Source organism: Salipiger bermudensis (genome assembly GCF_020171625.1).
Classification (GTDB): Bacteria; Pseudomonadota; Alphaproteobacteria; order Rhodobacterales; family Rhodobacteraceae; genus Salipiger; species Salipiger bermudensis_B.
The window spans coordinates 167,790-222,759 of the sequence record NZ_JAIUZY010000003.1 but is presented as its reverse complement, the minus strand read 5'-3'; the positions used below and the strand labels follow the sequence as shown (position 1 = coordinate 222,759).

58 protein-coding genes, 2 tRNA genes and 1 riboswitch (2 of these 61 only partly in view) are annotated in these 54,970 nt (G+C 67.7%); of the genes, 37 read left to right on the top strand and 23 right to left on the bottom strand.

Translation table 11 applies throughout. The features are described 5' to 3' along the window. Positions 1–123, bottom strand: the start of a protein-coding gene (locus LCM15_RS04610; protein ID WP_224853547.1) for a DUF2244 domain-containing protein. It extends 375 nt beyond the left edge of the window; the window shows 123 of its 498 coding nt (coding positions 1–123); the start codon lies at positions 121–123; the stop codon falls past the left edge of the window. Positions 124–346: 223 nt separating this feature from the next. Beyond that, the gene (gene ctaD / locus LCM15_RS04605) at positions 347–2,020 is read right to left on the bottom strand and encodes a cytochrome c oxidase subunit I (protein ID WP_224853544.1); all 1,674 of its coding nucleotides are present in this window, start codon (positions 2,018–2,020) and stop codon (positions 347–349) included. A gap of 711 nt (positions 2,021–2,731) precedes the next feature. Here ctaD and LCM15_RS04600 point away from each other — a divergent pair. After that, a complete protein-coding gene (locus tag LCM15_RS04600; RefSeq protein WP_224853543.1) occupies positions 2,732–3,193 on the top strand; it encodes a GNAT family N-acetyltransferase in 462 nt (153 codons plus the stop codon). A gap of 5 nt (positions 3,194–3,198) precedes the next feature. On the opposite strand, the gene lipB is transcribed toward LCM15_RS04600, so the two are convergent. After that, positions 3,199–3,849: a lipoyl(octanoyl) transferase LipB gene (gene lipB / locus LCM15_RS04595; RefSeq protein ID WP_224853541.1), complete on the bottom strand. Its 651-nt coding sequence runs from the start codon at positions 3,847–3,849 to the stop codon at positions 3,199–3,201. A gap of 180 nt (positions 3,850–4,029) precedes the next feature. On the opposite strand from lipB, the gene LCM15_RS04590 reads away from it, so the two are divergent. Further along, a tRNA-Leu gene (locus tag LCM15_RS04590) sits at positions 4,030–4,116 on the top strand. A 393-nt stretch (positions 4,117–4,509) separates the two neighbouring features. Here LCM15_RS04590 and LCM15_RS04585 read toward each other — a convergent pair. After that, a complete protein-coding gene (locus LCM15_RS04585) occupies positions 4,510–6,312 on the bottom strand; it encodes a hypothetical protein (RefSeq protein WP_224853539.1) in 1,803 nt (600 codons plus the stop codon). A 167-nt stretch (positions 6,313–6,479) separates the two neighbouring features. Between LCM15_RS04585 and LCM15_RS04580 the strand changes: the two genes are divergently transcribed. Further along, positions 6,480–6,893 (top strand): GtrA family protein, encoded by a 414-nt coding sequence (locus LCM15_RS04580; protein WP_224853536.1) that lies wholly within the window; start codon positions 6,480–6,482, stop codon positions 6,891–6,893. A gap of 21 nt (positions 6,894–6,914) precedes the next feature. Here the strand turns inward: LCM15_RS04580 and LCM15_RS04575 are convergent, their stop codons facing one another. Together LCM15_RS04575 and LCM15_RS04570 are read right to left on the bottom strand one after the other, a co-directional pair. Beyond that, complete coding sequence (locus LCM15_RS04575) at positions 6,915–7,940, bottom strand: glycosyltransferase family 2 protein (RefSeq protein WP_224853534.1); 1,026 nt, start codon at positions 7,938–7,940, stop codon at positions 6,915–6,917. A 195-nt stretch (positions 7,941–8,135) separates the two neighbouring features. Next, entirely contained in the window at positions 8,136–9,362 is a 1,227-nt protein-coding gene (locus LCM15_RS04570; RefSeq protein WP_224853531.1) for a multidrug effflux MFS transporter, read from the bottom strand. Between the two features lie 176 nt (positions 9,363–9,538). Here LCM15_RS04570 and LCM15_RS04565 point away from each other — a divergent pair, with 176 nt between their 5' ends. The 8 genes from LCM15_RS04565 to LCM15_RS04530 all read left to right on the top strand — a co-directional run bounded on the left by LCM15_RS04565 (position 9,539) and on the right by LCM15_RS04530 (position 16,840). Further along, positions 9,539–11,071 carry an acyl-CoA carboxylase subunit beta gene (locus LCM15_RS04565; protein WP_224853528.1) on the top strand — a complete coding sequence of 511 codons (1,533 nt, stop codon included), beginning with the start codon at positions 9,539–9,541 and terminating at the stop codon, positions 11,069–11,071. Between the two features lie 22 nt (positions 11,072–11,093). Beyond that, a complete protein-coding gene (locus LCM15_RS04560) occupies positions 11,094–11,432 on the top strand; it encodes a hypothetical protein (RefSeq protein WP_224853525.1) in 339 nt (112 codons plus the stop codon). Next, positions 11,429–11,821: a DUF6497 family protein gene (locus tag LCM15_RS04555; protein ID WP_224853522.1), complete on the top strand. Its 393-nt coding sequence runs from the start codon at positions 11,429–11,431 to the stop codon at positions 11,819–11,821. The genes LCM15_RS04560 and LCM15_RS04555 overlap by 4 nt, the downstream gene beginning before the upstream one ends. Before the next feature lie 214 nt (positions 11,822–12,035). Next, positions 12,036–12,173: a hypothetical protein gene (locus LCM15_RS04550; RefSeq protein ID WP_007798398.1), complete on the top strand. Its 138-nt coding sequence runs from the start codon at positions 12,036–12,038 to the stop codon at positions 12,171–12,173. Positions 12,174–12,746: 573 nt separating this feature from the next. Next, positions 12,747–13,109, top strand: coding sequence for a hypothetical protein (locus LCM15_RS04545; protein WP_224853519.1), 363 nt, complete (start codon positions 12,747–12,749; stop codon positions 13,107–13,109). A 355-nt stretch (positions 13,110–13,464) separates the two neighbouring features. Then, positions 13,465–13,674: a complement resistance protein TraT gene (locus tag LCM15_RS04540; protein ID WP_224853517.1), complete on the top strand. Its 210-nt coding sequence runs from the start codon at positions 13,465–13,467 to the stop codon at positions 13,672–13,674. Between the two features lie 138 nt (positions 13,675–13,812). Beyond that, a complete protein-coding gene (locus LCM15_RS04535) occupies positions 13,813–15,813 on the top strand; it encodes an acetyl/propionyl/methylcrotonyl-CoA carboxylase subunit alpha (RefSeq protein WP_224853515.1) in 2,001 nt (666 codons plus the stop codon). Between the two features lie 7 nt (positions 15,814–15,820). Continuing rightward, complete coding sequence (locus LCM15_RS04530; RefSeq protein ID WP_224853512.1) at positions 15,821–16,840, top strand: hypothetical protein; 1,020 nt, start codon at positions 15,821–15,823, stop codon at positions 16,838–16,840. Positions 16,841–16,850: 10 nt separating this feature from the next. Here LCM15_RS04530 and LCM15_RS04525 read toward each other — a convergent pair whose 3' ends face one another. Both LCM15_RS04525 and LCM15_RS04520 read right to left on the bottom strand, forming a co-directional pair. Next, complete coding sequence (locus LCM15_RS04525; protein ID WP_224853511.1) at positions 16,851–16,994, bottom strand: hypothetical protein; 144 nt, start codon at positions 16,992–16,994, stop codon at positions 16,851–16,853. Positions 16,995–17,005: 11 nt separating this feature from the next. Then, entirely contained in the window at positions 17,006–17,458 is a 453-nt protein-coding gene (locus tag LCM15_RS04520; protein WP_224853508.1) for a DUF4174 domain-containing protein, read from the bottom strand. A gap of 403 nt (positions 17,459–17,861) precedes the next feature. Here LCM15_RS04520 and scpA point away from each other — a divergent pair, with 403 nt between their 5' ends. From scpA to LCM15_RS04495, 5 genes are all read left to right on the top strand, one after another. After that, on the top strand, positions 17,862–19,991 hold the full coding sequence (scpA, locus tag LCM15_RS04515; RefSeq protein WP_224853506.1) for a methylmalonyl-CoA mutase: 2,130 nt from the start codon (positions 17,862–17,864) through the stop codon (positions 19,989–19,991). A gap of 322 nt (positions 19,992–20,313) precedes the next feature. Next, positions 20,314–20,934 (top strand): VOC family protein, encoded by a 621-nt coding sequence (locus LCM15_RS04510; protein WP_224853503.1) that lies wholly within the window; start codon positions 20,314–20,316, stop codon positions 20,932–20,934. Continuing rightward, positions 20,931–21,410, top strand: a complete 480-nt coding sequence (locus LCM15_RS04505; protein WP_224853501.1) for a GNAT family N-acetyltransferase — start codon at positions 20,931–20,933, stop codon at positions 21,408–21,410. Before LCM15_RS04510 ends, LCM15_RS04505 begins: the two co-directional genes overlap by 4 nt. Positions 21,411–21,451: 41 nt before the next feature. Continuing rightward, on the top strand, positions 21,452–22,135 hold the full coding sequence (locus LCM15_RS04500) for a molecular chaperone DjiA (RefSeq protein WP_224853497.1): 684 nt from the start codon (positions 21,452–21,454) through the stop codon (positions 22,133–22,135). A gap of 5 nt (positions 22,136–22,140) precedes the next feature. Beyond that, on the top strand, positions 22,141–23,142 hold the full coding sequence (locus LCM15_RS04495; protein ID WP_224853494.1) for an endonuclease/exonuclease/phosphatase family protein: 1,002 nt from the start codon (positions 22,141–22,143) through the stop codon (positions 23,140–23,142). Positions 23,143–23,147: 5 nt separating this feature from the next. Here the strand turns inward: LCM15_RS04495 and hisA are convergent, their stop codons facing one another. After that, positions 23,148–23,870 (bottom strand): 1-(5-phosphoribosyl)-5-[(5-phosphoribosylamino)methylideneamino]imidazole-4-carboxamide isomerase, encoded by a 723-nt coding sequence (gene hisA, locus LCM15_RS04490; protein ID WP_224853491.1) that lies wholly within the window; start codon positions 23,868–23,870, stop codon positions 23,148–23,150. A gap of 133 nt (positions 23,871–24,003) precedes the next feature. Here hisA and LCM15_RS04485 point away from each other — a divergent pair, with 133 nt between their 5' ends. Then, on the top strand, positions 24,004–24,390 hold the full coding sequence (locus tag LCM15_RS04485; RefSeq protein WP_224853488.1) for a DUF2147 domain-containing protein: 387 nt from the start codon (positions 24,004–24,006) through the stop codon (positions 24,388–24,390). A 236-nt stretch (positions 24,391–24,626) separates the two neighbouring features. Here the strand turns inward: LCM15_RS04485 and hisH are convergent, their stop codons facing one another. The 4 genes from hisH to LCM15_RS04465 all read right to left on the bottom strand — a co-directional run bounded on the left by hisH (position 24,627) and on the right by LCM15_RS04465 (position 28,068). Continuing rightward, complete coding sequence (hisH, locus tag LCM15_RS04480) at positions 24,627–25,262, bottom strand: imidazole glycerol phosphate synthase subunit HisH (RefSeq protein ID WP_224853485.1); 636 nt, start codon at positions 25,260–25,262, stop codon at positions 24,627–24,629. A 31-nt stretch (positions 25,263–25,293) separates the two neighbouring features. Next, positions 25,294–26,085 (bottom strand): enoyl-ACP reductase, encoded by a 792-nt coding sequence (locus LCM15_RS04475; protein WP_224853482.1) that lies wholly within the window; start codon positions 26,083–26,085, stop codon positions 25,294–25,296. Between the two features lie 30 nt (positions 26,086–26,115). Then, entirely contained in the window at positions 26,116–27,345 is a 1,230-nt protein-coding gene (gene fabB / locus LCM15_RS04470) for a beta-ketoacyl-ACP synthase I (protein WP_224853480.1), read from the bottom strand. A gap of 93 nt (positions 27,346–27,438) precedes the next feature. Next, positions 27,439–28,068, bottom strand: a complete 630-nt coding sequence (locus tag LCM15_RS04465; RefSeq protein ID WP_224853477.1) for a hypothetical protein — start codon at positions 28,066–28,068, stop codon at positions 27,439–27,441. A gap of 107 nt (positions 28,069–28,175) precedes the next feature. On the opposite strand from LCM15_RS04465, the gene LCM15_RS04460 reads away from it, so the two are divergent. Next, a complete protein-coding gene (locus LCM15_RS04460) occupies positions 28,176–28,409 on the top strand; it encodes a hypothetical protein (RefSeq protein ID WP_224853475.1) in 234 nt (77 codons plus the stop codon). 34 nt (positions 28,410–28,443) lie between these two features. Here LCM15_RS04460 and fabA read toward each other — a convergent pair whose 3' ends face one another. Beyond that, positions 28,444–28,953 carry a bifunctional 3-hydroxydecanoyl-ACP dehydratase/trans-2-decenoyl-ACP isomerase gene (fabA, locus tag LCM15_RS04455; protein WP_007792321.1) on the bottom strand — a complete coding sequence of 170 codons (510 nt, stop codon included), beginning with the start codon at positions 28,951–28,953 and terminating at the stop codon, positions 28,444–28,446. A 178-nt stretch (positions 28,954–29,131) separates the two neighbouring features. Between fabA and irrA the strand changes: the two genes are divergently transcribed. Next, positions 29,132–29,551: an iron response transcriptional regulator IrrA gene (gene irrA / locus LCM15_RS04450; protein WP_224853473.1), complete on the top strand. Its 420-nt coding sequence runs from the start codon at positions 29,132–29,134 to the stop codon at positions 29,549–29,551. Positions 29,552–29,684: 133 nt separating this feature from the next. After that, positions 29,685–30,371: an FAD-binding oxidoreductase gene (locus LCM15_RS04445; protein WP_224853471.1), complete on the top strand. Its 687-nt coding sequence runs from the start codon at positions 29,685–29,687 to the stop codon at positions 30,369–30,371. Between the two features lie 142 nt (positions 30,372–30,513). Here LCM15_RS04445 and LCM15_RS04440 read toward each other — a convergent pair whose 3' ends face one another. Then, complete coding sequence (locus tag LCM15_RS04440; protein ID WP_224853469.1) at positions 30,514–31,383, bottom strand: hypothetical protein; 870 nt, start codon at positions 31,381–31,383, stop codon at positions 30,514–30,516. A gap of 327 nt (positions 31,384–31,710) precedes the next feature. On the opposite strand from LCM15_RS04440, the gene miaB reads away from it, so the two are divergent. From miaB to LCM15_RS04360, 16 genes are all read left to right on the top strand, one after another. After that, positions 31,711–33,018 carry a tRNA (N6-isopentenyl adenosine(37)-C2)-methylthiotransferase MiaB gene (gene miaB / locus LCM15_RS04435; protein ID WP_224853467.1) on the top strand — a complete coding sequence of 436 codons (1,308 nt, stop codon included), beginning with the start codon at positions 31,711–31,713 and terminating at the stop codon, positions 33,016–33,018. 234 nt (positions 33,019–33,252) lie between these two features. Beyond that, entirely contained in the window at positions 33,253–33,870 is a 618-nt protein-coding gene (locus tag LCM15_RS04430) for an OmpA family protein (RefSeq protein ID WP_224853464.1), read from the top strand. Between the two features lie 10 nt (positions 33,871–33,880). Next, the gene (locus LCM15_RS04425; protein WP_224853461.1) at positions 33,881–34,186 is read left to right on the top strand and encodes a hypothetical protein; all 306 of its coding nucleotides are present in this window, start codon (positions 33,881–33,883) and stop codon (positions 34,184–34,186) included. A 151-nt stretch (positions 34,187–34,337) separates the two neighbouring features. Beyond that, positions 34,338–35,318 (top strand): PhoH family protein, encoded by a 981-nt coding sequence (locus LCM15_RS04420; RefSeq protein WP_224853458.1) that lies wholly within the window; start codon positions 34,338–34,340, stop codon positions 35,316–35,318. Positions 35,319–35,477: 159 nt separating this feature from the next. Beyond that, complete coding sequence (ybeY, locus tag LCM15_RS04415) at positions 35,478–35,960, top strand: rRNA maturation RNase YbeY (RefSeq protein ID WP_224853455.1); 483 nt, start codon at positions 35,478–35,480, stop codon at positions 35,958–35,960. 36 nt (positions 35,961–35,996) lie between these two features. Beyond that, a complete protein-coding gene (locus LCM15_RS04410) occupies positions 35,997–36,968 on the top strand; it encodes a hemolysin family protein (RefSeq protein ID WP_224853441.1) in 972 nt (323 codons plus the stop codon). Next, on the top strand, positions 36,961–38,511 hold the full coding sequence (gene lnt, locus LCM15_RS04405) for an apolipoprotein N-acyltransferase (protein ID WP_412103274.1): 1,551 nt from the start codon (positions 36,961–36,963) through the stop codon (positions 38,509–38,511). The genes LCM15_RS04410 and lnt overlap by 8 nt, the downstream gene beginning before the upstream one ends. A 14-nt stretch (positions 38,512–38,525) precedes the next feature. After that, a riboswitch (SAM-SAH riboswitch) is annotated at positions 38,526–38,574 on the top strand. Positions 38,575–38,577: 3 nt separating this feature from the next. After that, positions 38,578–39,756: a methionine adenosyltransferase gene (metK, locus tag LCM15_RS04400; RefSeq protein WP_224853438.1), complete on the top strand. Its 1,179-nt coding sequence runs from the start codon at positions 38,578–38,580 to the stop codon at positions 39,754–39,756. Between the two features lie 383 nt (positions 39,757–40,139). Beyond that, on the top strand, positions 40,140–40,853 hold the full coding sequence (gene trmB / locus LCM15_RS04395; RefSeq protein WP_224853435.1) for a tRNA (guanine(46)-N(7))-methyltransferase TrmB: 714 nt from the start codon (positions 40,140–40,142) through the stop codon (positions 40,851–40,853). 137 nt (positions 40,854–40,990) lie between these two features. Further along, the gene (gene aroA, locus LCM15_RS04390) at positions 40,991–42,334 is read left to right on the top strand and encodes a 3-phosphoshikimate 1-carboxyvinyltransferase (protein WP_224853431.1); all 1,344 of its coding nucleotides are present in this window, start codon (positions 40,991–40,993) and stop codon (positions 42,332–42,334) included. 172 nt (positions 42,335–42,506) lie between these two features. After that, the gene (cmk, locus tag LCM15_RS04385) at positions 42,507–43,130 is read left to right on the top strand and encodes a (d)CMP kinase (protein ID WP_224853428.1); all 624 of its coding nucleotides are present in this window, start codon (positions 42,507–42,509) and stop codon (positions 43,128–43,130) included. Next, positions 43,127–44,119 carry an aldo/keto reductase gene (locus LCM15_RS04380; protein WP_224853425.1) on the top strand — a complete coding sequence of 331 codons (993 nt, stop codon included), beginning with the start codon at positions 43,127–43,129 and terminating at the stop codon, positions 44,117–44,119. The genes cmk and LCM15_RS04380 overlap by 4 nt, the downstream gene beginning before the upstream one ends. 226 nt (positions 44,120–44,345) lie before the next feature. Continuing rightward, positions 44,346–46,106: a 30S ribosomal protein S1 gene (rpsA, locus tag LCM15_RS04375; RefSeq protein ID WP_224853423.1), complete on the top strand. Its 1,761-nt coding sequence runs from the start codon at positions 44,346–44,348 to the stop codon at positions 46,104–46,106. A gap of 474 nt (positions 46,107–46,580) precedes the next feature. Continuing rightward, a complete protein-coding gene (gene ihfB / locus LCM15_RS04370) occupies positions 46,581–46,862 on the top strand; it encodes an integration host factor subunit beta (protein ID WP_224853421.1) in 282 nt (93 codons plus the stop codon). A gap of 9 nt (positions 46,863–46,871) precedes the next feature. Further along, on the top strand, positions 46,872–47,222 hold the full coding sequence (locus LCM15_RS04365) for a LapA family protein (RefSeq protein WP_224853419.1): 351 nt from the start codon (positions 46,872–46,874) through the stop codon (positions 47,220–47,222). 155 nt (positions 47,223–47,377) lie between these two features. Continuing rightward, the gene (locus LCM15_RS04360; RefSeq protein ID WP_224853417.1) at positions 47,378–48,049 is read left to right on the top strand and encodes a phosphoribosylanthranilate isomerase; all 672 of its coding nucleotides are present in this window, start codon (positions 47,378–47,380) and stop codon (positions 48,047–48,049) included. Positions 48,050–48,610: 561 nt separating this feature from the next. Here LCM15_RS04360 and ykgO read toward each other — a convergent pair. Continuing rightward, complete coding sequence (ykgO, locus tag LCM15_RS04355) at positions 48,611–48,736, bottom strand: type B 50S ribosomal protein L36 (protein ID WP_007792261.1); 126 nt, start codon at positions 48,734–48,736, stop codon at positions 48,611–48,613. A gap of 91 nt (positions 48,737–48,827) precedes the next feature. Then, positions 48,828–48,902, bottom strand: a tRNA-Val gene (locus LCM15_RS04350). A 206-nt stretch (positions 48,903–49,108) separates the two neighbouring features. Between LCM15_RS04350 and LCM15_RS04345 the strand changes: the two genes are divergently transcribed. Further along, entirely contained in the window at positions 49,109–49,975 is an 867-nt protein-coding gene (locus LCM15_RS04345) for an N-formylglutamate amidohydrolase (RefSeq protein ID WP_224853415.1), read from the top strand. A gap of 28 nt (positions 49,976–50,003) precedes the next feature. On the opposite strand, the gene lpxK is transcribed toward LCM15_RS04345, so the two are convergent. The 6 genes from lpxK to LCM15_RS04315 all read right to left on the bottom strand — a co-directional run. Then, the gene (gene lpxK / locus LCM15_RS04340; protein WP_224853413.1) at positions 50,004–50,993 is read right to left on the bottom strand and encodes a tetraacyldisaccharide 4'-kinase; all 990 of its coding nucleotides are present in this window, start codon (positions 50,991–50,993) and stop codon (positions 50,004–50,006) included. After that, positions 50,993–52,237, bottom strand: a complete 1,245-nt coding sequence (locus LCM15_RS04335) for a 3-deoxy-D-manno-octulosonic acid transferase (RefSeq protein ID WP_224853411.1) — start codon at positions 52,235–52,237, stop codon at positions 50,993–50,995. The genes lpxK and LCM15_RS04335 overlap by 1 nt, the downstream gene beginning before the upstream one ends. Positions 52,238–52,242: 5 nt before the next feature. Beyond that, positions 52,243–52,485 carry a DUF4170 domain-containing protein gene (locus LCM15_RS04330; protein ID WP_224853409.1) on the bottom strand — a complete coding sequence of 81 codons (243 nt, stop codon included), beginning with the start codon at positions 52,483–52,485 and terminating at the stop codon, positions 52,243–52,245. A 144-nt stretch (positions 52,486–52,629) separates the two neighbouring features. Further along, positions 52,630–53,412, bottom strand: a complete 783-nt coding sequence (locus tag LCM15_RS04325) for an inositol monophosphatase family protein (protein ID WP_224853407.1) — start codon at positions 53,410–53,412, stop codon at positions 52,630–52,632. Further along, positions 53,399–54,745, bottom strand: a complete 1,347-nt coding sequence (locus tag LCM15_RS04320) for a TldD/PmbA family protein (protein WP_224853405.1) — start codon at positions 54,743–54,745, stop codon at positions 53,399–53,401. Before LCM15_RS04320 ends, LCM15_RS04325 begins: the two co-directional genes overlap by 14 nt. 70 nt (positions 54,746–54,815) lie before the next feature. After that, on the bottom strand, positions 54,816–54,970 hold the final stretch of the coding sequence (locus LCM15_RS04315) for a phosphodiester glycosidase family protein (protein WP_224853404.1). The gene runs 592 nt beyond the window's last position; the window shows 155 of its 747 coding nt (coding positions 593–747); the start codon falls outside the window, past its right edge — the gene reads right to left on this strand; its stop codon occupies positions 54,816–54,818.

Below are 54,970 nucleotides of genomic sequence, written 5' to 3'. Positions count from 1 at the left end.
CGCCAGCAGGAAGAAGCTCAGGATGAAGATCGAGAAACCCTCGGCCGAGAGCGACTGGTGCGGCCAGAGATGCAGCTCTGCCCGGTCGGTCGGTGTCTCGGTCTGTTCCCAGCGATACGGCATGACGGGCGAAATCTAACACCTCCGGCGGGTCGGTCGACAAGAAAGATGTCGCGGAGAGGCAGCTATGGTGGCGTTGCCGATGCCGGTGAGGGCCAAGCCTAGCTTGCCGATGCGTAAGGGGCGCGCCGTCTGGACGTCGCGCGAGGCAGATCAGGAGGCGCGAAAGAAAAAGGCCCCGGAGCGTGCTCCGGGGCCTTTGGTCTCTAAGGGATCAGCGTGGCGCTCAGTGCGCGTGCTGCTTGTCCCAGTCTTCGCGCTTCGGCAGCTGCTCGAAGGTGTGCTCCGGCGGCGGCGAGGGCAGGGTCCACTCGAGCGTGTCCGCGTATTCGTTCCACGGGTTGCGCTCGGTCGCCGGTGCGCCCTTGCGGATCGTGTAGATCACGATGCCGAAGAACAGCAGGAACGAGGCGAAGGAGAGCAGCGCGCCCCAGCTCGACACGAAGTTCCAGGTGGCGAAGGCCTCCGGGTAGTCGATGTAGCGGCGCGGCATCCCCTGGCGGCCCAGAAAGTGCTGCGGGAAGAAGGTCAGGTTCACGCCGATGAAGAACATCCAGAAGTGAAGCTTGCCCAGCGTCTCGTTGTACATCTTGCCGGTCATCTTCGGCAGGTAGAAATAGACCCCCGCGAAGATGGTGAAGGCCGCACCCATCGACATGGTGTAGTGGAAGTGCGCCACGACATAGTAGGTGTCGTGATAGGCGCGGTCCACGCCGGCCTGGCTCAGAACGATGCCGGTCACGCCGCCGATGGTGAACAGGATCAGGAAGCCGAGGGCGAAGAGCATCGGCGTCTTGAACTCGATCGAGCCGCCCCACATCGTCGCGATCCACGAGAAGATCTTAACGCCGGTGGGCACCGCGATCACCATGGTGGCGAGCATGAAGTAGCTCTGCTGACGCAGCGACATGCCGACGGTGTACATGTGGTGCGCCCACACGACGAAGCCGAGCGCGCCGATCGCGATGATTGCCCAGACCATCGGCAGGTAGCCGAAGACCGGCTTGCGCGAGAAGGTGGCGATCACGTGCGACGCGATGCCGAAGCCCGGCAGGATCACGATGTACACTTCCGGGTGGCCGAAGAACCACAGGATGTGCTGGTAGAGGATCGGGTCGCCGCCACCTGCGGGATCGAAGAAGGTGGTGCCGAAGTTGCGGTCGGTCAGCAGCATGGTGATGGCGCCGGCCAGAACCGGCAGGGCCAGCAGGATCAGCCACGCGGTGACAAAGATCGACCACGCGAAGAGCGGCACCTTGAACAGCGTCATGCCCGGGGCACGCATGTTCAGGAAGGTGGTGATGATGTTGATCGCGCCGAGGATCGACGAGGCGCCCGAGACGTGCACCGCGAAGATCGCGAGGTCGGTCGACATGCCTGCCTCGGTGGTCGAGAGCGGCGGGTACAGCACCCAGCCGATGCCCGAGCCGAGCTGGCCGTTGCCGCCGGGCGAGAACACCGAGCAGATCGCAAGCGTGGTGCCCGCGGCGTAGAGCCAGAACGACAGGTTGTTCATCCGCGGGAACGCCATGTCCGGCGCGCCGATCTGCAGCGGCATGAAGTAGTTGCCGAAGCCGCCGAAGAGCGCCGGAATCACCACGAAGAACATCATCAGGATGCCGTGTCCGGTGATCAGCACGTTCCAGAGGTGGCCGTTGGGTGTGCAGTTCTCGGTCGCGGTCGGAATCAGGCGCGCCCCTTCCATGCACATGAATTGAACGCCCGGCTCCATGAGCTCGAGTCGCATGTATACGGTGAAGCTCACCGAAATGAGGCCCACGATCGCCGAGGTGATCAGGTACAGAATCCCGATATCCTTGTGATTCGTAGACATGAACCAGCGGGTGAAGAACCCCCGGTTATCCTCATGTTCGTGGCCGTGAATGGCGGCGTCTGCCATTGTCTGCCTCCTGTTGGTCCGTCCCTGGCGGCTGCTCGAAAACCACAACCCACCTCTCTTTCAAGTGTCTCTTTTAGAATGTCCCTAAGGATGCGGCAATATAGGGGTTTGATCTGGATCAAACTTTATTGTCGCACCTCCCTTGCGAGAGGGCTACGCCCTCCCAATGGGGGCGGCGCGGGCATGCCCGAGCTCTGCCTTTACCTGATCGGCGCTTCTGCGCTCAACCCTCGGCTGTCTCAATCCGCGACTTGACGGAAGGGGACCGGAGGCGTCAGGTTTTCCCTACCTGCAGGCATCTCGATTTGGTGGTAGGGTGAAGACATTAATAACAAGTGACTTTTTTAAAGAGTGGAGACGCCCGCGATGGCTTCTTTCCAGCATTCGGTTTTCGTTTCATTTTGGCGTACATTTTCGCGCTGGATTTCGGCGCCGTTCTGCAGCCGCAGACAGGAGGTCCTCGACCAGCGCGCGACGCTGCGATCGATGTCAGACGACGACCTCCACGAGCATGGGCTGACACATGACGACCTTCGAGACGACATGTTCCGCGTGCCCTGACCGGGCGTCTCCAAAAAATCTCCCCTTGTCCGACCGCTGTCGGGCATCTGCGCGCCTGTCAGTGTCGTCCCCACCCGGACAGCGCGCCTGACCGGAGCGGCGCGCTCCCCTGAGCGTCGCTCCGGTCGATTCCCGGAAGGCCCCCCTTCGATGAACGATTCGCCGCCCGCGCCCGTGATTGCCGTCGCCTCCGAGCTTGCGGAGATCGAGGCAGTCGTTGACGCGGCCTACCGGCCCTACGTGGCGCGGATGGGCCAGACGCCCGGGCCGATGCGTGACGATTACGCCGCCCATGTGGCCGCCGGACGGCTGCGCATCCTGCGCGACGCGCACGGGGTGGCGGGGCTGCTGGTCCTGATCCCCGAAGGCACGCACATGCTGCTCGACAATGTCGCCGTCGCGCCGCGGGCGCAGGGCCGGGGCTATGGCCGCCTGCTGCTTGATTGTGCCGAGGCCGAGGCGCGACAGCAGGGCTTTGCCGCGATTCGCCTCTACACCCATGTGAGCATGGTCGAAAACGTCGCGATCTACACCAAGCGCGGCTATGCCGAGACTCACCGTGCAGAGGAGAACGGACTGCGGCGCATCTACATGGAAAAGCCGCTGCCCTGAGCGGCTCAGTCGCCGAAGACCTCTGTGAAGCTGCGCTTCAGTGCCACGTCGATGTCGGCCATGCAGACCGGCAGGCCGAGATCGACAAGGCTGGTGACGCCGAACTCGGTGATGCCGCAGGGCACGATGCCCTCGAAATGCGACAGATCCGGTTCGACATTGATCGAGATGCCGTGGAAGCTCACCCATTTGCGCAGGCGGATGCCGATGGCGGCGATCTTGTCCTCGGTCATGCGGCCGTCGGGCAGGTGTGGCCGGTCGGGGCGCTCGACCCAGACGCCGACCCGGCCCTCGCGGATGTGGCCGGTGACATTGAACTCGGCCAGCGCCGCGATCACCCAGGCCTCGAGCTGCTGCACGAAGCGGCGGATGTCGCGCCCGCGCCGGTTGAGGTCGAGCATGACGTAGATCACCCGCTGGCCGGGGCCGTGATAGGTGTACTGCCCGCCGCGCTTGCTGTCATAGACCGGGAAGCGGCCGGGCTCGCGCAGATCCTCCGCCCGGGCCGAGGTGCCCGCGGTGTAGAGCGGCGGGTGCTCGAGCAGCCAGATCGCCTCGTCGGCCTCGCCCGCGGCGATGGCGGCGGCGCGCGCCTCCATGAAGGCCACGGCCTCTTCATAGCCGGTCAGGCCATCGGATGTGATCCACTCGGTCATGGCAAATCGGCTAGGCCCAGTCGGGCAGGGCGTCAAGAGCACATGGCCCCGCCTGGAGGGAGACGGGGCGCCGGAATGCCGCTGTTCGCGGGGAAATGAAAAAATCTTCGCGTCGGTGCATTTCCCTCTTTTCATCCCCCGCAGGCTTTTGTAGAGACCCCTTCACCAAGTCAGGACAGTGCGGTCGTGGCGGAATTGGTAGACGCGCAGCGTTGAGGTCGCTGTGGGGTAACTCCCGTGGAAGTTCGAGTCTTCTCGACCGCACCATTCTCTCCGAACATCGGTGAGCGAGCCTTCGGGCGAACCGGACCTCCGGTGTCGACCGGGTCTATACTGCTGGATTTTTCCTCCTGTTTCGATCCGCTGCGTCTCGCTCTTGCGTCGCCTTTATTGGCATCGGCCTGTGTGGACCGTCCGCGCCGCGAACGCTCTGCGAAAACATGCCGCGGCGAGCCGGTGTCTCCAAGTTCTCAATCAACTCAAGCCGTTGCGAGCGTCTCGATTCGACGGTCGTGGTCCGGCTGGCTCTCCGCGCCCTCATCGCAATCGGCAGGGCAGGGGTGATGCGTGAGTCTTGCTCAGGCCGTCCATCCCCGTCCCGTTCGTCGATTCTGAACCGAATGGCAGAGGCATCGCGTCCGCGCGCTGGGACCGGGCGCCTCAGTTGACCCGGTAGATGCGCAGGGCGCTCTCGGGGGCATCGGTCGGGATCTCGGTCAGGAAGCCGGGCACCGCGCCGCTCTCCAGAGCATAGCCAAAGCCGTCGAAGCCCGCCCTGGCGAGGGTGCTCAGCTCGGGGTCTTTCAGGCAGACCAGCATGTAGTCGACACCATATTTCTGGAGCGCGGCGCGTGCGGCCTCGGGGGTTGCGGCGAGCGTGATCTCGAGCTGCGCGCGCATCCCATCTTGATTGCGGTGATAGGGCGCCGAGAGCGTGCGATGTCCGCTGTGCAGCAGCACGCGGGTGCCGAAATTCGACGGCGCTGAAACCACGCCCTCGGGCAACGCGGCGAGCGCGGCCATGGCGCCGGGTGTGAAGCAGGCCAGCGTGTCGCGGTCTGGCGCGGCCGGGGTGGCGTTGCCGGAACGGGCGACATGCTGGGTCAGAGTCTCGGCGCCGTTTGAAAGCTGCACCCAGCTCATCGGAAGGGCGAGCAGGGTGAAGGCCAGTGCCGCGAGGCCCCAGCCGGTGCCGCGCCCGTCGCGCCAGCCGCGGTGCAGGGCCGCGGTCGTGACGCCCATCACCGGGGCGGAGAGCGCGGTGAGCGCGAACACGCCGCGCAGCTGGTAGCTGCCGATGGCGAGGGCGCAGCCGATCAGGATCCCGACCAGCAGCCACGCGCCGCTGCGCCGGCGCCATGCGTAAGAGAGCGCCAGCGCGAGTGTCGCGAGGCCCAGCAGGTAGTAGCCGAAGAGGAACGGCTCGGCGTCCGTGGCGATCAGGTCCGCGAGGCTGCGGGCTTCGCGCACGAACGCCATCCAGCGGGCGTCGAGATAGGGATCGAGCGCGCCGTAGGGCTCCGAGAGGCAGGCGGGCGTGGCGGCCAGCGTCAGGGCACCGACCCCGGCGAACAGGCCGAGCAGCACGCCCGCGCGGGTCCTAAGCGGGCGGTGCGACACGGTTGCCGCGGCCAGCGCCATGGCGCCCACGCCAAGCGCCACCGGCAGTGCGAGGTCGATGGCAAAGGCATCGCAATAGCCGCCCGCATAGGCCGAGGCGGGGGCGAGCGCGGGAAAGAGCAGCGCCAGCCCGCCGACCGCGCCGAGCGCGAAGCGCAGGACCGGGCCGCGCTCGACCGCGCCGTGGGCCAGCCAGAAGCCCGCCATGCCGAAGGTGCAGAGCGCCAGTAGGGGCAGGGTCTCGACCCCGATGGCGAGGCTTGCGGCGAGCGCCAGACCCGCCGCCACCGGCAGCACGCGGCGGTCGCGGCGGTCGATCACGCCCCAGAGCAGCAGCAAAAGCAGCGCGACCTGCGCGTTGTGGTGGTCGATGGCGCCGGGCAGGAAACGGGCGTCGCCCCAGAACATGCCAGCCGCCAGCGCCCCGGACACCGGACCCGCCGCGGCGCCGCCGAGCGCCGTGCCGATCCGTGTCACCAGCGCGACGACGGCGGCCAGCATCAGCAGAGGCCAGACGGTGAGCGCCCGCGCCTCGGCGTGCAGGCGATCGGCGAACAGGTCGAAGAGCAGCACCAGCCCCGCCAGCGGCGCGTCGATCAGGCGCGACCAGTGCATCTCGAACCCGCCTTCGAGGCCGAGCCGGCTCTGGGTCAGGTCGAACCAGCCCTGACCGGCGAGCAGATCGCGGACGCTCACCAGCCGCATCGCCGAGTCGTTGCCGAGCGCAAAAAGCAGCTCGGGCCCGGCAGGGGCGCGGGCCAGCATCATCAGCGCGACATAGGCGAAGGCGATGGCGGGCAGCCATCGCAGGAGCGGGCTGTGTGGCGCGGGATGCTGGGTCATTCTGACGGCTCTGACGATTCTAACTCGTTAACGGCGCGCGGCGCCGGGGGCGGCGTGGCCAAAGCGCGTGGCTGGGTCGCCACAGCGCCCGGCGCGCGCGGCGTGTCGGCCTTGCCCGACGTGGGGGCTGCGGCGCATATCGTGGCATCCGCAACCGCGAGGTGCCCGTGTCCGAGCGCTCCCGACAGACGGCCGCAGGCACGCGGCGGCGCCATCTTGGCGGCTTCGCGCTGGCCGGGCTGGCCGGGTTCTGCGTCGATGCGGGCGTGCTCTCGGCGCTGCTTGCGCTGGGGTGTCCCGCCGGGCTGGCGCGGGTGCCGTCTTTCCTCGCCGCGGTGCTCACGACCTGGGCGATCAACCGGACCCTGACCTTCCGCACCTCGGCGGCGCCCACATTGGCCGAGTTCCTGCACTACGTCCTCGCCATGGGGCTGGGCCTTGCGATCAACTACGCCACCTTCCTGCTGGCGCTGCACCTGAGCGAGACCGCGGCCGCGCAGCCGGTGCTGGCGCTGGTGCCCGCGACCGCCGCCGGGATGGGGGTGAACTTCCTCGGCTCGCGCCGTATCCTGCACCGCTGAGCGCATCCCTCGCGACCGGCCTCAGCCCTGCGGGCCGGGGATCTGCAGATAGGTCATGTAGCGCGCCTCGCGGCGGCCACGCGCCACGGTCTCGAGGATCACCGCGCAGACCAGCGACAGCGCCGCCAGCCCGATGCCCGAGAGCGACACGAAGAGCGAGGGGAAGCGTGCGACCAGTCCGGTCTCGAGGAAGTCGCCGAGGACCGACAGGAACACCGTCGCCGAGGGCAGGAAGAGCAGCGCCGCGATGGCCGAGAAGAACTGCATCGGCTTCTCTTCCTTCACCAGAAGGCCGATCATCTTGAGGATGCGGAAGCCGTCGGACCAGGTCGAGAGCTTGGAGGTCGAGTTCGCGGGGCGGGCATAGTAGGGCGTTTCGATCTCGTCGGCGGGCATCCGCAGTTGCAGCGTGTGCACGGTCAGCTCGGTTTCGATCTCGAAGCCCTGCGACAGGGCGGGGAAGCTCTTGACGAAGCGGCGGCTGAACACGCGGTAGCCCGAAAGCATGTCGTCGAACTGGCGGCTGAACAGGCGTCGCACCAGCCCGGTCAGCAGGCGGTTGCCGAACCTGTGGCCGGCGCGATAGGCGGCGTCGTCGCGGCTGCGCCGGGCGCCATTAACCATGTCGAGCCCGCCCTCGCGGAGCCGCGCGATCATCGCGGGCGCGCTCGGGGCGTCGTAGGTCGCATCGCCATCGGCCATGACGTAGACATCGGCGTCGACGTCGGCGAACATCCGGCGCACGACGTTGCCCTTGCCCTTGCGGGGCTCGTGTCGGACGAGGGCGCCGGCGGCGCGGGCGAGTGCTGCGGTGTCGTCGGTGGAATTGTTGTCGTAAACGTAGATCTCGGCGCGGGGCAGGGCGGCCCGGAAGGCGCGCACGGTCTGTCCGATCGCCGCGGCCTCGTTGTAGCAGGGCAGGATCACCGCCACGCGGGGCTCGGTCATCGCCGGGGCGCGCGCACCGGCCGGACGGTCGAACAGGTCGTCGCCCAACAGGCCGCTGCCCATCAGGTCCGTATCATACGGTGTTGCGTAATCTCTCATCCGGCTGTCCCGCCCCGATCCTCGTTAACCCACACAATCCGCGCTTCTGCCACAGGGGGCGTCGCGGTCTGACAAGGGGGATAGGGGGGCATTCGGGCGCCACTTGGCTCAGATTGTGGCGCTTTCGGCGCAATTTCCCGACCTTGCGACGTGCGTGCCGGGGGAGCGGATCTCGGGCAGGACGCCCTGCGGCGCTCAGAGCGTTCCGAGCCCCGCAAGGCGCCTTTCGCGATGCAGCACCAGCAGGATCGAGATGATCGAGGCCACCGCGGTGAGGAACATCAGCCAAAGCAGCGGCCACGCCCCGGTGCCCGGTTGCAGCAGTCCGCCGGCCAGCGCCGAGAGCGCCGCGCCGCCGCCGATCATGATCGCGCCCGAAAGGCCCGAGGCGGTGCCCGCAAGGTGCGGGCGCACCGACAGCGCGCCGGCGGTGGCGTTGGGGATGGTCATGCCGTTGCCGAGGCCCACGAAGGTCATGAAGCCGAAGAAGGTCCACTCGGACTGGAAGCCCGCCGCGAAGACCAGCAGCGCGGTGCCGAGGCCGGCGGTGTTGAAGATGCAGCCCCAGAAGATCATCCTGTTGATGCCGACCCGCGCCGAGAGCTTGCCCGACAGCCCGTTGCCGGCGAAATAGCCTACCGCCGGTGCTCCGAAGAAGAAACCGAGCGCGGCGGGCGACAGGCTGAACACCTCGGTGCCGACGAACGGTGCGCCGCCGAGATAGGCGAAGAAGGCGCCCGAGGAGAAGGCGCAGGTCAGCGCATAGCCCCAGAAGCGCGGGCTCTGGAACAGCTCGGGATACTCGCGGAACTGCTGGCCCAGCGACAGCCCGCGCGAGACCGAGGTCTCGCCAAGGTCGCGCCAGCTCATCCACAGGATGGCCGCGCCAAGCAGGAACAGCATCCAGAAGGTCGACTGCCAGCCGAAGATCTCGTCGAGCACGCCGCCGATCACCGGTCCGATCATCGGCACCACCGCGACGCCCATGGTCACGTAGCCGATCATCGAGGCGGCCTGATCCTGCGGGACCATGTCACGCACCACGGCGCGGCTCAGGACCATCGCCGTGACCACCACCGCCTGACACATCCTGAACGCGAGGAAGATGGTGATGTTGGGCGCGAAGATACAGCCCAGCGTTGCCAGCAGGAACAGCCCGACGCCCCAGAGGATCACCGGGCGCCGTCCGAACTTGTCCGAAATCGGACCGATCACGATCTGCAGCGCCGCGTTGACCGCGAGGTAGATCGCCACCGAGAGCTGCATGACCCGGTACTTGGTCTCGAAGTGCTCGGTCATCTTGGGCAGCGACGGCAGGAACACGTTCATCGCCAGTGCCGAGAGGCCCGCGAGGAGGATGAGCGTGACGATGTGAGGCGGTGTGGTGCGGTCCAGAAAGCGGACCTTGGGCGCGTTATCCATGCCCGGATGGGTAGGGCTGAAATCGGGGCTTGTCCATTCTGTAAAGATTTCCGGGCGGATGTTTTGCAGTTATTCAATTAGCGGGACAGGAGGTTTCCAGATTTTGCAAATTTGCCGAATTTGACTTGAGCGGACATCGGGCCTCTGTATGGTCTCGGCAAAGGAAAGGGACGGCCATGAAGGACATTCTGCAAGAACTCGAAGAGCGGCGGGCGGGTGCCCGGCTCGGAGGTGGTCAGAAGCGCATCGACGCCCAGCACGCCAAGGGCAAGCTGACCGCGCGCGAGCGCATCGAGCTGCTGCTCGACGAGGGCAGCTTCGAAGAATACGACATGTTCGTTGCCCATCGCTGCACCGATTTCGGCATGGAGAAGAACCGCCCCTACGGCGACGGGGTGATCACCGGCTGGGGCACGATCAACGGCCGCATGGTCTATGTCTTCAGTCAGGACTTCACCGTTCTGGGCGGCTCCGTCTCGGCCACCCACGCGCAGAAGATCTGCAAGATCATGGATATGGCGATGCAGAACGGCGCCCCGGTCATCGGCCTGAACGACTCGGGCGGGGCCCGGATTCAGGAAGGCGTCGACAGCCTTGCCGGCTATGCCGAGATCTTCCAGCGCAACATCGAGGCCTCGGGCGTGATCCCGCAGATCTCGGTCATCATGGGGCCGTGCGCCGGCGGCGCGGTCTACTCGCCCGCAATGACCGACTTCATCTTCATGGTGAAGGACACGTCTTACATGTTCGTCACCGGCCCCGACGTGGTCAAGACCGTGACCAACGAGGTGGTGACCGCCGAGGAGCTTGGTGGCGCCTCGACCCACACCAAGAAAAGCTCGGTCGCCGACGGTGCCTTCGAGAACGATGTGGAGGCTCTCGCCGAGGTGCGCCGCCTCGTCGACTTCCTGCCGCTCAACAACCGCGAGAAGCCGCCGGTGCGGCCGTTTTTCGATGACGTAGCGCGGGTCGAGGACTCGCTCGACACCATCATCCCGGAAAACGCCAACCAGCCCTACGACATGAAGGAGCTGATCCTGAAGGTCGCGGACGAGGGCGATTTCTACGAGATCCAGGAAGAGCACGCCAAGAACATCATCACCGGCTTCATCCGTCTCGAGGGGCGGACCGTGGGCGTGGTGGCGAACCAGCCGATGGTGCTGGCGGGCTGTCTCGACATCGACAGCTCGAAGAAGGCCGCGCGGTTCGTGCGCTTCTGCGACTGCTTCGAGATCCCGATCCTGACCTTCGTCGACGTGCCGGGCTTCCTCCCGGGCACCAGCCAGGAATACGGGGGCGTCATCAAGCACGGCGCCAAGCTGCTCTTTGCCTATGGCGAGGCCACGGTGCCGAAGGTGACGGTCATTACCCGCAAGGCCTATGGTGGCGCCTATGACGTGATGAGCTCCAAGCACCTGCGCGGCGATGTGAACTACGCCTGGCCCACCGCCGAGATCGCGGTGATGGGCGCCAAGGGGGCGACCGAGATCATCCACCGCGCCGACCTTGGCGACCCGGAGAAGATCGCCCAGCACACCGCGGATTACGAGGACCGCTTCGCCAACCCCTTCGTGGCGGCGGAGCGCGGCTTCATCGACGAGGTGATCCAGCCGCGCTCGACCCGTCGCCGGGTCAGCCGCGCCTTCGCCATGCTGCGCAACAAGACGCTCAGCAACCCGTGGAAGAAACACAACAATATCCCGCTCTAAGCCGGCCTTGGGGAGGGACGTCATGGCCCGCAAAGGCTGGCATACGCAGGAATCCGAGGGCGCACTGATCCTCGCACGCCGCTTGCCGGCGCGCTTCGACCTGAGCGTCGAGACGCGGCTGCCGCCGGTGGGCCGCAAGGCCCGGCTGGCGCATCAGGTGCGGCAGGATCTGTGGCGGGCGCTGCGCTCCCTGCGCGGCTTCTCTCCCTGCGTGTCGGTGCGCGAGGTAGACGGCGCGACGGTGCTGCGCGCCGGCGGGCAGCTCGACGCCGCCGCCCCGCGCGCGCTTGCCGAGGCGCGGCTCGCCGCCGTCCTGCACGACGACGACAACCGCCGCCGCTGGCTGAGGTGGTCGCGATGAGCGTCTGGGCCACGGTCCTACTGTTCTCTGCCGCGTCGCTGCCGGCGATGGGGGAGCCTGTCCCCGTGCCCTCCGGCATGGAGGTGACGTTTCACGATGTCGTCCGGGAGGAGCCGGTCGGCACGGGGCCGATCTATCGGTTCCGCTTCGTCGCCCCCGAGATCGGCGGTGACTCGCCGCGCGCCCATTCCGAGGTGTCGGGGGACATGGATCGGCTGTGTCAGGACTACGCGCTGCCGCGACTCTCCGAGGTTGGCCCGCCGCCCTCGCGCGTGTTGATCTCGCTGATGGAGGTTCCCGTCGAATTCGGCGTGGCGAGCCCGGAAATCGCACAATATTTCGAGGCTTACTCCATCGGCGAGGACCGCTGCATCTGGGAGGCTTTCTGATGCTCCCACAATATCTTGCAGAGAGAAGCGTGGTCCCGCTCAACTGTGAGGCTTTCGAGCCACAAAATGATCTATGCGCTCATGATCGATATTGTCCCGCAAAAGTTTGGGCTATGTTGGGGGTTGATTGCACCCAAGCAATCGGAACCTCGGAACGAGGACGGACAGGGCCGAAGGCTCATGTCGGTTCCGTAGAATGTGACAGGAGAATAAGATGTCCAAGAGCATCAAAGTGCTTGCAATGCTTGGTCTGTTTGGTCTCGCCGCGTGCGGCCAGCAGGAAGAAGAGTTCGTTGTCGTCGATCCGGAGCCGATCACGACCGAGCCCGTCTACACCGGCAAGTACAAGTAAGACTGTTGGGCGGGCCTCCCGGCCCGCCCATCCCCAGGCCCTGCGATCTCACGGTCCTGATGACCGAGATCTTGGCCTGTCTTCCCGGGAGTGCCGCTCTTCTAAGCCTCGGGCCGCCGCATCCGCCGCGCCCCTGACGCAAACGGGAAGCCGAGAGTATCACCATATGTCAGAGACGTTGCGGTCGGTGCAGTGGTGCCGGACCCCGCAGGCTGTGCGCAGCCCGCGTCGGGGCCATGCCAGCCGCGTGCTGACACCTGCGATTTCGCAGGGGGAGCGGACGTGCTTGCGCGCCGCCCCGCGATACGGCTCGGAGCCGGCGGTGAGCGCCGCGTGGCTGGCCGCCTGCCGCGATATATGCGCGATCCCGAGCCCGCGTCGACTGGCAGCGCCAGTGACGACAGCGGCCCCCGGACCCAGAACGATAACCAGAAACAGAACCGGAGCGACCTTCGGACCCGCACGCGCACCGGCTGATCCCGGCACGCGCCCTTTCGGCGCCTGTCGGATCGGCGGGCAGGGCGGGATCGTCGGTCAGGCGCTTGCGCGCAGGCTCCGTCTTACGAGGACACCATGCTGAAACACCGCGGCTTTCCAGGCCGTCTTCCCGGTACCGACTACCAGTTCGTCATCCGGCGCGCCAACCCTCGCGGGGTGACCGCGATCATCCGACGCGAACGCTATCGCGACCGCAAATCCGCCGACAAGCGCGCCGATCTGGCCTTCATGGCCTCGCTCTGGAAGCATTTCGGAACCGAGCCGTTCGAGCGCGGCAATCTCGATGCCGGGCGGATCAGCTGGCTCTTCGGGCGCGAAGTGCTGCCCTATGACGACCCGTTCGATCCCGAGAGCTACGAGGCGTTGCTGGTCATCGACGAGCAGGCCGCCCGCGCCTCCTTTCCCGACGCCTTCGAGGAAAACGAAGATTGGGCGTGATGCTGCCTGTCCCGGCCCGCGCTGAGCGGAGCGATGCCGACGCGCAAGCGATCGGCGGATACCGCTATGCGTGTGCCGGGGAGTCGGGCAGTCTTCAGGTGTTGCGAGCTGTCCGGTGCCACCGCAGGGGCCCGCGCAGATACCGTTACCCTTCCACTCGCGGGCGGCGTGGCACATCCCCTGGTCCGTCGTCCGCATTTCTTTCCCGGCGCACTGCCGGGCAGTCGCGGTATTTCGCCACCGCTCGGCGGGTCGGCGCCTGTGCCGTCGAGGGCGCGAACTTCTTATGGAACTCGGTCGCGTTCTGTGGCGTTTATCACCCGACAACGCAACACGACCAAAGGGAACAGAACTCATGGCTAAATACGCCGTTCGCATCGCCGCCATCCTTGGCCTTTTCACCGTCGCAGCCTGTGAGAACTCTGATCTCGGCCGCGCGGGCATCGGCGCCGGCAGTGGCTATCTCATCGACCGCGCCGTGGGCGGCGACGGCATGGTCGGCGCAGCAGTGGGCGCGACCGCAGGCGTCGTCTGCGACGACGTCACCCCGCAGTACTGCAACTGATCACCTGATCTTCGCCGCGTCTCGCGCGGCGACCATAGAGACATCGAAGCCATCGGAGCCGCACGCTCCGGTGGCTTTTTTCGTGGCGGCGCCCGGGGACGCGGCACGGCCTGAGGGATACGAAGGAAAGGGACGAGGATGTTCGACAAGATCCTGATCGCGAACCGGGGCGAGATCGCCTGCCGGGTCATGAAGACGGCAAAGAAGATGGGCATCAAGACGGTGGCGGTCTATTCCGACGCCGACAAGCACGCGCTGCACGTGGCGATGGCCGACGAGGCGGTGCATATCGGCCCGCCGGCGGCCAACCAGTCCTATATCGTCATCGACAAGATCATGCAGGCGGTCAAGGACAGCGGCGCGCAGGCGGTGCACCCGGGCTACGGCTTCCTCTCCGAGAATCCCAAATTCGCCGACGCGCTCGACGCGGCGGGCGTTGCCTTCATCGGGCCGCCGAAGCGCGCCATCGAGGACATGGGCGACAAGATCACCTCCAAGAAAATCGCCAAGGAGGCCGGGGTGAACACCGTGCCCGGCTACATGGGCCTGATCGAGGATGCCGACGAGGCGGTGAAGATCTCCGGCGAGATCGGCTACCCGGTGATGATCAAGGCCTCCGCCGGCGGCGGCGGCAAGGGGATGCGCATCGCATGGAACGACGAGGAGGCGCGCGAGGGCTTCCAGTCGTCCAAGAACGAGGCTGCGAACAGCTTCGGCGATGACCGGATCTTCATCGAGAAATTCGTCACCCAGCCGCGCCACATCGAGATCCAGGTGCTGTGCGACGCCCACGGCAACGGCCTTTGGCTGAATGAGCGCGAATGCTCGATCCAGCGCCGCAACCAGAAGGTCGTCGAAGAGGCGCCGAGCCCGTTCCTCGATGCAGAGACCCGCAAGGCGATGGGCGAGCAGGCCGTGGCTCTGGCCAAGGCCGTGGGCTACACCTCCGCTGGCACGGTGGAGTTCATCGTCGATGGCGACAAGAACTTCTATTTCCTCGAAATGAACACCCGCCTGCAGGTGGAACACCCGGTGACCGAGCTGATCACCGGCATCGATCTGGTCGAGCAGATGATCCGCATCGCCGATGGCGAGCCGCTCTCGATCACGCAGGACGACGTGAAGATCGACGGCTGGGCCATCGAGAACCGTCTTTATGCCGAGGATCCCTACCGCAACTTCCTGCCCTCCATCGGCCGCCTGACGCGCTACCGTCCGCCGGCAGAGGGCGAACTGGGCGAGGGCATCGTGCGTAACGACACCGGCGTTTACGAGGGCGGCGAGATCTCGATGTATTACGACCCGATGATCGCCAAGCTCTGCACCTGGGCGCCGACCCGAGAGGCCGCGATCGAGACCATGCGCAACGCGCTCGACAGCTTCGAGGTCGAGGGCATCGGGCACAACCTGCCCTTCGTGGCCGCGGTCATGGACCACGAGCGCTTCATCTCCGGCGACATCACCACCGCCTTCATCGCCGAGGAGTATCCCGACGGCTTCAAGGGCGTCACGCTGTCGGATCAGACGCTGCGCGAGGTGGCGGCGGCAACGGCGGCGATGAACAGGGTGGCCGAGATCCGGCGCACCCGTATCTCGGGCACCCTCGACAACCACGAGCGCAAGGTCGGTGACGCGTGGAACATCGCGCTGCAGGGCGAGAGCTTCGACGTCACCATCGCCGCCGACAAGACCGGCTCGAGCGTCACCTTCGCCGACGGCGCCGTGATCCGGGTCGAGGGCGACTGGACGCCGGGCCATGCGCTGGCCCACATGACCGTCGACGGCCATCCGCTGGTGCTCAAGGTCGGCAAGATCTCGGGCGGGTTCCGCATCCGCTCGCGCGGGGCCGATCTCAAGGTGCACGTGCGCACGCCGCGCCAGGCCGAGCTTGCGCGCAAGATGCCGGAGAAGCAGCCGCCCGACACCTCCAAGATGCTGCTCTGCCCGATGCCGGGTCTCATCGTGTCGATGAACGTCGCCGAGGGGGAAGAGGTGCAGGAGGGGCAGGCGCTCTGCACCGTCGAGGCGATGAAGATGGAGAACATCCTGCGCGCCGAGCGCAGCGGCGCCGTGAAGAAGATCAACGCCGGTCCGGGCGACAGCCTCGCGGTCGACGATGTGATCATGGAGTTCGAGTAACACCGATATGGACGGACAGAAGCGGGCATATGGCGGTCTCAGGCTGGAGCGCGTCGCCGCGCCAGGGCTGGTGCTGTTTGCCTTCTGGCTTCTGTTCGTCCGGCCCGCGCTTCCCGAGAGCCTGCCGCAACGGCTGGTGATCTTCGCGGGCGTGCTGCTCATTGCCTATTGCATCTTCGATGCCAAGGTCCTGCGGGTGTTGTGGAAGGCGGCGCTGGTCGCGGCGCCGATCTCGCTTTTGGGCGTGGCCTCGGTGCTGGCGCTGCTGCCGGTGATCGACGGCATCCAGGCCGAGGGGGCACAGAACCCGCGCTACCTGTATCAGGGGCTCATGGCGGGCGGGGTGGTCGCCGCGGGCTGGGTCTTCACCTTCCTCGTGCAGACATGGCGCGAGGAAAGCGCCCGCGACAAGGCGCTGAACGAGACGCTGCTGGCGCTGCGCTCCGAGGTCTACGACTACCTTTCGGACATTCTCGCGCTCTGGGAGCGCGAGGGGCCTGCGGGTGCCGCGCCAGAGGCGCGCCTGCAGGGGGTGACTGCCGCCATGCTGGGCCATGACAAAGCGGGGCGCAGCGTCGCCGAGCGCATCGCGGCGGACGGCTACGAGCCCTTCGTCCCGAGCGGGAAAGAGCCGGTGGTGCTCACCACGCTCGCGCCGAACCTCCAGCTTCTGCCCGAGGATGTGATGCAGCCGGTGATCGGCTTCTACACCCAGCTTGGCGACGGGCTTCGGCTGGCGAAGGACTTGAACGGCGCCGCCTATCGGCGGCTCGGACGGGCGCGGCGGGCGGCGATCTATTTCGATTTCGAAGAGGTGCAGCTTCAGACCGTGCGGATGGGCTGTCAGGCGTGGCTGGCGCTCAACGCGCGGACGCGGCCGCAAAAGGTCGAGCCGGAAGTTTTTGCACTGCTTGCAGAGGAAAATATCAGCCGCACGCGCCCGAATTTCGAGGCGCTGGTGCCGGAGGGCGCGGACGAGTCGCGCAACGATGAACGCGCCGGAGATGCGGAGCGTTCAGATGATTAAGGCTTTGAACTCAGTAGCTGATCTTCGGGCCAGACCGATACGGCGAGCGTTCGACCGGCTCGGGGAGCGGCTTGAGGAAGATCCGCTGCAGATATGTGATGAGCTTTTCCATGCCCTGAATATAGCGCGGTGCGGCGTGCATTTCAATCTTCACCGCCGTTCGGCTCACCGGTCAGGCAGGCCGCGGCGGTCGCGGACCTCCTGTTTGCGCAACGGCTGCTTGTCGATCGAACGCGAGATCTCGCGTACATCCCAAGGCGCGGGCTTGCGCAGCAGGATGGTGCCGTCCTTGGCGATCAGCACGAACATGAAGCCGCGGGCGCGCAACGCGTGGCGGATCGGCGTGTCCGCCGCCGGATCGGTGTCGGTGATGACCACCACGTCGCGATCCGCGAGCGCATCGAGCCGTTCGGCGATCAGCTGCATCTGTTGCACGTATCGCGGATCTGCCGGATTGTCGGCGAACACCACCAGCGACCGTTTGACCCAGAGAAACTCGTCGAGCGTCGACTCGCCCGCCGGGCGGATGGTCTCGTCGAGAGTCTCGGGTGTCTCTGCCCCCTGCGCTGCGCCGAGGCTGGCGGCGAAGGTGAAAAAGGCGAGCGATGCGAGGGTCATGCGGCGGTTCATGCGCCAAGATATAGTCATGAGCCCCCCGGGTTCACAACGTTTGCCGTGGGATCGCGAGGAATTTACCCGATTTGCCGCTGTCTTGGCCGGCGCACCCGGTGATCCTGCGAGGTGCAGGGCGATGCCCTCCATGAGGGATCCAGACACCGTCGCGCGCCGCGCCGGCACGACCCGCGGAGCAGGGGGCGCGGACGATGGCGGGCCGACGAGGGGGGACGGCACGGTCGCCCGCTCCGCCACGGCCCGGCGGCGCGTTGGCGCCGGAGACACACCGACCACCGGTTCCGGCCCCGCGCCGGGGCGCATGGAACGGCAGGACTGAGAGAGACCCTGAAGCCCGGCAGGGACAGGAGGCACTGGCCGCCGGCTTCACAGAAGAGAGGACAGGACGATGACAGCCAAGGTGGATGACTGGCGGGCACTCGCTGAAAAGGAACTGCGGGGCCGCCCGCTCGAGGATCTGACCTGGAAGACGCTGGAGGGCATTGAGGTCAAGCCGATCTACACGGCCGAAGATGTGGAGGGGCTGCCGCAGATCGGCGAGCTTCCGGGCTTCGAGCCGTTCACCCGTGGCGTGAAGGCGACCATGTATGCGGGCCGGCCCTGGACGATCCGGCAATATGCCGGTTTCTCCACGGCGGAGGAATCCAACGCCTTCTACCGCAAGGCGCTGGCTGCCGGGCAACAGGGGGTGTCGGTGGCCTTCGACCTTGCCACCCACCGCGGCTATGACAGCGACCACCCGCGCGTTGTGGGCGATGTCGGCAAGGCCGGCGTGGCGATCGACTCGGTCGAGGACATGAAGGTGCTGTTCAACGGTATCCCGCTCGACAAGGTCTCGGTCTCGATGACGATGAACGGCGCGGTGATCCCGGTGCTCGCCAACTTCATCGTCACCGGCGAGGAGCAGGGCCACGACCGGTCGCTGCTCTCGGGCACGATCCAGAACGACATCCTAAAAGAGTTCATGGTGCGGAACACCTATATCTATCCGCCGGAACCCTCGATGCGGATCATCTCGGACATCATCGAGTACACCTCGAACGAGATGCCCAAGTTCAACTCGATTTCGATTTCCGGCTACCACATGCAGGAGGCTGGCGCGAACCTCGTGCAGGAGCTGGCCTACACGCTGGCGGACGGCAAGGAATACGTGAAGACGGCGATGGATGCCGGCATGGACATCGACAAGTTCGCCGGGCGGTTGTCGTTCTTCTTTGCCATCGGCAAGAACTTCTTCATGGAGATCGCCAAGCTGCGCGCCGCGCGGATGCTGTGGGCGCGCATCATGACCGAGCTTGGCGCCAAGTCGGCGCGCTCCAAGATGCTGCGCACCCACTGCCAGACCTCGGGGGTGAGCCTTGCCGAGCAGGACCCCTACAACAACGTCATCCGCACCGCCTATGAAGCGATGTCGGCGGTGCTGGGCGGGACCCAGTCGCTGCACACCAACGCGCTCGACGAGGCCATCGCGCTGCCGACCGAGTTCTCGGCCCGCATTGCCCGCAACACCCAGCTCATACTGCAGGAAGAGACCGGCGTGACCAAGGTCGTCGATCCGATGGCCGGCTCCTATTACGTCGAGAAGCTGACCGCCGATCTCGCCGAGGCGGCCTGGGCGCTGATCGAGGAGGTCGACGAGATGGGCGGCATGACCAAGGCCGTGGCCTCGGGGATGCCCAAGCTGCGCATCGAGGAGACCGCCGCCAAGCGTCAGGCCGATATCGACCGCGGCGACGACGTCATCGTCGGCGTGAACAAGTACCGGCTCGAGAAGGAAGACGAGCTCGACATCCTCGACATCGACAACGCCAAGGTGCGCGACGGGCAGGTGGCGGCGCTCGAGCGCATCCGCGCCAGCCGCGATCAGGCCGCCTGCGACGCGGCGCTGGGCGAGCTCGAGCGTCGGGCCAAGGAGGGCGGCAACCTGCTCGAGGCGGCCGTCGAAGCAGCCCGCGCGCGGGCCTCTGTCGGAGAGATCAGCATGGCGATGGAAAAAGTGTTCGGCCGTCACCGGGCCGAGGTGAAGACGCTGGCAGGCGTCTACGGTGCCGCCTACGAAGGCGACGAGGGCTTTGCCGCGATCCAGAAATCGGTCGAAGAGTTCGCCGAGGAGGAGGGCCGCCGGCCCCGCATGTTGGTGGTGAAGATGGGGCAGGACGGCCATGACCGCGGCGCCAAGGTCATCGCCACCGCCTTTGCCGATATCGGTTTCGACGTCGACGTGGGCCCGCTGTTCCAGACGCCCGACGAGGCGGCGCAGGACGCCATCGACAACGATGTGCACATCATCGGCATCTCGAGCCAGGCCGCCGGCCACAAGACGCTGGCGCCGCAGCTCATCGAAGCGCTGAAGGCGCAGGGCGCCGGGGACATCATCGTGATCTGCGGCGGGGTGATCCCGCATCAGGATTACAAGTTCCTCTACGATGCGGGTGTGAAGGCGATCTTCGGCCCCGGAACCAACATCCCCGACGCGGCGCAGGACATCCTCAAGCTGATCCGCGAGGCGCGAGACTGACAGGGCAGGGGCCGGGGATCGTCCCCGGCCCGTTGCTTTCTTGGGGAGGGATCGTGTCGGAGGCGCGCCTCGGCAGGACGATGCCTGCGGTGCCCGGCGAGCTTCCGGCCTCTCTCCGCCGCCGAATTTCACGTTGCCGCCGGCGTGTCACGCCCGTCTTCCGAGGCTCCCCCGAGCAGATCAGCGCGCGGCGCCTTCGCCAAGGCCCACCTACAGGGACGTGGTCGCGCGCAAACCCCGGGCGCTGATGCATTTTAGCCGTTGCACAGCCGGGCCGCAGGCCTATCGTAACTCGGATGCACGAAGCAAACCTGAGCGACGGATGAAGCTGGAACTGGATCATATCGCGGTGGCGGGCGAGAGCCTCGAGGAGGCGGTCGCCCACGCCGAGGCCGCGATCGGCATGCCGCTGCTGCCGGGCGGCGAGCACCCGCGCTACGGCACCCACAACCAGCTCCTGGGCCTTGGCCAGGGGCTCTATCTCGAGGCCATCGCCATCGACCCGGCGGCCCCTCCGCCACAGGACGCGCGCTGGTTCGGGCTCGATGATTTCTCGGGCCCCGCTCGGCTCGACAAGTGGATCTGCAGGGTGCCGGACATGTCCGCCGCGCTCGCGGCGCTGCCGATGGCCGGCAAGCCCGTCGATCTCGAACGCGGGCGGCTGCAATGGGTGATGTCGGTGCCCGAGGACGGGCGCTTGCCGTTCGACGGCATGTTCCCGGCGCTGATTGAATGGAAAAGCCCTGTGCGCGCCGGAGCCATGCTCTCGGCCTCCGGGACATGGCTCGAGACGCTCGAGGTCACCCACCCCGAGGCCGACAAGCTCGAGGCGCTGTTGGCGCCGTTCCTCGATGCGCCGCTGGTCTCCTTCGTCACCGGCCCGAAGCCCGGCCTGCGCGCCGAGCTGCGCACCCCTCAGGGCCAGCGCCGCATCCTGCAATGATCCTGCGCGCCGCGCGGGCAGGGGACGCGTCGGCGCTCGCGGCGCTGTGGAACCCGTGGATCGAGACCACGGCCATCACGTTTACGACCGCGCTCAAGACCCGGGAGGGGCTGGCCGGCGATATCGCCGCGCGCGGCGACGCGTTCCTCGTTGCGGAGGCCGAGGGTGCGCTGCTCGGCTTTGCCACCTTCTTTCCGTTCCGCAGCGGTCCGGGATACGCCCACACCAAGGAACACACCGTCATCCTCACCCCTGAGGCAAGAGGTCGCGGGGTGGGCCGGGCGCTGATGATGGCCCTCGAAGACGTCGCCCGCGGCCAGCGCGTGCATTCGCTTTTCGCCGGCGTGTCGGCGGAAAACCCAGCAGGCGTGGTGTTTCACGCCGCCATCGGCTTCACCGAGGTCGCCCGCCTGCCGCAGGTCGGCTACAAGTTCGGCCGCTGGATGGACCTCGTCCTGATGCAGAAATTTGTCTGAACCGCGCTGACTTCACCCGCCCAACGCACTAAAATCCCCGAATGTCGATTTGGACCCGCATCTCCGAGGCTCTGTCTGCGCTCGCCAATGGCGAGGGCCTTGGCGCGGTGTTCGACCGCCTGCGCCAGCCGCCCGAGCGCAGCGTCGCCTTCACCATCGCGGTGATCGCGCTCTCGGCCAAGATGGCCAAGGCCGACGGGCAGGTGACCCGCAACGAGGTGCTGGCCTTCCGCGAGGTCTTCCAGGTCGCCCCCGAGGACGAGGCCGCGGCGGCGCGGGTCTTCAACCTCGCCCGGCAGGACGTGGCCGGGTTCGAGGAATACGCCCGCCGCATCCGGCGCATGTTCGAAGACAGCACGGGGCCGATCTGCGACCTGCTCGAGGGGCTGTTCTACATCGCCATGGCCGATGGCCATTACCATCCCGCCGAAGAGGAATTCCTCGACCGCGTGGCCGAGATCTTCGAGGTCGCGCCAGGCGACTACCGCTCCATCCGCGCCCGCTTCGTGCCCGACGCGCCGCCCGATCCCTACGCCGTGCTCGGCGTCTCGCCCGACGATCCGCTCGACGAGATCCGCAAGCAATGGCGCCGTCTGGTGCGCGACAGCCACCCCGACGTGATGCAGGCGCGCGGCGTGCCCCCCGAGGCGGTCAAGCTCTCCGAGAAGCGCCTGATCGACATCAACCACGCCTGGGAAGAGATCTCGGCGCAGCGCGCGGCTTGAGGCCGATGCGCCTCGCCACCTACAACATCGAGTGGTTCGACGCGCTGTTCGACGATGCCGGACAACTTGTGAGGGATGGCGGCTGGTCGGCCCGGCACGGCATCACCCGCGAGCGGCAGATCGAAGCCCTCGGTACCGTCCTCACCGCGCTGGAGGCCGATGCGGTGATGATTATCGAGGCCCCCGACAGCAATTCCCGCCGCGATACCGGCCGCGCGCTGATGCAGTTTGCCGAAGCCTTCGACCTGCGCGCCCGCGCGGTGCTGACCGGCTTCGTCAACGACACGCAGCAGGAAATCGCGCTGCTCTACGACCCCGCGGTGCTCAAGGTGCGCCATGCCCCGGAAGAGAGCCCCGAGGCGCCGCGATTCGACCGGGTTTTTCACATCGACCTCGACGTCGATGCCACCCGCGACAATGTCAGCTTCTCCAAGCCGCCGCTCGAGGTCGAGGCGGTGACCGCCTCGGGCGCGGTGCTGCGACTGATCGGGGCGCATCTGAAGTCAAAGGCCCCCCACGGCGCGCGCAATCGCGATCAGGCCATGCGCCTGTCGATCGCCAATCGCCGCAAGCAGCTGGCGCAGGCGATCTGGCTGCGCCGCCGGGTCGAGGGGCTGCTCGCGGCGGGCGAGAGTGTCGTGGTCATGGGCGATCTCAACGACGGCCCCGGGCTTGACGAGTACGAGCACCTGTTCGGGCGTAGCTCGGTCGAGATCGTGCTGGGCGATGGCGGTCCACCGCTCTACGATCCCCACGCGGCGCAGGCGCTGGCAGCGAAATTCGTCGCCCAGCCGACCACGGCGCGGTTCTATCTCAAGCCCGAGGAGCGCTACATGCAGGCGCTGCTCGACTACATCATGGTGTCCGAAGATCTTGCCCGGAGGCGCCCGTCATGGCGCATCTGGCACCCGTTCGACGATCCGCACTGCTGGCGCACGCCAGAGCTGCGCGAGGCGCTGCTCGACGCCTCGGATCACTTCCCGGTCACGCTTGATATCGCCCTCTGAGAGGCTCAGGCGGCGAGGGCCTTCAGCGCCGCCTTGAGGTCGAGCGCGCCGTCGTAGAGAGCCCGTCCCGAGATCGCGCCGTTGAGCGGCGCGCCGCAATCGCGCAGCTCCTCGAGATCCTTGAGCGACGACACGCCGCCCGAGGCGATCACCGGGATCGTCACCGCGCGGGCCAGCGCGGCTGTGGCCTCGACATTCGGCCCCTGCATGGCGCCGTCGCGGTTGATGTCGGTGTAGATGATCGCGGCGACGCCGGCATCCTCGTAGCTCCGGGCCAGATCGACCGCGTCCACATCGGTGACCTCGGCCCAGCCCTTGGTGGCGACGCGGCCGTCGCGGGCGTCGATGCCGACGGCGATCTTGCCGGGGAACGCCGCCGCCGCCTCGCGCACCAGCGCCGGGTTCTCCACCGCCACGGTGCCGAGGATGACGCGGGCCAGCCCCTTGTCGAGCCAGCGCTCGATGGTGGCCATGTCGCGGATGCCGCCGCCCAGCTGGGCCGGGGTCTTGGTCTGGCTGAGGATCGCCTCGACCGCGGCGGCGTTGACCGGCTCGCCGGCGAAGGCGCCGTTGAGGTCGACGAGATGCAGCCACTCGCAGCCGGCGGCGACGAATTCCAGCGCCTGCGCGGCGGGGTCGTCGTTGAACACGGTGGCCTTGTCCATGTCGCCACGCAGCAGGCGCACGGCCTTGCCGTCCTTCAGGTCGATCGCGGGGTAAAGGATCATGGCTCGCTCGGCTCCGTCTCTGTCTGGTCTCGTGACGCGAGGTCTCATGAAACCCGACCCCGCGTCAACGTTGAACGGAATCGGGTGCTTGCGTCACGCTCTCGATACATTGCTCAGAGGGAGGAGACGAGCCATGAAAGCACTTGCACTGGCGGTGGGGCTGATCGGCCTTGCCACCGCGGCGCTGGCAGATCCGGTGGAGGGAGTCTGGCAGACGCAACCGGACGACAACGGAAACTTCGCCCTGGTCACCATCACGACCTGCGGCGCCGAGATCTGCGGCACGCTGGGGAAGGGCTATGACAGCTCCGGCCAGCCGATCGCCTCGCCCAATATCGGGCGGCAGATGATCTGGGGCATGTCGCCCAAGGGCGGCGGTGCCTATGGCGGTGGCAAGATCTGGGCGCCGGATCGCGACAAGACCTACAACTCGAAGATGGCCCTCTCGGGCGACCGGCTGAAAGTCGAGGGCTGCGTGCTGGGCATTTGCCGGGGCCAGACCTGGCGCAGGGTGCAGTAACGCCACGGCGTCACAAGGGCAGGGGGCGCCCTGTCCGGTCCGATCGGAAGTGCGCTTTTGGAAACAAGGGAGGGGGCTCTGCCCCCTCTTGGCGCTTTGCGCCAATTCACCCCCGAGGTATTTTTGAACCAAAGAAGACATGAGCGCCGCGCCCCTGGCTTCTCTTCGTCAAAAATACTCCCGCCGGAGGCGTCCGGACGTGCCATGGGCACTGCCGCCGGGCAAACGTGATGGCGTCAGGGCCGCCAGGCGAGGAAGTTGGCGATCATGCGCAGGCCGGTCTCGGCACTCTTCTCCGGGTGGAACTGCAGCCCGACCACCGTCTCGTGCGCGACGATGGCGGTGACGTCTCCGCCGTACTCCACATGCGCCACCCGTTGCGCGGCATCGGTCATGCGCATCTGGTAGGAGTGCACGAAATAGGCATGATCCCCGGTCGAAATGCCCTCGAGCACCGGGTGCGCGTGGTCGATCACCAGATCGTTCCAGCCCATATGCGGCACCTTGAGGGAGGGCTCGGACGGCGTGATGCGTTCGACCTCGCCGTCGATCCAGCCGAGCCCGTCGGTGTCCTCGTACTCGTGCCCCTTGCGCGCCAGCAGCTGCATCCCGACGCAGATGCCGAGGAACGGCACGGCGCGGGTCTCGACCGCTTCGACCATCGCCTCGAAGCAGCCCGAGCGGCGCAGCGCCGCGGCGCAGGCCGGAAACGCCCCGTCGCCGGGCAGCACGATGCGGTCGGCAGTGGCCACGGTCTCGGGATCGGTGGTCACCACGACCTCCCCGCCGCCGGTCTCGCGGGCCATGCGCTGGAACGCCTTCTCGGCCGAGTGCAGGTTGCCGCTCTCGTAGTCGATGATCGCCGTCAGCATCTCGTGCGGTCCTTTCCGGTCAGCGGCCGGTTCAGAGGTTGTCGTATTGCGGCATCCCCAGCACGTGGTAGCCGCCATCGACGCGGATGATCTCGCCGGTGGTGCAGGCGCCGGCGTCCGAGACCAGGTAGACCGCGGTGCCGCCCACCGCCTCGAGCGTGGCGTTGGAGCGCAGCGGGGTGTTCTGCTCGGTGAACTTGTAGGTCTTGCGCGCACCGCCGATGGCCGCGCCGGCCAGCGTCTTCATCGGGCCGGGCGAGATCGCGTTCACCCGGATGCCCTCGGGGCCGAGGTCGTTGGCGAGGTAGCGTGTGGTCGATTCCAGCGCCGCCTTGGCCACGCCCATGACGTTGTAGTTCGGGAACACCCGCTGGCTGCCGTCATAGGTAAGCGTCAGCATCGTCCCGCCGTTCTCGACCATCAGCGGATGCACGCGGCGCGCCACCTCGATGAAGCTGTAGCAGGAGATGTCGAGCGAGTTGCGGAAGTTGCTGCGCGAGGTGTTGAGGATGCGCCCGGTGAGCTCGGACTTGTCGGAGAAGGCGATGGCGTGGACCACGAAATCGATCGTCGGCCAGCGCGCTGCCAGCGCCTCGAAGCCCGCGTCGAGCGAGGCGTCATCGGTGACGTCGACATCGACCATGAGGTCGCTTCCGACACTCTCGGCCAGCGGCTGCAGGCGCTTGCCGAAGGCCTCGCCCTGATAGGTGAAGGCAAGCTCGGCGCCGGCCTCGTGCAGGGCGCGCGCGATGCCCCATGCGATGGAGCGGTCATTCGCCACCCCCATGACCAGTCCGCGCTTGCCCTTCAGAAGCTCCGACATGTTCTGTAATCCGCTGTTAGGTATCAATAATCAGTCACGGTAGCGGCTCAGAAGCATCGAGCCGTTGGTGCCGCCGAAACCGAAGGAGTTGGTCATCACCGTATCGAGCCCGGCGTCGTCGACGCGGGCGGTGGCGATTTCGGCCGGCTTCAGCGCCGGGTCGAGCTCGTCCACGTTGATCGAGGGGATGATGAAGTCGTGTTGCAGTGCCAGCAGGCAGTAGATCGCCTCCTGCGCGCCGGTGGCGCCCTGGCTGTGGCCGGTCATCGACTTGGTCGAGGACACCGGCGGCGTCTGGCCATCGCCGAAGACCCGGCGCACGGCCTCGATCTCGCCGACATCGCCGACCGGGGTCGAGGTGCCGTGGGCGTTGATGTAGCCGACCTTGCGGCCCTCGGGCAGGGTCGAGAGCGCAAGCCGCATGGCGCGCTCGCCGCCCTCGCCGGAGGGCGCGACCATGTCGTGGCCGTCGGAGGTCGCGGCGAAGCCGGTGACCTCGGCATAGATCTTGGCACCGCGGGCCTTGGCGTGCTCGAGATCCTCAAGCACGAGGATGCCGCCGCCGCCGGAGATCACGAAGCCGTCGCGCCCCGCGTCGAAGGCGCGCGAGGCCTTCTCGGGGCTGTCATTGTACTTCGAACTCATTGCGCCCATGGCGTCGAACAGGCACGACAGGGTCCAGTCGAGCTCTTCGCCGCCTCCGGCGAACATCACGTCCTGCTTGCCCATCATGATTTGCTCGGCGGCGTTGCCGATGCAGTGCAGCGAGGTCGAGCAGGCCGAGGTGATCGAGTAGTTGATGCCCTTGATCTTGAAGGCGGTCGACAGGTTCGCGCTGACCGTCGAGCACATCGCCTTGGGCACCGCGAAGGGGCCCACGCGCTTGGTGCCGCCGCTCTTGAGCACGGTCTGGTGCGCGGTCAGCAGCGCCGAGGTCGACGGCCCGCCGGAGCCGGCGATCAGGCCGGTGCGCGGGTTGACCACGTCCGACTCCTCGAGCCCGGAATCCGCGATCGCCTGCTGCATGGCGATGTGCGCATAGGCGGCACCGGGGCCCATGAACCGCAGGGTGCGCTTGTCCACGTGCTCGGAGACGTCGATATCGACGGCACCGGCGATCTGGCTGCGGAAGCCGTGTTCCTTCATCTGTTCGTTGGCAGTGATGCCGGAGCGGCCTGCCTTCAGCGAGGCAAGGACTTCTTCGGCGTTTGTGCCAATGGACGATACGATGCCCAGTCCGGTGACGACGACGCGACGCATGGTGCCTCCCATATGTTTGTTGGGGGCTATGTAGGGCATGGGGCAGGGGGGACGCAAGCCGCGGATTGCCTTTGCAGAACCGGCGCGGGGGCCTCAGCGCAGGGCGCGGCGACCGCGCAGCGGCGCGCTTTCCACCGCCATGCGCTGCACGTATTTCAGGTGACCGATGGCGCGCAGGACGTCCTGATGGTCGCGGCGCTGCTCGAGATAGTCGGACAGGCGCAGCAGGTTCACCGGCTGGCGCGCGACCAGAACCTTGATGCGCTCGACGGCGGCCTCGACCGGGTAGTGCAGGATCATCTGCGCCGCCGTCTGGGTAGGGGTCAGGAGGTAGTAGTCCTGCGCCCGCCGCGGCGTGTCGCGCACCGCGTCAAAGGGCGATGCGCCAAGCGCGCGGAAGCGCGGGATATGCATCCGGACGTCGAGCGCCGGGTTCTCAAGGATGGAGCCGGTCGCCTGCCGGAAGCCCAGCGGTTGCAGCCGTCGGGTGGCGTAGGCGCGCATTGGGCCGGTCATCATGTCCATGTCGGCGCGATCATAGCGCAGGTCGTCGAAGACCGAGACCAGCCGCCAGTCCGGGTCGGCCAGCATTAGGTAGGGATCTTCGGAGAGGCCGTCGAGGGCCGCGCGCATCGTCTCGGCGCGCTGGAGGCCCTGCGCGTCGAGCGGCTCGAAGGCGCTGAAGCGGGGGCGGCGCAGGCGCTTGGTGATCGCGGCAAACATGGCGGCTCTCCGTAGTCCTCGCGCGGGCGCGGCACCGGGCCGCGCTGGACAACCGCGCGCCGGCGCTTACCTCGAAAGCTAGGAGCAAACGAGCGAGGGACCAGCCCATGCTGCAGGACAAGCGAAAGGATCTGGACGCGGAGAAGCGCAAGATGCTGCTCCAGCGGCTGTTGCAGGAGATCGGGCGCGACCAGCCGGACCTGTACTACCAGTCGACCAGCGAGATTGCCCAGAGGCTGAAACAGCACATCGCGAGCGGCGCGGCGCTGCATCCCGAGGAGCGCGCGCTGGTGGCAAGGCTGAGCCCGCGCGACATCGCGGTTCTGCTCAGCCTGCATTGAGGAACGGCGCCGCGCGGCGCCGTCCGGGGACGGGTCAGCTCTCGGAGAGCGCGACCTTCATGTCCTTGACTTGGTAGATCACCTCGCCATCGGCTTCGACGATGCCGTCGGCCACGCCCATGGTCAGGCGGCGGGTCTGCACGGCCTTGGTGAAGTCGATCTTGTAGGTCAGCATCTTGCGGTCCGGGCGCACCATGCCGGTGAGCTTCACCTCACCGACGCCAAGCGCATAGCCGCGCCCCTGCCAGCCGCGCCAGCCGAGGTTGAAGCCGGTCAGCTGCCAGAGCCCGTCGAGCCCGAGGCAGCCGGGCATGATCGGATTGCCCGGGAAGTGGCAGTCGAAGAACCACAGGTCGGGGGTGATGTCGAACTCGGCCAGCACGTGGCCCTTGCCGTGGGCGCCGCCATCTGCCGAGATATCGGTGATGCGGTCCATCATGAGCATGGGCGGGGCCGGAAGCTGCGCATTTCCCTCGCCGAACAGCTCGCCGCGGGAACATTTCAGCAGGTCTTCCTTGCCGAAGCTGGTGGGATAGTCTGCCATCGATGACTGACCCTTCGTGTGCTTGGGTTTCAGGTTCCGCCCCCTCTATCACCGTGAAAGTGCAGCTTGCAAGCCTGCCGCTGTGCCGCATCGCCGTTGTGTATCTGGAGTTTTTCGTTTGAAATCCCGCCGGCTCACTCCTTATATATGGGGGTGGATGAACGTATCGGATGAGGCAATGACAGCAGAGGCCGTTCAGAGAGGCACGCAGTGGCTGGCGCAGGCAGAGCTGCGCCCGACCCGACAGCGCTTGGCGCTGGCGGCGCTTCTGGTTGGCGACGGCAAGAACCGTCACGTCACCGCCGAAAGCCTCTTCGCCGCCGTCAAGGAACAGGGCGAGAGCGTGTCGCTGGCCACGGTCTACAACACGCTGCGCGCGTTCTGCGATGCCGGGTTGATGCAGGAAGTCACCGTTGACGGCACCCGCAGCTACTTTGACACCAACACCCACGATCACCCGCATTTCTACTGGGAAGATGATGGTCACCTGACCGATGCGCCCGCCGAGGACATGGTCATCGCGCGTCTGCCCGATGCCCCCGAGGGTGCCGAGATCGCCTCGGTCGACGTGGTGATCCGGCTGCGCAAGCGCGGCTGATCGCGCTGCATATCTGCACCGACCTTTAGTTCGCGACGCGCCTCCAGCCCGGGTGCCGCGGTTCGTCCGCCGCTCGCGCGGTCAGGAACCCCCCAAGGGCAGCGGTCGTTGGTCTTCCAAAAGGAGACACAGCATGACCCGCACCCTTACCCTTCGCAGCATCACCCCGGTCACCCACGACACCAACCGCCTGACCTTCGACCGTCCCGACGATCTCGAGTACACCCCCGGGCAGGCCGCCCACATGGCGCTCGATCAGGAGGGATGGCGCGACGAGATCCGCTCCTTCACCATGACCTCGCTGCCGGGCGAGGATCAGCTCGAGTTCGTTATCAAGTCCTACCCCGAAGACGACGAGGATCATGGCGGTGTGACCGCGCGCATCGGACGCCTGCAGCCGGGCGACACGGTTCTGGTCGAGGATATCTGGGGCTACATCAAGGATAAGGGCGACGGCGTCTTCATCGCAGGCGGCGCCGGGGTGACCCCGTTCATCGCCATCCTGCGCGACAAGCTCGCCCGCAACGGCACGCTCGAGGGCAACACGCTGGTGTTTTCCAACAAGGCCGAGCGCGACATCATCCTGCGCGACAGCTTCGAGAAGATGCCGGGCCTGAAGACCTGTTTCATCGTCACCGACGAGGAAGACAGCCCGCTGCACGGCAGAGAGATCGATGCCACCCTGCTGAAGGAGCACGTCACCCCGGGCAAGGATATCTGCTACGTCTGCGGCCCCGACGCGATGCTCGATGATATCTCTGAGGCGCTCCAGTCGATCGACGTGCCCGAGGACGATATCGTCATGGAACAGTTCGACTGAGGCTCAAGGCCCCGGCTTGAGGAACTGCAAAAGTATCGGTCCCGGCTTCCCGGGGCCGATCACCGCGTTCGGCCCTGCGGTCTTGGGCACCCCTCCGAGCCGACGCCGTGACGCAGGCCCGACCGCATCGCGCGGGTTGGTCTCAGAACCACTGCCCCGGCTCCATCAGCCCCAGATCGAGGAGCTGGCGCGAATGCCATGCGAACCGCGTCGAGTTGCGCCAGCGGAAATCGTCGATGTCGAAGCTGCTGCCGGGGTTGCGCTTCAGCGCCTTGGCGGTGCGAAACGAGACCAGCGCCGCGGTGAGGTTGTTGTGCCACGGGCAGGCATAGGTGTTGTATTCCTCGTCCGAGAAAGTGTGATCTTCTCGCAGCGTCAGCCCCGGTTTCGCCCGGAACAGCGCGATGCGGTCGATCTTGCGGCGATCTTCGGGCACGTGCTCCTCGAAGCGCCAGCGCAGCCCGCCGAAGAAATCGAGCTGCCGCTCCTTGGGGTGGTTCTGCCGGGCCGCATCACGCCGCGTCTGGGCATAGTAGCCCGAGCGGTCGAGATAGGTTTCGTCCAGCGACACCGCGTCCGGAAACCTCTGCAGATCGCCGGCATAGAGGTCGATGACATAGGCCAGCATCGCGTTGCGCCGCTCTTCGGCGTGGAACGCCAGCATCTCGCTGATCGTGCGGGTCTCGCAATAGGGGTAGAACAGGTACTCGGCGTTGTAGCAGTAGAACATCCACAGGCCCGGCCCCGCCTCGATCACCGCGTCGACCGCGCGCGGCACCGCCCGCTCGACGCGCAGGTCGTAGTCGATCCGGTGCACCCGCGCGCGCAGGTCGCGCGCCATCTCGAACTGCGGCGGCATGAAGCTGATCACGCAGCGAAAGCCCGACCGCAGGGCGTGGCGCAGCGTGGTGTCGATCTCGGCCTCGTCCTCGCAGAACACCATCGCCACAGGTCCAGCCCCCAGCGCGGCCTTCGCCCGGCCGAGGAAATCTGAAAGGCTCTGGTGATGCATCGTCTGTCTCTCTCGTCTGCGCCTTCGAGGATTGGGGAATTTGCGGGGCTTTGCAAGCCGAGGTGAGGTGCCCCCCGGCGCCCCTCCGGCCCCGCAGAGATCCCAGACATCACCCGGACCTCCCGCCGCTGGAAGGTCAAGCGCCGCGCCCCTGTCTTCTTCTGGCCAAAAATATCCCCGCCGGAGGCAGGCCGGCCCCTGCGGCCGGGCGCACCTTCCGGTCCGGCGCGCCGCCTCAGGCCCCCGCACCCCGCGCGAGACCCTTTTCACGCGCGCGGTTTTGCGCTATCCGCCCGCTCTTGAACCGCGCGACCGGGAGTCCCCTTCATGACCCAGCCCAAGAAGCTCTTCATCAAGACCTATGGCTGCCAGATGAACGTCTATGACAGCGAGCGCATGGCCGAGGCCATGGGCGGGCAGGGCTATGTCCAGACCGACAGCCCCGACGACGCCGACATGATCCTGCTCAACACCTGCCACATCCGCGAGAAGGCGGCTGAGAAGATCTATTCCGAGCTCGGTCGCTACAAGGGGCTCAAGGCCGAACGCCCGGACCTCAGGATCGGCGTGGCCGGCTGCGTGGCACAGGCCGAGGGCGCCGAGATCATGCGGCGCCAGCCGATGGTCGATCTGGTGGTGGGCCCGCAGAGCTATCACCGCCTCCCCGAGCTCGAGGCCAAGGCGCGCGGCGGCGAGAAGGCGCTCGACACCGATTTCCCCGAAGAGGACAAGTTCGAGCGGCTGAAATCGCGCCCCAAGGCCAAGCGCGGCCCCACCGCCTTTCTCACCGTGCAGGAGGGCTGCGACAAGTTCTGCGCCTTCTGCGTGGTGCCCTATACCCGCGGCGCCGAGGTCTCGCGCCCGGCCGATCGGGTGCTGAGCGAGGCCCGCGACCTCGTCGAGCGCGGCGTGCGCGAGCTCACCCTGCTGGGCCAGAACGTCAACGCCTATCACGGCCACGAGCGCGGCCTCGCCGGTCTGATCCGCGAGCTTGCCAAGATCGACGGGCTCGCGCGCATCCGCTTCACCACCTCGCATCCCAACGACATGGATGACGACCTGATCGCTGCGCATGGCGATTGCGACAAGCTGATGCCCTACCTGCACCTGCCGGTGCAGGCGGGCTCGGACAAGATCCTCAAGCGGATGAACCGCCAGCACACCGCCGAGCAGTATCTGCGGCTCATCGAGCGCCTGCGCGCCGCGCGCCCCGACCTGCATCTGTCGGGCGATTTCATCGTCGGCTTCCCGGAGGAGACCGAGGCCGATTTCCGCGACACCATGGCGCTGATCGAGGCGGTGGAGTACGGCTCTGCCTTCTCATTCAAGTACTCCGAGCGTCCCGGCACCCCGGCCGCCGAGCGGCCGCAGGTCCCGGAGGCCGAGAAGGACGACCGCCTGCAGCGGCTTCAGGCGCTGCTCACGCGCCAGCAGCGCGCACTGCAGGATGCCATGGTCGGGCGCGAGGTCGGCGTGCTGTTCGAGAAGACCGGCCGCCTGCCGGGCCAGATGGTCGGCAAGTCGGACTACCTGCACGCGGTGCACGTGGCGGCGGAGGGGCTCCAGCCCGGCGATCTTCGCCCTGTCAGGATCGTCGAGAGCGGGCCCAACTCCCTGAAAGGCGTGCTCGTCTGAGTTGAGCTTCACCGCGGGGCTGCAGGCCTCGCGGTTTTTGCGCGTTTACTTTGGACAATCCTGCGTTGAGCAGTGGTTTGTCCAGCGTAAGACCACAATATGTGGTGGTTTTTTCTTCACAGCGCGGAATTACCTGCTACTGTTTTGACGTAGTATAAATATGTCAGCGTTTGCCCGCCGCGTACGCCTCCGGGCCTGGCGGGCATCAAGCACAAGGGGACAGGGACAGTGGCTGTGGCAAAACGTATTTCCCAGGCCGTGAGACGGGGGATCGGCGCGCTCGCGCTGGCCTGCACAACCGCCGCAGGCGTTGCGGGTCCGGTGACCGCCGAAGGCGACGCCGCGGGCCTGAACACTCCGGTGATTTCGACCCAGAACACCCGCACCATCCGCGGCGAGCGCTACGTGCCCGGCATCTCTCTGTCACCCGACGGCTGCGAGATCTGGGTGATGGATGACGGGGCCGAGGGCTACGCAGTCTCGCGCATGACCCCGGACGGGCGTCCGGTCTGCCGCGACATCAACGTGTGCGGCACGCTGAACTCCGACCAGTATTTCGCCACCGACAAGTACGCGATCTCGCCCAAGGGCCGGGCGCGTCTGGAAGAGTTTTTCAACAGCGCCACCGCCTTCGGCTTCATCATCGCCGGTCACACCGATGCGCGCGCCAGCCTCGAGTACAACCGCCGCCTGAGCTACAACCGCGCCAACGCGGTGGCCTCGGTGGCGCGCGGCACCGGCGCCCGCATCATCGACGTGCGCGGCTACGGCGAGGAATACCCGGTGGCGACCAACCGCACCGCCGAGGGCATGGCGAAGAACCGCCGCGTCGAAATCCTGTGTGTGCGCTGAGGAGACGACCATGAAGACTGTACGCATTGCCCTCGTCCTCGGCGCCGCGCTGGCGCTCTCCGCCTGCGATGCCGGCCCCGACAAGAGCCAGGACCGCAACACCGTCGACCGCGACGATCTTTCGCAGATCAAGTGGGGCATCTGGGTCGATCCCGATGGCTGCGACAACTGGATCGCCGACGATGGCGTCGAGGGCTATCTCGCCCGCCGCTACGACCGCTACGGCAAACCGATCTGCTCCGGCGTGGCACCGCCGACGGTGGCGACCGGCGCATTCAAGCAGGGCGCAACCTCGTCGATCGGCGATCCGATCTGACCCGGTGCAGAGCCCGATGAACAGAGACGACCGCGCGGTGCCCATCGCGCGGTCGTTTTGCGTCTTGCGGGGGCAGGGGGGCCATTGCGGGGCTTGCCCTTCCCGGGACCGCTTGGCACCATGGGACCGACTCTAGGCGCAGGAGACATGCGTGACGACAGGCACTCTCACAGAAGCCATCCTCGAATTCCCCGACAACCGGCTGCTGATCGATCTGTGCGGCGAATTTGACCGCAACCTCACCGATATCGAGACCCGGACCGGGGTGCAGATCCTGCGCCGCGGCAACCAGCTCGCGATCCACGGCCCCGAGGAGGCGCAGGCCGCCGCCCGCGAGGTGCTCGGCGCGCTGTATCAGCGGCTCGAGCAGGGGCGCTCGGTGGGCCGGGCCGATATCGATCGCGAGTTCCGCCTCGCCCCCGAGCCCGAGGAAGAGGCCAGCGGCGGCCAGCTCGAGATGTTCGAGGGCGGCAAGGTCGAGATCAAGACCCGCAAGAAGCTGATCGAGCCGCGCACCGACGCCCAGAAGGCCTATGTGCGCTCGCTCTACCAGCACGAGATGTGCTTCGGCATCGGCCCCGCCGGCACCGGCAAGACCTATCTCGCCGTCGCGGTGGGGGTGAACATGCTGATCACCGGCGCGGTCGACAAGATCATCCTCTGCCGCCCGGCGGTCGAGGCCGGCGAGCGTCTCGGTTTCCTCCCCGGCACGCAGGAGGAGAAGGTCGATCCCTACATGCAGCCGCTCTACGACGCGCTGAACGATTTCCTGCCCGGCAAGCAGCTCGCCAAGATGCGCGAGGAAAAGACCGTCGAGATCGCGCCGCTGGCCTTCATGCGCGGCCGCACGCTGTCGAACGCCTTCGTGGTGCTAGACGAGGCGCAAAACGCCACCACCATGCAGATGAAGATGTTCCTCACCCGCCTCGGCGAGGGCTCGCGAATGGTGATCACCGGCGACCGCACCCAGGTCGACCTGCCGCGCGGCGTGCCCTCGGGCCTGCAGGACGCCGAGCGCCTTCTTTCCGCGATCGACAAAATCGGCTTCAACTATTTCAGCGCCAAGGACGTCGTGCGCCACCCGCTGGTCGCTGCCATCATCGAGGCCTACGAGCAGGACGTCGCCGGCTGAGATCCGGTGGCGCGCCTGCCTCTTGCGCGCCCGACGCCAGCCGCTATACGCCCCTTGTCCTTCTCTGGTTCAAAATACCTTGGGGGAGGCCCGGACGCAGGTCCGGGACGGGGGCAGCGCCCCCGGCGGCGACGTAGACACAAGCAGGACCAGGCCCTGATGCTGACCGACACACTCCTCGAAGATCCGCGCTGGGAGGCGGCCGGGCTCGAGGCTCTGGCCGAACGCGCCGCCCGCGCCGCGCTGTCGCATCTCGCCCTCGACCCCGACGCTTTCGAGATTGCCGTTCTTGCCTGTGACGATGCCCGCATCGCCGAGCTGAACGGCGATTTCCGCGCCAAGCCCACCCCCACCAACGTGCTGTCCTGGCCCTCCGAGGAACGCGACCCCGAGGTGCTGCCGGAGGGCGGACCCGACGGGATGCCCGAGGAGCTGGGCGACATTGCCATCGCCTGGGAAACCTGCGCCCGCGAGGCGGCGGAACAGGACAAGCGGCTCGAGGATCACATCACCCACCTGATGGTTCACGCCACGCTGCATCTGCTGGGTTACGATCACATCAGTGACGCGGAAGCCACGGTGATGGAAACTCTCGAGGCAGAAATACTTGGCAAAATGGGTATCGAGGACCCATATTCGTAACGCTTGGGGCCGCGGCCCCGTTTTTGGATAGGAACAATGGGCGATAACGACGGCTCGTCTACGGCAGCGCAAAGCGCGCAGCAGCTGACAGATGCAACCGCGGGCGATGGACTTTTCCGCCGCCTCATCAAAGCGTTGAAACCGGAGGAGGGGCAGGGCCAGGAGCCTGGCAGCACCTCCGTCACGGTCGCCATGCCACGTCCGGGCATGATGAACCTGCGGCGTATGCGCGTCGAGGACGTGGCGATTCCCAAGGCCGAGATCGTCGCGGTGCCCGACACCGTCACCAAATCCGAGCTGGTTCAGGTCTTCCGCGACAGCGGCATGACCCGTCTGCCGGTGTTTTCGGGCACGCTCGACACCCCGGTGGGCATGGCGCATTTGAAGGATTTCGCGCTTCGTCACGGCTTCAATGGCAGCGACGAGGATTTCGACCTCAAGAAGATCCTGCGCCCGCTGGTCTTCGTGCCGCCCTCGATGCCGATCGGCGTGCTGCTCACCAAAATGCAGACCGAGCGGCGGCACATGGCGCTGGTGATCGACGAATATGGCGGGGTCGACGGGCTGGTGACCATCGAGGACCTGATCGAACAGGTCATCGGCGAGATCGAGGACGAGCACGATATCGACGAGGGCCGCAACTTCTTCCGCGAGAAATCCGGCAGCTGGCTGGCGCTGGCCACCACGCCGCTCGAAGAGTTCCAGACCCAGACCGGCATTTCGCTCACCGCCGACAAGGAGATCGACGAGGAAGAGATCGACACGCTTGGCGGTCTGGTCTTCATGCTCGCCGGCCACGTCCCGGCGCGGGGCGAGGTGGTGCCGCATCCGGGCGGCTTCGATCTCGAGGTGGTCGACGCCGATCCGCGCCGGATCAAGCGTCTGCGCATCCGCCCGCACGAACAGGCCGCGAGCGCCGGTCCGGGCGCCACGCGCGCGGCCGAGCCGGTGGCGCCGCTGCCGAGCGAGACCCGCACCGAGGCCACCGCCGAGGCGCAGAGTGCCTGACATCCAACGGCGCGCGCACAGCCGTCTTGGCGCTTTGGCGCGGCTGGCGCTCGCCGTGGCGGCGGGCGCGGCGCTGGGGCTGGGGCAGGCACCCTGGGCCCTGACCTGGGCGGGCTTTGCCGGCCTGCTTGCCATCGTCGCCCTGTTCTCGCAGACCCGCGGCCCGCGCGCCGCTCTGGCCTGCGGCTGGGGCGCGGGCGTGGGCTATTTCGCGCTCGTGCTCAACTGGGTCACCGAGCCGTTCCAGGTCGATGCCGCCACTACCGGCTGGATGGCACCCTTTGCGCTGGCGCTGCTGGCCGCCGGGCTCGCGCTGTTCTGGGCGCTGGCCTTCTGGGGGGGCGGGCGCGCGGCGCCGCGTCGCAGGCTGTTTGCCCTCGTGGTGATCTGGTCGGCTGTCGAGCTGGCCCGCGCCTACCTGTTCACCGGGTTCGCCTGGGCCACGCTGGGCTCGCTCTGGGCGCCGACCCCGGCGCTGCAATGGGCGGCCGTCGTCGGCACGCACGGGCTGACCGTCCTGACCCTCGGCATCGCGGCGCTGCTCGTCGCGGGCCTGCGCGACCTCCGCCTCGGCTGGCCGCGCGTGGCCGCAGGTCTCGCCGGTCTTGTGGGGCTGGTCGCGGGCGGGGCGGCGCTCACCCCGCCTCTGCAGGATCTCGCCGGGCGCCCGGTGGTGCGGCTGGTGCAGCCCAACGCGCCGCAGCACCAGAAATGGGACCGGGCCTTCGTGCCGATCTTCTTCGAGCGGCAGGTCGAGTTCACCGCCGCCCCGGCGAGCGAAGGGCTCGATCGTCCGTCGCTCACCGTCTGGCCCGAGACCGCGGTTCCGATGCTGCTCAACAATGCAGGCGACGCGATCGCGCGCATCTCCGACGCCGCCGGCCCCGCCAAGGTGGCGCTCGGCATCCAGCGCGTCGAGGGCGAGACCTGGTTCAACTCGCTGGCGCTCACCGGGCCCGCCGGCGCGGTCGAGGCGACCTATGACAAGCACCATCTCGTGCCCTTTGGCGAGTACATGCCTTTCGCGCCGCTCTTCGCGCGGATCGAGGTCGGCGGGCTGGCGCAGCGCGCCGCCGGCGGCTACGGCGCAGGGCCGGGGCCGCGCACCATCGATCTCGGCCCCGAGCTTGGCCGGGCGCTGCCGCTGATCTGCTACGAGGCCGTGTTTCCCCAGGATCTGCGCTCGCCACAGCGCCCGGACCTGCTGCTGCAGATCACCAACGACGCGTGGTTCGGCACCGTATCCGGTCCGTACCAGCACCTCTCGCAGGCCCGGATGCGGGCGGTGGAGCAGGGGCTGCCGCTTCTGCGTGCTGCCAATACCGGCGTCTCGGCGGTGATCGACGGGGCGGGGCGGGTGCTCGACAGCCTGCCGCTCGGCGAGGCCGGTTATCTCGACACGCCCCTGCCGCCGCCGCTGCGCGTCACGCTCTACAGCCGCACCGGGGATCTGCCGCTGGCGATCCTGCTTGGGCTGCTGGCGTTTACGCTCTATTTGCCGCGACGCCGGGTTTCGGTTGACGCCGAGTCCGCAACGACGTAGCGATAACCGTCATATCCCCGTCACAACGGCTTCCTGGCGTGACGGCTGGTACCCAATGGAGCAAATATGTCCCGACAGAATTACACTTTCACTTCGGAATCCGTGTCCGAGGGCCACCCGGATAAGGTCTGCGACCGGATTTCCGATGCCGTGCTCGACGCGCTCCTTGCCGAGGACCCGCTGGCGCGAGTCGCCTGCGAGACCTTTGCCACCACCGACCGCGTGGTGATCGGCGGCGAGATCGGCCTCACCGATCAGGACAAGCTGCATGACTACATGCAGCGTATCCCCGACATCGCCCGCGCCTGTATCAAGGATATCGGCTACGAGCAGGACAAGTTCCACTGGGAAACCTGCGAGATCACCAACCTGTTGCACGAGCAGTCGGCCCATATCGCGCAGGGCGTGACCGGCGAGCGCGGCGACGAGGGGGCGGGCGATCAGGGCATCATGTTCGGTTACGCCACCAACGAGACGCCCGAGATGATGCCGGCGCCGATCCTCTACTCGCACGCGGTGCTCAAGCGCCTCGCCGAGGCGCGCAAGTCCGGTGCCGAACCGCAGCTCGGCCCCGACGCCAAGTCGCAGTTCTCGGTGCGCTACGAGAACGGCAAGCCGGTGGGCGTGAGCTCGGTGGTGCTGTCGCACCAGCACCTCGATCCGTCGCTGAGCTCGGACGACATCCGCGCTATCGCCGAGCCTTATATCCGCGAGGTGCTGCCCGAGGGCTGGCTCTCGGCCGAGACCGAGTGGTGGGTGAACCCGACGGGCACCTTCGTGATCGGCGGACCGGATGGTGACGCGGGCCTGACGGGCCGCAAGATCATCGTCGACACCTATGGCGGTGCGGCACCGCATGGCGGCGGGGCGTTCTCGGGCAAGGACCCGTCCAAGGTCGACCGCTCGGCGGCCTACGCGGCGCGCTACCTGGCCAAGAACATCGTCGCCGCCGGCATGGCCGAGCGCGCCACGGTGCAGCTGTCCTACGCCATCGGCGTGGCTAAGCCGCTGTCGATCTACGTCGACACCTTCGGCACCGCCGAGGTCGACCCGGCGGCGATCGAGCGCGCGATCCCCAAGGTCATGGACCTGACGCCGCGCGGCATCCGCACCCATCTCGACCTCAACAAGCCGATCTACGAGCGCACCGCCGCCTATGGCCATTTCGGCCGCGCCGCGGAGGCCGACGGCGGCTTCTCGTGGGAAAAGACCGACCTCGCTGACGCACTCAGCCGCGAGGTCTGAGCCGGGTAGGGGGAGACCCCTCGCGATACACGGGCCACGCGCGGCAGCGATGCCGCGCGTGGCCTTTTTCGTATGTGGAGACGCGCGGGGAGCGCGGGGACACTGCGGCACCGCTCGCGTGAGGGCGGGTCCGAACGGTTGCAGTGCCGTGCGAGGGCAGTGAAGCGCGAGGGCGGTGCCGCGGGAGGGTAATGCCACAGGAGGGCCCTGCCGCGCGAGGGTGGTCCGCGCGAGCGGGCCTCGAAGGCAGTGCAACGCGAGCGCCCCTCGAAGGACGTGGCGCACGAGGCGGGCTTTCGCAGAGCACGCGGATGGCGTGCGCCCGACCCGCGGGCGCGTTGCGGGATTGCCCCGCGCGCGGCTTGACGCTAAAGCCCCCGGCCATGACCAGTTCGAACAAGCATCCCGGCGCCCCGTGGCGCAACTTCTATGGCCGCGTGAAGGGCAAGACGCTGAAGGCGTCGCAGGAAGCCTATCTCGACGAGGATCTCGCAAAGCTCTCGCCCGGCGCGGTGGACTGGGACGAGAACCCAGAGCGCAAAGCGCTCGACACGGGCGCGATGTTCGGCGGCAAGCGGGTCTGGCTCGAGGTCGGTTTCGGCGGCGGCGAGCACATGGTGCATCAGGCCGCGACCTATCCAGACGTGGGCGTGATCGGGTGTGAGCCCTTCATCAACGGCGTGGCGATGCTGCTGGGCAAGATCCGCCGGGCGGGGGTCGAGAACGTCAAGGTCTACCCAGGCGACGTGCGCAACCTCTTCGACGTGCTGCCCGAGGCCTCGATCGACAAGGCCTTCCTGCTCTATCCCGACCCGTGGCCCAAGGCGCGCCACCACCGGCGTCGCTTCGTCACGCCCGAGCATCTCGAGCCGCTGGCCCGCGTGCTGAAGCCCGGGGCCGAGTTCCGCGTCGCCACCGACATTCCCGACTACGTGCGCCAGACCATGGTCGAGGTGCCCAAGGCCGGCTTCGAGTGGCTGGCCGAGGGGCCGGCGGACTGGCGCGAGCCGTGGGGCGACTGGATCTCGACCCGCTACGAGCAGAAGGCGCTGCGCGAAGGCCGGGTGCCGCATTACATGACGTTCCGCAAACGCTGAGCGGGGGAGGGGCGCTGCCCCTCTTGGCGCGCTGCGCCAATTCACCCCGGAGTATTTGGGAACGAAGAGAAGACAGGGGCGCGGGCGGCTGCTATCAGCGCCGTGAGCGATAACAGAGCAGGACGCGAGGGGGCGAGATGTCGAGCCACGGGGAAGCCATTCCGATGATTGCACGCCGGTCCACCGGGCTGAGCGGCGAGGCGCATGTGCCGGGAGACAAGTCGATCTCGCACCGGTCGCTGATTCTTGGCGCCATGGCGGTGGGCGAGACCCGGGTGACCGGGCTGCTCGAGGGGCAGGACGTGCTCGACACCGCCAAGGCGATGCGCGCCTTCGGGGCCGAGGTCGAGAAGCGCGGCGACACCTGGCACGTGAACGGCGTTGGCGTCGGCGGGTTCGCCGAGCCGGAGCAGGTCATCGATTGCGGCAACTCGGGCACCGGGGTGCGGCTGATCATGGGGGCGATGGCGACCACGCCGATCACCGCGACCTTCACCGGCGACGCCAGCCTCAACAAGCGCCCGATGGCGCGGGTCACCGACCCGCTGGCGCTCTTCGGGGCGCAGGCGGTGGGCCGCGAGGGGGGGCGGCTTCCGATGACCATCGTCGGCGCGCGCGATCCCCTGCCGGTGCGCTACGCCACGCCGGTGCCCTCGGCGCAGGTCAAATCGGCGGTGCTGCTGGCGGGGCTGAACGCGCCGGGCGAGACCGTGGTGATCGAGCGCGAGGCGACGCGCGACCATTCCGAGCGGATGCTGACCGGCTTTGGCGCCAAGGTCGTCACCGAGGACACCGCGGAGGGCCGGGTGATCACGCTCACCGGCCAGCCGGAACTGCGGCCGCAGGTCATCGTGGTGCCGCGCGATCCGAGCTCGGCGGCCTTCCCGGTCTGCGCCGCGCTGATCACCGAAGGCTCGGACGTGCTGGTGCCCAATATCGGCCTCAACCCGACCCGCGCGGGCCTGTTCTTCACCCTGCAGGAGATGGGCGCGGATCTCACCTTCGAGAACCCGCGCGAAGAGGGCGGTGAGCCGGTGGCGGATCTGCGGGCGCGGTTCTCGCCGGACCTCAAGGGGATCGAAGTGCCTGCCGAGCGCGCCGCCAGCATGATAGACGAGTACCCGGTGCTGTCTGTCGTGGCGAGCTTTGCCGAGGGCAAGACCCACATGCCTGGGGTCAAGGAACTGAGGGTCAAGGAGAGCGACCGGATCGATGCGATGGCCCAGGGGCTGCGCGCCAACGGTGTCGCGGTCGACGAGGGCGAGGACTGGTGGACGGTGCATGGTCGCGGCCACGGCAACGTGCCGGGCGGGGCCGAGACGGCGAGCCACCTCGATCACCGCATCGCCATGTCGTTCCTCGTCATGGGGCTGGCCACGACCGAGCCTGTGCGGGTCGATGACGGTGGCCCCATCGCGACCTCCTTCCCGATCTTCGAGCCGCTGATGAGCGGGCTCGGCGCGGTGATCGAGCGGCTCTGACGGGCCGCGTGCGGACGGGCTGTGCCGTGAGCGTGCGGTTCCGCTGATCCCGGTTTGCCGGCTGCGGGCGCCGTGGACCCGGCGGCCCGACCGTGGCGGTTGGAGCGGGGCCAGGGTTGAAGCTGCCGTCCGCGCTCGCCATAACGGCGGGACGCATCAAGGAGGCAGCAGCATGAGCTTCACCATCGCCATCGACGGGCCGGCCGCCGCCGGCAAGGGCACCATCAGCAAGGCCGTTGCGGCGCATTTCGGCGTTGGGCATCTCGACACCGGGCTGCTCTACCGCGCCGTGGGCAAGCGCATGCTCGACGGCGTCGAGCCGATCGACGCGGCGCTGGCGCTGGTGGCCGAGGATCTGGAGGCCGAGGGGCTGCGCACCGCAGACGTGGCGCAGGCGGCGAGCAAGGTCGCGGCGATCCCGGAGGTGCGCTCGGCGCTGGTCGACTTCCAGCGCGCTTATGCCCGCCGCGCCGGCGGTGCGGTGCTTGACGGGCGCGACATTGGCACGGTCATCTGTCCCGAGGCCGAGGCCAAGCTGTTCGTCACCGCCAGCGCCGAGGTGCGCGCGCGGCGGCGCTATGACGAGCTGCGCGCCGGCGGGGCAGAGACCGATTACGAGACGGTGCTGGCGGATACCAAGGAGCGCGACCACCGCGACGCCACGCGCGCCGACGCGCCGCTGCGCCCGGCAGAGGACGCGGTGGTCCTCGACACCTCGGAGCTGGATATCGGCGCCGCGGTGGCTCAGGCCATCGCCGCGGTCGCGGCGCGACGCCCGGACGGAGACACGGCATGAAGACGCGGCGGATCGGGGCGCTCGAGACCTCCTGCCTCGGCATCGGTGCGATGTCGTTTGCCGATTTCTACGGTGCCACCACCGAGGAGAACTCGCAGGCGATCCTCGACCTCGCGCAGGAGCTGGGCGTGCGCCATATCGACACCTCGAACGTCTACGGCATGGGCCGGTCGGAGCGCGCCATCGGGGCATGGCTGCGCGCCAATCCCGGCGCGCGCGAGGGGCTGCACATCGCCACGAAGGCGGGCATCACCCAGGACGCCGAGGGCAATCGCCGCTTCGACAACTCCCTGGAGCATATGGAAGCCGAGCTCGACGCCTCGCTCGAGCGGCTGGGCACCGACTGCGTCGATCTGTTCTACGTGCACCGCTATCAGGCCGAGATCCCGGTCGAAGAGGTGGCCGGCACCATGGGACGGCTGGTCGACAAGGGAAAATGCCGCAGCATCGGCTTTTCCGAGATCGCGCCCTCGACGCTGCGGCTGGCCCATGCCGAGCACCCGGTCGCGGCGGTACAGGCGGAATACTCGCTTGCCACCCGGCTGCCCGAGATGGGCATGGTGCAGGCCTGCGCCGAGCTTGGCGTCGCGCTCGTGGCGTTCTCGCCGGTAGGGCGCTCGCTGCTCACCGACGATCCGATCGACCGCGACCGCATCGCCGGCAACCCGTTTCTTGCAAGCAATCCGCGGATGATGGAGCCGAACCTGAGCCGCAACCTCGAGATCGTGGCGGGCTTCCGCGCGCTGGCCGCCGAGATGGGGCTGAGCGCCGCCGGGCTCGCCATCGCCTGGACGCTGCACCGGGGCGATCACGTGCTGCCGATTCCGGGCACCCGCTCGGTCGGCCATTTCCGCGAGCTGGTGCAGGGGGCCGAGGCCAGCCTCACGCCCGAGGATATGGCGCGGATCGAGGCGGTGCTGCCGGTGGGCTGGTGCCATGGCGACCGCTATTCGCGGGCGCAGTGGATCGGGCCCGAGAACTACTGCTGAGTCGCCGCACGCCCCCTCAAGGGCGGTTCGGAGCCGCCCTGCGGCGGCGGAAAACGCCGCGAAACCCTGCGTAAGCGGGGTTTGCGGCTGCTCGGGGCTTGATCCGGCGGGCGCTTCGGCGTATATCGCGCGACGTCAAGACAGGCGCAAAGCTGCGGACAGGGAGGCGAGCAGGGTCGGAATATCACCGGCCCTCTTTGTTTTGTAGCGCCAGGACCGACCAACGTTGCCCGCTTTCAGCGGGGGACAGCCAAGACCGGCGGAGACAACCGCCCGGCCAGAAAACCGTTGTAAAGGAACAGAACGCCACATGGCTAATTCGACCATGGAGGAATTCGAGGCCCTCCTTAATGAAAGCCTCGAAATGGACACCCCGGACGAAGGTTCGGTTGTCAAAGGCAAGGTCATCGCGATCGAAGCGGGCCAGGCCATCATCGATGTCGGCTACAAGATGGAAGGCCGCGTCGATCTGAAAGAATTCGCAAATCCCGGCGAAGCTCCCGAGATCACCGTCGGTGACGAAGTGGAAGTCTTCCTCCGCGCGGCCGAGAACGCCCGCGGCGAAGCCGTGATTTCCCGTGAGATGGCCCGCCGCGAAGAGGCATGGGACCGTCTCGAGAAGGCCTACGCCGACGACGCCCGCGTCGAAGGTGCGATCTTCGGCCGCGTCAAGGGTGGCTTCACCGTCGACCTCGGCGGCGCGGTTGCGTTCCTGCCCGGTTCGCAGGTCGACGTGCGCCCGGTGCGCGACGCTGGCCCGCTCATGGGCCTCAAGCAGCCGTTCCAGATCCTCAAGATGGACCGTCGCCGCGGCAACATCGTTGTTTCGCGTCGTGCGATCCTCGAAGAGAGCCGTGCCGAGCAGCGTGCGGAAGTCATCGCCAACCTCACCGAAGGCCAGACGGTCGACGGCGTGGTCAAGAACATCACCGAATACGGTGCGTTCGTCGACCTGGGCGGCGTGGACGGCCTGCTGCACGTCACCGACATGGCATGGCGCCGCGTCAACCACCCCTCGGAGATCCTGTCGATCGGCGAGACCGTGAAGGTCCAGGTCATCAAGATCAACAAGGAAACCCACCGTATCTCCCTCGGCATGAAGCAGCTGCAGGAAGACCCGTGGGATCTGGTGGCGGTCAAGTACCCGCTGGCCTCGGTCCACAAGGGCCGCGTCACGAACATCACCGATTACGGTGCATTCGTGGAGCTGGAGCCGGGTGTCGAGGGCCTCGTTCACGTGTCCGAAATGTCCTGGACCAAGAAGAACGTGCACCCCGGCAAGATCGTCTCGACCAGCCAGGAAGTCGACGTCATGGTGCTCGAGATCGACCCGGCCAAGCGCCGCGTGTCGCTCGGCCTCAAGCAGACCATGCGCAACCCGTGGGAAGTCTTCTCCGAGACCCACCCCGAGGGCACGCAGGTCGAGGGCGAGGTCAAGAACATCACCGAGTTCGGCCTGTTCATCGGTCTCGACGGCGAGATCGACGGCATGGTGCACCTCTCCGACCTCAGCTGGGATCAGCGCGGCGAGGAAGCCATCCAGGAGTACCGCAAGGGTGACGTGGTTCAGGCCGTGGTCACCGAAGTGGACACCGACAAGGAGCGTATCTCGCTCTCGATCAAGGCACTCGGCGGCGACAAGTTCGCTGACGCGGTCGGCGGCGTGAAGCGCGGCTCGATCGTGACCGTCGAGGTCACCGCAATCGAAGATGGCGGCATCGAGGTGGAATACGAGGGCATGAAGTCCTTCATCCGCCGCTCCGACCTGTCGCGCGACCGCGCAGAGCAGCGCCCCGAGCGCTTCTCGGTGGGCGACAAGATCGACGTCCGCGTCACCAACATCGACAGCAAGACCCGTCGTCTCGGCATGTCGATCAAGGCCCGCGAGATCGCCGAAGAGAAGGAAGCCGTGGAACAGTACGGTTCGTCCGACTCCGGCGCATCGCTCGGCGACATCCTCGGCGCAGCGCTCAAGGGCGACAACTGAGCCTGAGGCGCTGACGCGCTGACAAGATTGGCCCCGCCGGAGCGATCCGGCGGGGCTTTTTCGTGCGATCTGGGACCGCGCGGCGGACGCTGTTGGTGGTGCGAGTGGTACCGGGTTGGTCTCCAACTGCTTCGCCCGGTCGACGCGGGGAGATCGGCCTCGAGACGCGAACAGGCCGTGGAGCGTGCGCCACGGTCGCCTTCCGAAGCACCTCGTTGTCGACGCTCTGCGGGCTGGGCGTCGGGCAACATGGCCCGTCCCGCCGGGCCGAATCGCATTTCGAACCGCAGATATTTCCGCGCTGCAGCATCGCGCTGGCAGGGCCGCGACCGGCCTCTTTCTGCGGTGAGGGCCGACAAAGCGCTGCTTTCCAATGCTTTTCCGCGTGATCCGCCGGTTTCCATTTGGCGCGCGCGCGGGAAGTGTCGTAGAACTGCGAGCAGCGCGAAAAGACGCAGCGAGGGATGTGCGACGATGATCAGGTCTGAATTGATCCAGAAGATCGCGGAGGATAACCCGCATCTCTACCAACGGGACGTGGAGCGGATCGTGAACACGATCTTCGAGGAAATCACCAATGCCATGGCGCGGGGCGACCGGGTCGAGCTGCGCGGTTTCGGTGCCTTCTCGGTCAAGAAACGCGATGCGCGGCTCGGGCGGAACCCCCGCACCGGAGAAGCGGTTGAAGTCGAGGAGAAGCACGTGCCATTCTTCAAGACCGGCAAACTGCTTCGTGACCGGCTGAACGGAAAGTAAGACAAGACCATGCGTTACATTCGCTATGCCTTTCTGGGCGTCCTCGCGATCGTCCTCGTGGCCATCGCAATGGCCAACCGCTCGATGGTGGAGCTCAAGCTGCTGCCGCCGGACCTCGCGACCCTGCTGGAGTTCCAGCAGAGCCTGTCGCTGCCGCTGTTCCTGGTGTTCTTCGGCGGCATCGTGTTCGGCCTGTTGATCGGCTTCGTCTGGGAGTGGATGCGCGAGCACAAGCACCGCGCCGCCGCGACCGAGCGCAAGGCAGAGGTGCGCAAGCTCGAGCGCGAGCTCAGGAAGACCCAGGCCGAGCGCGACAAGGACAAGGACGAGGTCCTGGCGATTCTCGACCAGAGCGCCTGAGCGCGGTCTGAGCTGCGGCAGGCGCCGAGGCGCGGCCGCATCGCCCGGAGGAGAAAGAAGGGGGCGCTGCCCCCGTCGCAGCGAAGCTGCGACTCCCTCGAGGTATTTTTGAACCAGAGAAGACAGGGCCGCGCGCGGTCCGGAGGCGGGGTGTGATGAGTGAGATTCGCGTCAAGATCTGCGGCCTCACGCGGCCCGAGGACGTGGTGGCCACGGCTGAGGCCGGTGCGAGCTATGCCGGCTTCGTGTTCTTTCCCAAGAGCCCGCGGCACGTGAGCGTCCCTCAGGCGCGTGAGCTGGCGCTGGCGGCCCCGGTCGGGCTTGCCAAGGTGGGGCTGGTGGTGAACGCCGAGGACGCGCTGCTCGATGAGATCATGGCGCAGGTGCCGCTCGACATGTTGCAGCTGCACGGCCGTGAGAGCGTCGAGCGGGTCGCGGAGATCCGGGCCCGCTACGGGCTTCCGGTGATGAAGGCGGTGGGCGTCGCGAGCGAGGCGGATCTGCCGGCGCTGCTCGACTACGGCAAGGTGGCCGACCAGATCCTCGTCGATGCCAAGGCGCCGAAGGGCGCGGCGCTGCCGGGCGGGAACGGGTTGGCCTTCGATTGGCGGCTGATCGCCGGGCGGCGCTGGCCCGGTCCGTGGATGCTGGCGGGCGGTCTGACCCCGGCCAATGTCGGGCAGGCCATCGCGATGACCGGGGCGCGGCAGGTGGATGTGTCCTCCGGAGTGGAAGCAGCCCCCGGCACGAAGGACGCCGCGCGCATCAGCGCCTTCCTGCAGGCGGTCAGCGATGCGGCCGAGGCAGGCTCGGTGCCGCGCCTTTGAGCCTTTTGTACCTGAAGGCGGGTGTTACGGCCCGCCGGCGGCCTGTCTTGCGCTTGGAGCAGCGCAGGAGAGCCCTGACCCGGTACCGCGTGTCTGAGCTACGCTCGTTCCCGAGCACGTGAGTATCCGCCCGCACACGGCAGGGCATTTGTCTCCTCGGATAAGGAAGGTGATCGCGGAGCCACGGGGGGCGGCGCGTCGCAGTGCCCCGCTTAAGCCTACGAGGTGCGGTTCTGCGCTCGCGCCTGCGAGGACGGATCGCAGGACGCGTTCGTGGCGGCGCCAGGGGGGGTGCGATAGGGAATGCGGAAGACGGGCCGCTGCGGCGCCGCAGCCGTGTCGCGGATCCGCGCGCCAACCCAAAATGGGGGCACAGGCCAGTCCGTGGCGGCGCAACTAACGATCGGGGCGCTGCGCGTCTAACGATTGGGAGAGGGGAGGAGGCACCGTGCCGGCGCAAAGCTGTTCGTGGTCCCTCAGCCGAAAGACCCTTACCCCAAACAGCAGAAAGGCCACCCGAGTGGGCGGCCCTTTCGCATGTCTTGTGATCCGTGGATCGCCTCAGCCCTGGCGGGCTTTGAAACGACGCTGGGTCTTGTTGATCACGTAGACGCGGCCCTTGCGGCGCACAACGCGGCAGTCACGATGGCGCTTTTTGAGCGAGCGGAGCGAGTTTGCGACCTTCATTGTGGTCTCTCCTCTTGTCGCGGCGCGCGAGCGCCTTGCGTTGCGGGACCTACCGTGGGCGCGACCCCGCGGAGGTGGTGAATTAGGACCATGGTGGGCGGTACTGGGATCGAACCAGTGGCCCCTACGATGTCAACGTAGTGCTCTACCGCTGAGCTAACCGCCCTCTCATGGCCTGCGCGATGCCCGTGTCTCCGTGCCCCAGAAGTAAGTGGGGCGCGGGAGAACCGCGCCGGTGGAGCGCTCTATAAGTGGAGTCGGAGATGGTGGCAAGAGCTTTTCTGGCAAAGAATGCCGGTTTCCATCCCGCGAGGAAAACAGGCTTTTTGCCCTCGGGGAATTCGCGCTAAACTATGCTCCTCAGGAGGACGAATGCCCAAAGTCGCCTTTCATCTCGATTTGCCGGAGGCGGCCACCTCCTGCGCCGTGTTTGCCTCGCCGCATTCGGGGCGCGATTACCCGTGGAGCTTCCTGCGCAACACCGTGCTCGACGAGCACGCCATCCGCTCGTCCGAAGATGCCTTTGTCGACCGGCTGTTCGACTGCGCGCCGCAATTCGGCGCGCCGCTGCTGCGCGCCGGGGCGCCACGCGCCTTTCTCGACCTCAACCGCGCTCCGGACGAGCTTGACCCGGCGCTGGTCGAGGGGGTGCGCCGCAGCGGACACAATCCGCGTGTCGCGAGCGGTCTGGGCGTGGTGCCGCGGGTGGTCTCGAACGGGCGGGCGATCTATCGCGGCAAGATGCCTTTGTCCGAGGCGGAGCGTCGCATCGCGCACTACTGGCATCCCTACCACGCGCAGCTGCGCGAGCTGGTCGAGAGCGCGCACCGCCGCTTCGGCGAGGCGGTTCTGATCGATTGCCACTCCATGCCGCACGAGGCGGTGGACGGGGTGGCGCGCAATTCCGCCCGGCGGCCCGAGATCGTCATCGGCGACCGCTTCGGCGCCTCGGCCTCGGCCGAGATCGTGTCGCGGGTCGAGGCGGCGTTCGCCCGGGCCGGGCTGTCGGTGGTGCGCAACGCGCCGTTTGCCGGCGCCTATGTGACGCAGGCCTATGGCCGGCCCTCGCGCCAGCAACACGCCATCCAGATCGAGATCGACCGCTCGGTCTACATGGACGAGGCGCGGATCCGACCGAACGCCGATTTCCACGCCTTCCGGCGCGTGCTGCGCGGCGTGGTGGCCGAGATCGCCGCGATCGGGCATCGTGAACAGGGAAAGCCGCTGGCCGCGGAGTGACCCTGCCTCCGCTCTGACGGTGCGGGCTTCAGGCGAGCAGCGTGTCGAGTCTCTCTGCCAGTGCCGTATCGTCCTTGATCTGCAGCCGCACCGGCAGGGTCAGCACCTTGGGGCGGAACTCGGCCGGCAGGCGCACCGCGTCTTTCTCGGTGGTGACGAGCTGCGCGCCGAGGCGCGCGGCGTCGGTCTCGAGCCGGGTCAGCAATTGCGGCGTGAAGGGCTGGTGATCGTCGAGCGCCGAGATGCCGCGCAGCTCTGCCCCGAGCCCCTTGAGCGTGGCGAAGAACTTCTCCGGGTGGCCGATGCCGGCGAAGGCGAAGGCGGGCAGCCCCTCCCAGCTCATGCCGGTCTGCAGGGGCGCGAGGTGGCCCGTCAGGTGGGGCAGGGGGATATGGCGCCCCCAGGCGGCGGAGAAGCGCCTCTGGGCGGCATCGGGTCCAATCGAGAGGACGAGGTCGGCGCGGGCAAGGCCGGCCTCTACGGGCTCGCGCAGGGGGCCTGCGGGCATACAGCGCCCGTTGCCGAAGCCCTTGGCCGCATCCACCACGATGATCGAGAGATCCTTGGCCAGCGCCGGGTTCTGGAAGCCGTCATCCATCACGATGACCTGCGCCCCGGCCTCTGCCGCCGCGCGCGCCCCGGCAGCGCGGTCGCGCGCCACCCAGACCGGCGTGAAGGCGGCGAGCAGCAGCGGCTCGTCGCCGACATCGCCGGGGCCGTGGCCAAGTGGATCGACCCGCACCGGCCCCTCGAGCCGTCCACCATGGCCGCGCGAGACCACGTGCACCGCCTTGCCGCGGGCGCTCAGGCGCTCGATCAGGGCGATCACGGTCGGGGTCTTGCCGGTGCCGCCGGCGTTGAGATTGCCGACGCAGATCACCGGCACGCCCACCGAGGTGCCGGGGGCCGCGACACGGCGGGCGGTGGTGCGGGCGGTCAGCGCGCCGAGCGGGGCCAACAGGCGGGCGCGCAGGGCGGGGCGCTCGGGCGGCGTGTACCAGAAGGCAGGCGGGCGCATCAGGCGGCCTCCCCGGGCGTGTCGTTGTTGTCGCGCGGGTCGTCTTCGCCGTCGAGCCAGCGGAACACCTGCGCGATCACCTTGTCGGTGAGCGCTGCGCCCTGACTGACCACGTCCCAGCCGGCATGGGCCATCGCCGCGGCGCGATCCGGCGCCACCAGCTGCGAGACCGCCGAGGCGAGGCTGTCGAAATCGCGCACGATGCGGGCGGCGCCGGCGTCGACGAGACGGGTGTAGGCGGACAGGTGGCGTCCGACATTCGGCCCATAGAGCAGCGCGGCGCCGTGCGCGGCGGCGGCCAGCGGGTCCTCTCCGCCATGGCCCGGGCGCAGCGAGCCACCGAGGAAGGCGATGGGGGCGAGGCGGTACCACAGCCCGAGCTCCGAATCGTCCTCGGTGACCAGCACCTGGGTGTTCTCGTCGGGCATCTCGCCGTCGTCCCAGACCACGCTGCGCAGGTCGGACTCGCGGGCGATGCGGCAGATCTCGGCACCATCCTCGCGGCTGGCGGGGACCATGAACAGGATCAGCCGGTGCGCCAGGCGGATGGCGCGGCGATGCGCCTGCAGGATCTCGGCCGCCTCGTCGGCGCGCACCCGCGCGGCAAGCCACGCCGGACGGCCCGAGAGCAGCTGTGCCATCTCCTCGTGCAGATCCGGCGAACAGTCGAGCGGCGGCGCGCTCTCGCTCAGGGGGCCGGCGCGGCGCAGCCGTTCGTCGGGCAGGCCGAGGCGGCGCAGGCGCCGGTGTGCCATGTCGTCGATCGAGAAGATCCGGTCGAACAGCTCGAGCGTCGCGGTGGTGCAATCGGGCAGCCAGATCGGCCCCGGCACGTGCCACGGATCGTTGCCGGCATCGAGATGCACGAGCTTGGTGCCGGTATCCGAAAGCCGCGACAGCAGCGCCGGTTGCAGCGCCTGCCCGGTCCAGAGACCGATATCGGGGCGCCAGTGGGCGGCGAAGCTCTGTGCGTCGGCGATGGTGTCGGCGGGCAGCGGCGCGCCGATACAGCCCGGATAGGGCTGGGCGGGCACGCTGGGATGCCAGGTCAGCAGCACCGAGATCTCGTCCCGCTGGGCGCGGATGCGGGCCGCGAGCGCGGCCAGCGCGCGGACGCTGTCGAGCCGCGCGCCATGCATCCACAGCAGCGGACCGTCCGGGCGCGGCACCACCGAGGGCGCGGCCGTTGGGCGACCGCGCGCCGAGGCGAGATAGGCCGAGAGCGCGAAGGGCTTGCGGGGCAAGGGCGTCAGCCGAGTTCCTCGGTGGTCGAGGTCTCGGCCTCTTCGTCGCGCAGACGGTGAAGATGGGCGATGTAATAGCGCATGTGGGCGTTGTCGACGGTGCGCTGCGCCTCGGCCTTCCAGGCGTCGTGGGCACTGGCATAGTCGGGGAAGATCCCGACGATGTGCAGGTCGTCAACGTTCTTGAAGACGTTCTTTTCCGGGGTCACGAGTTCGCCGCCGAACACGAGGTGGAGTCGTTGAACCATGCTCTGACCTTTCAGGTGAAGACGCGCGCAACCTACGGTCTCGCCCAGCGAGGTCAAGCGCCCAGCCGTGCGAGGGGCGGGGTGGCGTGGCGGAAAACGCGTGCAATTTTCTTTGAACGACTCCGGGCCGCAAGGCCGGGCAGGTCAGCGGGCCTGTCGCAGCCTGCCAAGGATCTCGCCATGCAGCGCCGGGTTGGCGGCGACCACGCCGTCATGCTTGGGATGGGCGGCGTTGAAGCGGATCGCCGCGCCGGTGCGGTCGCTGAGCACCGCGCCGGCCTCGGACAGCAGCAGGGCGCCCGCGGCGATGTCCCATTCCCAGGACGGGCGCAGCGTCAGCATCGCGTCGAAGCGGCCCTCGGCGACCAGACCCAGCCGGTAGGCGATCGACGGGCGGTGGCTGCGCCGCAGCGCGGGCACCGGGCTGCGCCAGTGATCGGGCTGCATCGAGGGCTTGGTGGCCAGCACCTGCGCGGTCTCGAGCGTTGCCACGTCGCTGGCGCGCACCGGCGCATCGTTGAGCCGCGTGCCCTCGCCAAGCGCCGCGCTGTAGAAACGCTCGCGCATCGGCAGGAACACCACCGCGGCAGTGATCTCGCCATCGCGGGCCACGGCCAGCGAATGCGCCCAGCTGTCCGAGCCTTCGATGAAGCTGCGGGTGCCGTCGATCGGGTCGACGATGAACACGTGCTCCGCCCCGAGCCGCGCCGGATCGTCGGCGCTTTCCTCGCTGAGCCAGCCATAGTCGGGTCGGGCGCTGCGCAGCAGCCCCTCGAGCACCGCGTTCACCGCCATGTCGGCATCGGTGACGGGGCTGCCGTCAGCCGCCTTCTGGCGCACGTTCATGGCGCCGCCGATATAGCGGGTGGCGGTCTCGGCGGCGCTCCACGCGGCGCGGGTCAGAAGCGCGAGGTCACTCTCCGGCAAGGGTGAGCCCCTCGACCAGCAGCGACGGTACCACGCGCGACAGCCAGCCGCGCGCGTCGTTGGCCGGGGTGATCCGGCGCAGCATGTCGCGGAGGTTGCCGGCGATGGTCACACCCGAGACCGGGTAGGCGATCTCGCCGTTCTCGACCCAGAACCCCGCCGCCCCGCGCGAGTAGTCGCCGGTGTTGGGGTTAATCGTGGCACCGATCATCGATGTCACCACCAGCCCCGAGCCCAGCTGCGCGATCAGTGCCTCGCGGCTCTGTTCGCCCTGCGTCAGCGCAAGGTTCCACGAGGTCGGAGACGGCCCGCCGCCGGTGCCGCGCGCGGCGTTGCCGGTGGGGTCCATGCCGAGCTTGCGGGCCGTGGCCAGATCGAGCGAGTAGCCGGTCAGCACGCCATCCTCGACCAGCGCACGGCGTTGCGTCGGCAGGCCCTCGGCATCGAAGGGGCGCGAGCCGGGAATGCGCGGACGGTGCGGGTCCTCGACCAGCGACAGCCCCTTGGGGAGCACGTCCTCTCCGAGCGCCCCGCGCAGCCACGAGGCGCCGCGCGCCACCGACGCGCCATTGGCCGCCGAGATCAGGTGACCTATCAGCGAGGCGGCGATGCGCTCGTCGAACAGCACCGGGTAGGCGCCGGTCTTGGGGCGGCGGGGGTTCTGCCGCTCGAGCGCGCGCTCGGCGGCGCGGCGGCCGATCTCGGCGGCGCCGCGCAGGTCCGACTGGAAGGTGCGGCTGTCGCCGTCGTAATCGCGCTCCATCGCAAGCCCGGTGCCCGCGATGGCGACGCAGGAGCGCGAGCGCGAGCTGCGCGCGTAGCCCCCCGAGAAGCCGTTGCTCGCGGCCAGATGCACGTGGCGGCGGCCATAGCCTGCCGAGGCCGACTGCACCTGTCCGATGCCCGGCACCGCCAGCGCCGCGGCTTCCGCCGCGCAGGCGTCGTCCTGCAGCTCGGCCGGGGAGGGGGCGTCGGTGGGATCACACATCTCGAGTGCGTCGATGTCCCAGTCCCGGGCGAGCTGTCCGGGATCGGCAAGCCCGGCATACGGGTCCTCGGGCGCCTCGCGGGCCATGGCCACGGCGCGGTCGGCCATGGTGGCGAGGGTGCTGTCCTTGGTGTCCGAGGACGACACCACCGCGCTGCGCCGACCGACGAACACCCTCAGCCCGATGTCGGTGCCCTCCGAGCGGTCGGCCTGCTCGAGCGTGCCGTTGCGCACGTCGATCTCGGTCGAGCTGCCCTCGACGGCGATCGCGTCGGCGGCATCGGCGCCGGCCTTGGTGGCGGCATCCAGAAGGGCGTGGGTCAGGCTGTCGAGGGGTCGGTTCATGGGGGCTCCGCGTTGCTGCCCTCTCGAGGTAGGCCGCGGGAGGGGCGGGTGCAAGGGAAAGGCAGCCGCCTCACTCCTCGCGCGTCACCACGCCGACGATCGGCCCCATCATGCGCCCGATGTCGCGCCGCCCGGCCGCGGGGGCATAAAGCCGCGACACGTTGCCATCGAGGAACAGCGCCTGCGGCAGGCCCAGCCGGTCGCGGAACAGCGAGGCGAATTCGT

Coding starts and splice junctions, on each gene's coding strand:
- LCM15_RS04520 (WP_224853508.1), bottom strand. CDS start 17,458: ATGACCCTCGCATCGCTCGCCTTTTTCACCTTCGCCGCCAGCCTCGGC.
- LCM15_RS04585 (WP_224853539.1), bottom strand. CDS start 6,312: ATGACCCAGCATCCCGCGCCACACAGCCCGCTCCTGCGATGGCTGCCC.
- LCM15_RS04570 (WP_224853531.1), bottom strand. CDS start 9,362: ATGGATAACGCGCCCAAGGTCCGCTTTCTGGACCGCACCACACCGCCT.
- LCM15_RS04465 (WP_224853477.1), bottom strand. CDS start 28,068: ATGTTTGCCGCGATCACCAAGCGCCTGCGCCGCCCCCGCTTCAGCGCC.
- lpxK (WP_224853413.1), bottom strand. CDS start 50,993: ATGCGCCCGCCTGCCTTCTGGTACACGCCGCCCGAGCGCCCCGCCCTG.
- LCM15_RS04545 (WP_224853519.1), top strand. CDS start 12,747: ATGCTGAAACACCGCGGCTTTCCAGGCCGTCTTCCCGGTACCGACTAC.
- LCM15_RS04475 (WP_224853482.1), bottom strand. CDS start 26,085: ATGTCGGAGCTTCTGAAGGGCAAGCGCGGACTGGTCATGGGGGTGGCG.
- fabA (WP_007792321.1), bottom strand. CDS start 28,953: ATGGCAGACTATCCCACCAGCTTCGGCAAGGAAGACCTGCTGAAATGT.
- hisA (WP_224853491.1), bottom strand. CDS start 23,870: ATGATCCTTTACCCCGCGATCGACCTGAAGGACGGCAAGGCCGTGCGC.
- ybeY (WP_224853455.1), top strand. CDS start 35,478: ATGCTGACCGACACACTCCTCGAAGATCCGCGCTGGGAGGCGGCCGGG.
- LCM15_RS04575 (WP_224853534.1), bottom strand. CDS start 7,940: ATGAGAGATTACGCAACACCGTATGATACGGACCTGATGGGCAGCGGC.
- hisH (WP_224853485.1), bottom strand. CDS start 25,262: ATGCTGACGGCGATCATCGACTACGAGAGCGGCAACCTGCACTCGGCC.
- trmB (WP_224853435.1), top strand. CDS start 40,140: ATGACCAGTTCGAACAAGCATCCCGGCGCCCCGTGGCGCAACTTCTAT.
- aroA (WP_224853431.1), top strand. CDS start 40,991: ATGTCGAGCCACGGGGAAGCCATTCCGATGATTGCACGCCGGTCCACC.
- ctaD (WP_224853544.1), bottom strand. CDS start 2,020: ATGGCAGACGCCGCCATTCACGGCCACGAACATGAGGATAACCGGGGG.
- LCM15_RS04535 (WP_224853515.1), top strand. CDS start 13,813: ATGTTCGACAAGATCCTGATCGCGAACCGGGGCGAGATCGCCTGCCGG.
- fabB (WP_224853480.1), bottom strand. CDS start 27,345: ATGCGTCGCGTCGTCGTCACCGGACTGGGCATCGTATCGTCCATTGGC.
- lipB (WP_224853541.1), bottom strand. CDS start 3,849: ATGACCGAGTGGATCACATCCGATGGCCTGACCGGCTATGAAGAGGCC.
- LCM15_RS04565 (WP_224853528.1), top strand. CDS start 9,539: ATGAAGGACATTCTGCAAGAACTCGAAGAGCGGCGGGCGGGTGCCCGG.
- LCM15_RS04460 (WP_224853475.1), top strand. CDS start 28,176: ATGCTGCAGGACAAGCGAAAGGATCTGGACGCGGAGAAGCGCAAGATG.
- LCM15_RS04440 (WP_224853469.1), bottom strand. CDS start 31,383: ATGCATCACCAGAGCCTTTCAGATTTCCTCGGCCGGGCGAAGGCCGCG.
- scpA (WP_224853506.1), top strand. CDS start 17,862: ATGACAGCCAAGGTGGATGACTGGCGGGCACTCGCTGAAAAGGAACTG.
- LCM15_RS04410 (WP_224853441.1), top strand. CDS start 35,997: ATGGGCGATAACGACGGCTCGTCTACGGCAGCGCAAAGCGCGCAGCAG.
- LCM15_RS04550 (WP_007798398.1), top strand. CDS start 12,036: ATGTCCAAGAGCATCAAAGTGCTTGCAATGCTTGGTCTGTTTGGTCTC.
- ihfB (WP_224853421.1), top strand. CDS start 46,581: ATGATCAGGTCTGAATTGATCCAGAAGATCGCGGAGGATAACCCGCAT.
- LCM15_RS04495 (WP_224853494.1), top strand. CDS start 22,141: ATGCGCCTCGCCACCTACAACATCGAGTGGTTCGACGCGCTGTTCGAC.
- LCM15_RS04330 (WP_224853409.1), bottom strand. CDS start 52,485: ATGGTTCAACGACTCCACCTCGTGTTCGGCGGCGAACTCGTGACCCCG.
- irrA (WP_224853473.1), top strand. CDS start 29,132: ATGACAGCAGAGGCCGTTCAGAGAGGCACGCAGTGGCTGGCGCAGGCA.
- LCM15_RS04540 (WP_224853517.1), top strand. CDS start 13,465: ATGGCTAAATACGCCGTTCGCATCGCCGCCATCCTTGGCCTTTTCACC.
- ykgO (WP_007792261.1), bottom strand. CDS start 48,736: ATGAAGGTCGCAAACTCGCTCCGCTCGCTCAAAAAGCGCCATCGTGAC.
- LCM15_RS04510 (WP_224853503.1), top strand. CDS start 20,314: ATGAAGCTGGAACTGGATCATATCGCGGTGGCGGGCGAGAGCCTCGAG.
- LCM15_RS04560 (WP_224853525.1), top strand. CDS start 11,094: ATGGCCCGCAAAGGCTGGCATACGCAGGAATCCGAGGGCGCACTGATC.
- LCM15_RS04500 (WP_224853497.1), top strand. CDS start 21,452: ATGTCGATTTGGACCCGCATCTCCGAGGCTCTGTCTGCGCTCGCCAAT.
- LCM15_RS04555 (WP_224853522.1), top strand. CDS start 11,429: ATGAGCGTCTGGGCCACGGTCCTACTGTTCTCTGCCGCGTCGCTGCCG.
- LCM15_RS04425 (WP_224853461.1), top strand. CDS start 33,881: ATGAAGACTGTACGCATTGCCCTCGTCCTCGGCGCCGCGCTGGCGCTC.
- LCM15_RS04485 (WP_224853488.1), top strand. CDS start 24,004: ATGAAAGCACTTGCACTGGCGGTGGGGCTGATCGGCCTTGCCACCGCG.
- LCM15_RS04445 (WP_224853471.1), top strand. CDS start 29,685: ATGACCCGCACCCTTACCCTTCGCAGCATCACCCCGGTCACCCACGAC.
- LCM15_RS04380 (WP_224853425.1), top strand. CDS start 43,127: ATGAAGACGCGGCGGATCGGGGCGCTCGAGACCTCCTGCCTCGGCATC.
- miaB (WP_224853467.1), top strand. CDS start 31,711: ATGACCCAGCCCAAGAAGCTCTTCATCAAGACCTATGGCTGCCAGATG.
- LCM15_RS04345 (WP_224853415.1), top strand. CDS start 49,109: ATGCCCAAAGTCGCCTTTCATCTCGATTTGCCGGAGGCGGCCACCTCC.
- LCM15_RS04600 (WP_224853543.1), top strand. CDS start 2,732: ATGAACGATTCGCCGCCCGCGCCCGTGATTGCCGTCGCCTCCGAGCTT.
- LCM15_RS04360 (WP_224853417.1), top strand. CDS start 47,378: ATGAGTGAGATTCGCGTCAAGATCTGCGGCCTCACGCGGCCCGAGGAC.
- metK (WP_224853438.1), top strand. CDS start 38,578: ATGTCCCGACAGAATTACACTTTCACTTCGGAATCCGTGTCCGAGGGC.
- LCM15_RS04530 (WP_224853512.1), top strand. CDS start 15,821: ATGGACGGACAGAAGCGGGCATATGGCGGTCTCAGGCTGGAGCGCGTC.
- cmk (WP_224853428.1), top strand. CDS start 42,507: ATGAGCTTCACCATCGCCATCGACGGGCCGGCCGCCGCCGGCAAGGGC.
- LCM15_RS04365 (WP_224853419.1), top strand. CDS start 46,872: ATGCGTTACATTCGCTATGCCTTTCTGGGCGTCCTCGCGATCGTCCTC.
- LCM15_RS04505 (WP_224853501.1), top strand. CDS start 20,931: ATGATCCTGCGCGCCGCGCGGGCAGGGGACGCGTCGGCGCTCGCGGCG.
- LCM15_RS04320 (WP_224853405.1), bottom strand. CDS start 54,745: ATGAACCGACCCCTCGACAGCCTGACCCACGCCCTTCTGGATGCCGCC.